The 56931-nt window shown below is 69.4% G+C and carries 49 protein-coding genes and 1 tRNA gene (1 of these 50 only partly in view); 24 read left to right on the plus strand and 26 right to left on the minus strand.

From position 1 onward, the window contains the following. Both FMP39_RS23060 and traC read right to left on the minus strand, forming a co-directional pair. The coding region (locus FMP39_RS23060) for a M57 family metalloprotease (RefSeq protein WP_141592420.1) at window positions 1–860 on the minus strand (860 nt) is incomplete at its 3' end. 297 nt (window positions 861–1157) lie between these two features. Further along, on the minus strand, window positions 1158–2999 hold the full coding sequence (gene traC, locus FMP39_RS23065; protein WP_194858528.1) for an outer membrane exchange accessory lipoprotein TraC: 1842 nt from the start codon (window positions 2997–2999) through the stop codon (window positions 1158–1160). 441 nt (window positions 3000–3440) lie between these two features. Here traC and FMP39_RS23070 point away from each other — a divergent pair, with 441 nt between their 5' ends. The 3 genes from FMP39_RS23070 to FMP39_RS23080 all read left to right on the plus strand — a co-directional run bounded on the left by FMP39_RS23070 (window position 3441) and on the right by FMP39_RS23080 (window position 5715). Next, a complete protein-coding gene (locus FMP39_RS23070) occupies window positions 3441–4193 on the plus strand; it encodes a hypothetical protein (protein ID WP_228558262.1) in 753 nt (250 codons plus the stop codon). Window positions 4194–4437: 244 nt separating this feature from the next. After that, on the plus strand, window positions 4438–4674 hold the full coding sequence (locus tag FMP39_RS23075; RefSeq protein WP_011550925.1) for a hypothetical protein: 237 nt from the start codon (window positions 4438–4440) through the stop codon (window positions 4672–4674). A 189-nt stretch (window positions 4675–4863) separates the two neighbouring features. Beyond that, window positions 4864–5715 carry a DUF4202 domain-containing protein gene (locus FMP39_RS23080; RefSeq protein ID WP_141592422.1) on the plus strand — a complete coding sequence of 284 codons (852 nt, stop codon included), beginning with the start codon at window positions 4864–4866 and terminating at the stop codon, window positions 5713–5715. 29 nt (window positions 5716–5744) lie between these two features. On the opposite strand, the gene FMP39_RS23085 is transcribed toward FMP39_RS23080, so the two are convergent. The 4 genes from FMP39_RS23085 to FMP39_RS23100 all read right to left on the minus strand — a co-directional run bounded on the left by FMP39_RS23085 (window position 5745) and on the right by FMP39_RS23100 (window position 10232). Then, window positions 5745–5951 (minus strand): hypothetical protein, encoded by a 207-nt coding sequence (locus FMP39_RS23085; protein WP_141592423.1) that lies wholly within the window; start codon window positions 5949–5951, stop codon window positions 5745–5747. A gap of 151 nt (window positions 5952–6102) precedes the next feature. Next, a complete protein-coding gene (locus FMP39_RS23090; protein ID WP_228558263.1) occupies window positions 6103–7245 on the minus strand; it encodes a HAMP domain-containing sensor histidine kinase in 1143 nt (380 codons plus the stop codon). After that, on the minus strand, window positions 7242–7700 hold the full coding sequence (locus FMP39_RS23095; protein WP_141592424.1) for a response regulator: 459 nt from the start codon (window positions 7698–7700) through the stop codon (window positions 7242–7244). The genes FMP39_RS23090 and FMP39_RS23095 overlap by 4 nt, the downstream gene beginning before the upstream one ends. A 3-nt stretch (window positions 7701–7703) precedes the next feature. Continuing rightward, window positions 7704–10232, minus strand: coding sequence for a PAS domain-containing protein (locus FMP39_RS23100; RefSeq protein ID WP_228558264.1), 2529 nt, complete (start codon window positions 10230–10232; stop codon window positions 7704–7706). Window positions 10233–10965: 733 nt separating this feature from the next. Here FMP39_RS23100 and FMP39_RS23105 point away from each other — a divergent pair. The 5 genes from FMP39_RS23105 (at window position 10966) to FMP39_RS23125 (ending at window position 16327) form a co-directional block, all read left to right on the plus strand. Then, the gene (locus tag FMP39_RS23105; RefSeq protein WP_141592426.1) at window positions 10966–11274 is read left to right on the plus strand and encodes a hypothetical protein; all 309 of its coding nucleotides are present in this window, start codon (window positions 10966–10968) and stop codon (window positions 11272–11274) included. Between the two features lie 21 nt (window positions 11275–11295). Continuing rightward, a complete protein-coding gene (locus FMP39_RS23110; RefSeq protein WP_141592427.1) occupies window positions 11296–13104 on the plus strand; it encodes an acyl-CoA dehydrogenase in 1809 nt (602 codons plus the stop codon). A gap of 57 nt (window positions 13105–13161) precedes the next feature. Next, entirely contained in the window at window positions 13162–13971 is an 810-nt protein-coding gene (locus tag FMP39_RS23115) for a hypothetical protein (protein ID WP_141592428.1), read from the plus strand. 143 nt (window positions 13972–14114) lie between these two features. Beyond that, on the plus strand, window positions 14115–14810 hold the full coding sequence (locus tag FMP39_RS23120; protein ID WP_228558268.1) for a hypothetical protein: 696 nt from the start codon (window positions 14115–14117) through the stop codon (window positions 14808–14810). A gap of 170 nt (window positions 14811–14980) precedes the next feature. Further along, window positions 14981–16327 carry a DUF1615 family protein gene (locus FMP39_RS23125; protein ID WP_141592430.1) on the plus strand — a complete coding sequence of 449 codons (1347 nt, stop codon included), beginning with the start codon at window positions 14981–14983 and terminating at the stop codon, window positions 16325–16327. A 26-nt stretch (window positions 16328–16353) separates the two neighbouring features. Here the strand turns inward: FMP39_RS23125 and FMP39_RS23130 are convergent, their stop codons facing one another. From FMP39_RS23130 to FMP39_RS23145, 4 genes are all read right to left on the minus strand, one after another. Continuing rightward, the gene (locus FMP39_RS23130; protein ID WP_141592431.1) at window positions 16354–17970 is read right to left on the minus strand and encodes a hypothetical protein; all 1617 of its coding nucleotides are present in this window, start codon (window positions 17968–17970) and stop codon (window positions 16354–16356) included. Between the two features lie 155 nt (window positions 17971–18125). Continuing rightward, complete coding sequence (locus FMP39_RS23135; RefSeq protein ID WP_141592432.1) at window positions 18126–19586, minus strand: pitrilysin family protein; 1461 nt, start codon at window positions 19584–19586, stop codon at window positions 18126–18128. Beyond that, complete coding sequence (locus tag FMP39_RS23140; RefSeq protein ID WP_194858529.1) at window positions 19583–20992, minus strand: pitrilysin family protein; 1410 nt, start codon at window positions 20990–20992, stop codon at window positions 19583–19585. Before FMP39_RS23140 ends, FMP39_RS23135 begins: the two co-directional genes overlap by 4 nt. A gap of 101 nt (window positions 20993–21093) precedes the next feature. Continuing rightward, window positions 21094–21639 carry a hypothetical protein gene (locus FMP39_RS23145; protein WP_186817903.1) on the minus strand — a complete coding sequence of 182 codons (546 nt, stop codon included), beginning with the start codon at window positions 21637–21639 and terminating at the stop codon, window positions 21094–21096. 202 nt (window positions 21640–21841) lie between these two features. Here FMP39_RS23145 and FMP39_RS23150 point away from each other — a divergent pair, with 202 nt between their 5' ends. After that, on the plus strand, window positions 21842–22585 hold the full coding sequence (locus FMP39_RS23150) for a phospholipase D family protein (protein ID WP_141592435.1): 744 nt from the start codon (window positions 21842–21844) through the stop codon (window positions 22583–22585). A 19-nt stretch (window positions 22586–22604) separates the two neighbouring features. Then, a complete protein-coding gene (locus tag FMP39_RS23155; protein ID WP_228558269.1) occupies window positions 22605–26441 on the plus strand; it encodes a DEAD/DEAH box helicase family protein in 3837 nt (1278 codons plus the stop codon). A 222-nt stretch (window positions 26442–26663) separates the two neighbouring features. On the opposite strand, the gene FMP39_RS23160 is transcribed toward FMP39_RS23155, so the two are convergent. Together FMP39_RS23160 and FMP39_RS23165 are read right to left on the minus strand one after the other, a co-directional pair. Next, window positions 26664–26736, minus strand: a tRNA-Phe gene (locus FMP39_RS23160). 88 nt (window positions 26737–26824) lie between these two features. Next, entirely contained in the window at window positions 26825–27619 is a 795-nt protein-coding gene (locus FMP39_RS23165) for a sigma-70 family RNA polymerase sigma factor (RefSeq protein WP_194858530.1), read from the minus strand. 117 nt (window positions 27620–27736) lie between these two features. On the opposite strand from FMP39_RS23165, the gene nhaR reads away from it, so the two are divergent. Further along, window positions 27737–28636 (plus strand): transcriptional activator NhaR, encoded by a 900-nt coding sequence (gene nhaR / locus FMP39_RS23170; protein ID WP_026113871.1) that lies wholly within the window; start codon window positions 27737–27739, stop codon window positions 28634–28636. 17 nt (window positions 28637–28653) lie between these two features. On the opposite strand, the gene FMP39_RS23175 is transcribed toward nhaR, so the two are convergent. From FMP39_RS23175 to FMP39_RS23190, 4 genes are all read right to left on the minus strand, one after another. Then, entirely contained in the window at window positions 28654–30276 is a 1623-nt protein-coding gene (locus FMP39_RS23175; protein WP_141592438.1) for an amidohydrolase, read from the minus strand. Further along, window positions 30273–30692: a hypothetical protein gene (locus FMP39_RS23180; protein WP_141592439.1), complete on the minus strand. Its 420-nt coding sequence runs from the start codon at window positions 30690–30692 to the stop codon at window positions 30273–30275. Before FMP39_RS23180 ends, FMP39_RS23175 begins: the two co-directional genes overlap by 4 nt. Window positions 30693–30713: 21 nt before the next feature. Then, window positions 30714–31355, minus strand: coding sequence for a hypothetical protein (locus FMP39_RS23185; protein WP_228558265.1), 642 nt, complete (start codon window positions 31353–31355; stop codon window positions 30714–30716). Between the two features lie 96 nt (window positions 31356–31451). Then, window positions 31452–31670, minus strand: a complete 219-nt coding sequence (locus FMP39_RS23190; RefSeq protein WP_141592440.1) for a hypothetical protein — start codon at window positions 31668–31670, stop codon at window positions 31452–31454. A 214-nt stretch (window positions 31671–31884) separates the two neighbouring features. On the opposite strand from FMP39_RS23190, the gene FMP39_RS23195 reads away from it, so the two are divergent. From FMP39_RS23195 to FMP39_RS23205, 3 genes are read left to right on the plus strand one after another with little or no spacing between them, the layout of a single operon-like run. Then, on the plus strand, window positions 31885–33195 hold the full coding sequence (locus tag FMP39_RS23195) for a glycosyltransferase (protein WP_141592441.1): 1311 nt from the start codon (window positions 31885–31887) through the stop codon (window positions 33193–33195). A gap of 1 nt (window position 33196) precedes the next feature. Further along, window positions 33197–34552, plus strand: coding sequence for a nodulation protein NfeD (locus FMP39_RS23200; RefSeq protein ID WP_141592442.1), 1356 nt, complete (start codon window positions 33197–33199; stop codon window positions 34550–34552). Further along, window positions 34552–35391, plus strand: a complete 840-nt coding sequence (locus FMP39_RS23205; protein ID WP_141592443.1) for a slipin family protein — start codon at window positions 34552–34554, stop codon at window positions 35389–35391. The genes FMP39_RS23200 and FMP39_RS23205 overlap by 1 nt, the downstream gene beginning before the upstream one ends. 6 nt (window positions 35392–35397) lie before the next feature. On the opposite strand, the gene FMP39_RS23210 is transcribed toward FMP39_RS23205, so the two are convergent. Beyond that, on the minus strand, window positions 35398–35859 hold the full coding sequence (locus tag FMP39_RS23210; RefSeq protein ID WP_141592444.1) for a DUF2721 domain-containing protein: 462 nt from the start codon (window positions 35857–35859) through the stop codon (window positions 35398–35400). 217 nt (window positions 35860–36076) lie between these two features. On the opposite strand from FMP39_RS23210, the gene FMP39_RS23215 reads away from it, so the two are divergent. The 3 genes from FMP39_RS23215 to FMP39_RS23225 are packed head-to-tail and all read left to right on the plus strand — an operon-like array spanning window position 36077 to window position 40336. Further along, window positions 36077–36574 (plus strand): MerR family transcriptional regulator, encoded by a 498-nt coding sequence (locus FMP39_RS23215; protein ID WP_141592445.1) that lies wholly within the window; start codon window positions 36077–36079, stop codon window positions 36572–36574. Continuing rightward, window positions 36571–39153 (plus strand): VIT domain-containing protein, encoded by a 2583-nt coding sequence (locus tag FMP39_RS23220; RefSeq protein WP_141592446.1) that lies wholly within the window; start codon window positions 36571–36573, stop codon window positions 39151–39153. Before FMP39_RS23215 ends, FMP39_RS23220 begins: the two co-directional genes overlap by 4 nt. A gap of 22 nt (window positions 39154–39175) precedes the next feature. Beyond that, a complete protein-coding gene (locus tag FMP39_RS23225) occupies window positions 39176–40336 on the plus strand; it encodes a hypothetical protein (RefSeq protein WP_141592447.1) in 1161 nt (386 codons plus the stop codon). Window positions 40337–40342: 6 nt separating this feature from the next. Here the strand turns inward: FMP39_RS23225 and FMP39_RS23230 are convergent, their stop codons facing one another. The 5 genes from FMP39_RS23230 to FMP39_RS23250 all read right to left on the minus strand — a co-directional run bounded on the left by FMP39_RS23230 (window position 40343) and on the right by FMP39_RS23250 (window position 45300). Continuing rightward, window positions 40343–41170 (minus strand): SDR family oxidoreductase, encoded by an 828-nt coding sequence (locus tag FMP39_RS23230; RefSeq protein ID WP_141592448.1) that lies wholly within the window; start codon window positions 41168–41170, stop codon window positions 40343–40345. A 94-nt stretch (window positions 41171–41264) separates the two neighbouring features. Continuing rightward, window positions 41265–41531, minus strand: coding sequence for a YkvA family protein (locus FMP39_RS23235; RefSeq protein ID WP_194858531.1), 267 nt, complete (start codon window positions 41529–41531; stop codon window positions 41265–41267). 113 nt (window positions 41532–41644) lie between these two features. Beyond that, window positions 41645–42703 (minus strand): ABC transporter ATP-binding protein, encoded by a 1059-nt coding sequence (locus FMP39_RS23240; RefSeq protein WP_141592450.1) that lies wholly within the window; start codon window positions 42701–42703, stop codon window positions 41645–41647. Window positions 42704–42751: 48 nt separating this feature from the next. Further along, window positions 42752–44317: an iron ABC transporter permease gene (locus tag FMP39_RS23245; protein ID WP_141592451.1), complete on the minus strand. Its 1566-nt coding sequence runs from the start codon at window positions 44315–44317 to the stop codon at window positions 42752–42754. After that, window positions 44317–45300: an iron ABC transporter substrate-binding protein gene (locus tag FMP39_RS23250; RefSeq protein WP_090485789.1), complete on the minus strand. Its 984-nt coding sequence runs from the start codon at window positions 45298–45300 to the stop codon at window positions 44317–44319. Before FMP39_RS23250 ends, FMP39_RS23245 begins: the two co-directional genes overlap by 1 nt. A 144-nt stretch (window positions 45301–45444) precedes the next feature. On the opposite strand from FMP39_RS23250, the gene FMP39_RS23255 reads away from it, so the two are divergent. From FMP39_RS23255 to FMP39_RS23265, 3 genes are all read left to right on the plus strand, one after another. Then, entirely contained in the window at window positions 45445–46062 is a 618-nt protein-coding gene (locus FMP39_RS23255) for a nuclear transport factor 2 family protein (protein ID WP_141592452.1), read from the plus strand. A gap of 10 nt (window positions 46063–46072) precedes the next feature. Continuing rightward, entirely contained in the window at window positions 46073–46909 is an 837-nt protein-coding gene (locus FMP39_RS23260) for a PfkB family carbohydrate kinase (RefSeq protein ID WP_141592453.1), read from the plus strand. Between the two features lie 200 nt (window positions 46910–47109). Beyond that, window positions 47110–47391, plus strand: a complete 282-nt coding sequence (locus FMP39_RS23265) for a hypothetical protein (protein WP_228558267.1) — start codon at window positions 47110–47112, stop codon at window positions 47389–47391. Between the two features lie 72 nt (window positions 47392–47463). Here FMP39_RS23265 and gyrA read toward each other — a convergent pair whose 3' ends face one another. Beyond that, entirely contained in the window at window positions 47464–50292 is a 2829-nt protein-coding gene (gene gyrA / locus FMP39_RS23270; protein WP_194858532.1) for a DNA gyrase subunit A, read from the minus strand. 168 nt (window positions 50293–50460) lie between these two features. Then, window positions 50461–51240, minus strand: a complete 780-nt coding sequence (locus tag FMP39_RS23275; protein WP_141592455.1) for a M48 family metallopeptidase — start codon at window positions 51238–51240, stop codon at window positions 50461–50463. Window positions 51241–51407: 167 nt separating this feature from the next. On the opposite strand from FMP39_RS23275, the gene FMP39_RS23280 reads away from it, so the two are divergent. Then, window positions 51408–52748 (plus strand): Xaa-Pro peptidase family protein, encoded by a 1341-nt coding sequence (locus FMP39_RS23280; protein WP_194858533.1) that lies wholly within the window; start codon window positions 51408–51410, stop codon window positions 52746–52748. A 73-nt stretch (window positions 52749–52821) separates the two neighbouring features. Further along, entirely contained in the window at window positions 52822–53187 is a 366-nt protein-coding gene (locus FMP39_RS23285; protein WP_141592457.1) for a response regulator, read from the plus strand. Between the two features lie 3 nt (window positions 53188–53190). Here FMP39_RS23285 and FMP39_RS23290 read toward each other — a convergent pair whose 3' ends face one another. Together FMP39_RS23290 and ung are read right to left on the minus strand one after the other, a co-directional pair. Beyond that, complete coding sequence (locus FMP39_RS23290) at window positions 53191–54003, minus strand: acyl-CoA thioesterase II (protein WP_141592458.1); 813 nt, start codon at window positions 54001–54003, stop codon at window positions 53191–53193. 68 nt (window positions 54004–54071) lie between these two features. Further along, a complete protein-coding gene (ung, locus tag FMP39_RS23295) occupies window positions 54072–54749 on the minus strand; it encodes a uracil-DNA glycosylase (protein ID WP_141592459.1) in 678 nt (225 codons plus the stop codon). 178 nt (window positions 54750–54927) lie between these two features. Here ung and FMP39_RS23300 point away from each other — a divergent pair, with 178 nt between their 5' ends. Together FMP39_RS23300 and FMP39_RS23305 are read left to right on the plus strand one after the other, a co-directional pair. Beyond that, window positions 54928–56718, plus strand: coding sequence for a CpaF family protein (locus FMP39_RS23300; RefSeq protein WP_141592460.1), 1791 nt, complete (start codon window positions 54928–54930; stop codon window positions 56716–56718). Between the two features lie 42 nt (window positions 56719–56760). Then, on the plus strand, window positions 56761–56931 hold the 5' end (the start) of the coding sequence (locus FMP39_RS23305; RefSeq protein WP_141592461.1) for a hypothetical protein. 849 nt of this gene lie beyond the right edge of the window; only the first 171 of its 1020 coding nucleotides appear in the window; the start codon lies at window positions 56761–56763; its stop codon lies beyond the right edge, outside the window.

Raw genomic sequence — 56931 nt, forward strand, 5'->3', positions numbered from 1 at the left:
CCTTCCGGGGGCGGCGGGGGCGGCGGGGGCGGCTCACCGTTCGGCGTGCCATAGAGCGCCTGGATGCCCTGGATGTCCTTCGCGGTCAGCACCAGGTCGCCGTTCTGGGTGCCGTTGCACTGCGGGTAGTGCATGACGGAGGAGCCGTCGTAGGTGGTCAGCGCACGCCAGTTGCTGTCCTCGAAGCACGCGCCGGACTCGGGGCGGGTGTGCTCGTGACGGAAGCCGAGCACGTGGCCCAGCTCGTGGCGGGTGATGCCCTCCAGCGTCCAGACGCCCAGGGGCTGGAAGGAGCTGGGGTCGAACACGACGTTGCGCTGGGCGCGCGCGTCGCCCGGGAAGAACGCGCGCGCCAGGTACTGGCCACCCGCGTTGATGGGGCTCACGTCGAACAGCACGTTGTTGTTGCTGGCGTTGCAGCTGGCGTCCTGCGCGCTCACGTGAACGAACTTCACGTAGCCAGCGGCTTCCCACGTCGCCGTCGCCGAGGCCATCGCCTGGACCATGCGATTGTAGTTGCTACCGAAGGTGGTGCTCACGCAGTAGGTGAGGTTCAGCTTCTGCGTGTCGCTCCACTTCGCATCTGCCCCGCCCACGCGGTGGACGATGAGCTGCCCGTTCTTGACGTTGTTGTCGTAGAACTCGCGCAGGTGCTTCTCGGTCGCGAACGGCGTGTCACCGTCCGCGATGAAGATGCCCGTCTCCGGCTCCTGATACACCTGGGAGAGGAACTCCTCCCACGACATCCCCTGGCTGAGCGTCTCCTCGGAGGCGGGGGTGGTGCCATCGCTACCGCCGCAACCGGCGAGCAGCGCCAGGCCCGTGAGGGCGCCGACGAACTTGGACTGTGACATGGACATCCTTGTTGGGATGAGTGGTTCGCGGCCGATTAAGCAGCCGCCATGCCAGCATCCAAGCCATCGCCGTCATTCAGGATTTCTGATGGCTCCCTGTTCAACGAGGTGTACCGGGACTCCAAGACCCCGCGGTCATTCGTAAATAGGATTTACACTTTACCCTGAAACGACAGTGCTTCTAAGGGTTTGCCCATAGAGGAATGGCCGACTGAAATTCAGACAGGCCGTCCTGAAAAAAGACACCTTTCGCGGGCCTTCCACATTCTTTTGTCTCAAAAAAAGACGGTGCCAGCGGAAGCCCTACAGCCCCACCAGGCTCTCCGGACGCTTCAGGCCGCGCGCACGGCCCAGCGGCTGGAGGATGTCCTGCGGCGGCGCGTCCGCGGTGAGCAGGAGCGCGCGCACGGCGGTCTCCACCACGTCCTCGGCACCGGGGCGGACCATGCCGCGGCGGGCATCCTCCACGCGCTTGCCGCGGTAGGCGTCGAAGCGCTCCTTCACGCGGCGGGCAACGTCCGACACCGCCTTGTCGCCCACCTCCACGCGCAGCTCCAATTCATTGCGCAGTTGCACCGGGTCCGCGAGCACGCCGTACCGGTCATAGCCCTTGTGCGCCGTGTCCTCGTGCATCACCGCGTAGTCCTGAGTATTGGGCGCGGGCACCTGCTGCTCCTTGATGAGGTCCCGCATCACCGCGGTGACGGAGGCCGTCACGGTGAGCCGGTGGAGCTGCACGTCGAACACGAAGTCCGAATACATGGGCTCCTCCACGGTGATGGGCTCGCGGAAGGTGGCGTCGCGGTGGCGCTGCACCTGCGTGCGCTGGCCCTCGGACTTGTCCAGCGCCTCCTCCAGCGCCTTCTCCTTCTGCAGGGACGCGGCGGCCTTGGCCACCAGCAGCACCTCCTCGGCGACGCACGCCTTGTTGTCGCAGCGTGAGGGGTTGCACTCGCTGGGGAACTGCCCCGGGCCGCTGACCTCGCGCGCGGCCTCGCCGCAATCCTGCAGGGCCTCGCGGCACTGGCGGCGCTCCCGCTCGCGGCAGCGCTCCGCGGCCACGCGCACCATGGACAGCTCCGCCTGCATGCGCAGGTACTCCCGCAGCGCGGCGGCCTGCTTGCGCTCCACGTCCTCCAGGGTGCGCTCGGCCTTCAGGAGCTGGGTCTCGAAGCCGCTGCGGCGCGGGTTGGGCACGGAGCGATTTCCGGCGAGGTAGCGCTGCGTGCGCTGCGACTCCTCCACCACCTGGAGCGGCAGCACCCGCTCCAGTGACAAATCCAGCGCCACGCCTTCGCGGCCCGCCGGGGCCTCCGTCACCACGCGCAGGGGCAGTTGCGTGGGCAGCATCGCCGCCAGCCGGCCGGCCGCCAGCCGCTGCGCCACGTCCGGCGCTCCGGCCCGGTCCTCCACCGGCGAGGCCACCACCAGGAAGGCCACCTCGTCGCGCAGCTTCTGGCGCACGGCCTCGGCCCGCTCCCGCGCCGCGGTGGCGCCCACGCGCTCCTGGTCCGCGCGGACGTAGGCCACCAGCGCGTTGCCCAGCTTGCCGGCCTTCTCCAGGCCCTCACCCGTGCCGAACCAGCGCCGCGCCCAGGCCACCTGCACGCCGTCCACGCCCCGCTTGGCGGCCGCGTGGTCCGGCGCCACCGACAGCACCGCGTCGAACTCCGTGCGCGCGTCCTGCAACCGTTCCGCCTTCAACGCCACGTTGCCCGCCGCCACGCGCGCATCCAGCGTGGCGCCAAGCAGCTCCCGCGCCGAAGCGTTGTCCGCGTTGAGCTCCAGCGCGCGCACCAGGCGCTTCATCGCGCCATCCAGGTCCCCGGAGGCGTGCACGGCGCGCGCATCCGCCAGCACCACCTCGCTCCAGGCCTGGCGCACCTTGCCCAGCTTCACCTTGACCTCGGAGGCCTCCGGGTCCGCCGCCAGCGCGCGCAGATAGGCCGCCTCCGCCTCCGCCCACTTCTGCTCCTGGCTGGCGGCGTCTCCCTCCTTCACCGCACGGGAGAAGGCGGAACAGCCGGACAGTGCCAGCACCAGGGCCAGGGCCAGGGCCCCCAACCAGGGGTGGGACGAAGACGGAGGGAGGCGGGGGCTTCGGGCAGACGCGTTCACACGCGCATCTTCGAGGAAAGCTCCCATCGGGTGAAGACTCCGGACGTCGTCTTGGCCGTCCCCCATCCCGGCAGGCCCCCATCCCCCGGAGGTCTGCCATTGCCAGCCAACCCCACGCTCCCGCCAGGAGCCCTCACCCCCCGTTGCGGCGACAATGTATGTCTGCTTTTCAACGGCCTTGAATTCTTGCGCTGCGGGCTACTCTGCCCCAGAATGAGTCCCAAACGCCCCACCCCCTGGCAAACTCCGCCAGAATTTACAGTCCAGTTGCGATGATTTGCCCTGGCTGTATATATTGACGCATTCATCGCCCTCCCGCCGCATTCCCAACCGGAGCACTCTGGACCCTCCCCCATGGAATCTGTCGCCCGCACCCAGACTTCAGCGCCTCGCCAGGTCGTACGGACCGTGCTTCATGAGGCCCTGGAGAGCAAACTCGGTGGGGAGGTCGTGGTCCGGTCCACCTCCGTGTCCGGACGGATCTTCGTGGTGGCGCGGAAGGTGGCCTGGGCGGTCCTCAACGGGCCGGGGGCGCTCAACTTCTCTTCGGTGCTCATCCGGGAGCGGGTGGTCAGCCGCGAGGACGTCGAGCAGGTGGTGGCGGAGTGCCGGCAGAGCGGGGGCAACTTCTGCGAGACGCTGGTGACGTGGGGCCTGGTTCCCCGGGACACCATGCGAGACCTGCTGCGCCGCCACATGTCGGAGCAGTTGGAGGCCTTGCTGTCGCTGACGGACGCCCAGGCCATGTTCGTTCCGCAGCCGCGCACCTACTCCAGCCAACTGACGTATGGCCTGGATGAGCTGATTTCCACTGTCGCGAAGCCACCCACCCACCCGCTGATAGAAAGCGAAGTCATGGCGAACGTGAAGCAGTCCCTGGAAGAGACGCTGAAGATTGAGGGGGCCTTCGCGGCCTGTCTGGCGGACTCGAAGAGCGGCATGTGCCTGGGCAGCGTTGGCGGCAGCCCGGCCTTCAACATCGAGACGGCGGCGGCGGCCAACACCGAGGTCGTGCGCGCCAAGATGAAGGCCATGAGCATGCTGGGCATCAAGGACCGCATCGAGGACATCCTCATCACGCTCGGCGAGCAGTACCACCTCATCCGCCCGCTGACGGGCAAGGAGGGCCTGTTCCTGTACGTGGCCCTGCACCGCGCCAGCGCCAACCTGGCGATGGCCCGCTACAAGCTGTCCGAGGTCGAGAAGTCGCTTCAGGTGTGAGCCGTCCCCCAGGTGGATGAGCGCCCGCCCGCCAGCCGGGCGGCGCGCCCCACCCCGCCTCGGACGCGCCCAGGTGGATGCGCGCCAGGGCCCCTCCTCGTTAGTGAATGCAGCCCCTTCCTGTTGGCACCCATGAAGTCCGTGCGACCGCACGGCGCGGGTGGCCCCGGACGCGCCGGGAATGACGCGGCGCAATGACAGGTAGAGGAATGACACGTCCCATGAGGGGGGCAAGAGAGGCACCATGTCCTGTCCACAGCCACGACCCACCGAGTTCCGCCTTCCGCTGCGGGCCGAGTCCTTCTCCATCGACGAGCACCGCAACGTGCACTGCCGCTTCTACGGCGGCTGCATCGACGTCGCGGTGAAGAAGGATTGGGATAGCTTCACCTGCGCCAAGTGCCCTCTGTTCCACGAGGACCAGGCCCCGGGCGCCAGCGCATACGCCTTCAACCAGCCCGCGGATCCGGGCCGGCCCTAGCGGTCATCCGCGGACAGGCCCCGGCGGTGCGCGCTCCCATGGGACGAGGGAGCGCCCCACCGCCGGAGCCTCTGTTGACCAGCCCACGCGAAGCCGGGACTCCTGGAGGGAGTAGGCATGCGGGGCTCCTGACGCCAGCTTGGGCCCAACCTGCACGGGCGACTCCTCCGCCTGAAGGGAGAGGCCCCCATGCTGCGCCAGCTCCTGCTCTCCGACTTCCGTTCCGAGGGCCCCGCCGCCGGACATGGCTGGCCACTGGTGCAGCACGCGTTTCCCACCGTGCAGCTCGCGCCCCTGGCCGCCGGGCGCGGGGGCCGCGTGCTCCACCTGGACGCTTCCGAATGGAATGCGCCAGCCTTCGACCCCATCGCCTGGGACGCTCGCGTCTTCGAAGCGGCGGAGAGCACCGAATGGCTGTCCTTGCATCTGGACGGCGCGAGCAGTGAGGCGCTCGTCGTGGCCGCGCTGGAAATCCTCACCCGCTACCAATGTCTGGTGCGGCGCCGCAACGCGGCCTCGGCCACACCGCTCTTCAGCCGGCTGCTGGCGCGGTACCGCTCGCTGCATGATTTGGAGCAGCCCCGGGTGCGCGCGGAGTTCCACCGCGCGGTGGATGCCTGGCAATGGACGCTCCGGCTGCGACCAGATGTGGACCTTCCGCCGCAGGCCGCGGCCTTCTTCCATGAAGGGGAGCAACCCACGACGCCGGTTCGCGCCGACCTCGCGGTGCGGGTGTTGGAGGAGGCCGGCGCGGATGACGCCACCTGCCGGCGCGTGCGGGAGTTGCTGACGCGCACCGCCAACGCGCGGGACGTGTCCCTGTTGGACACCGCGGACGCGCTGTCGTTCTTCTGCCGGGAGGCCTCTGCCTGGTTCCGCGAGGCCCCGCCCGAGCACCGCCGCCGTCAGGTGGCCCGGATGCTCGCGCGGCTGCGGCCCGAACACCTGCGCTGGTTGGGACACATGCGCCTGGCGCCGGCCGTGCGCGGACAGCTCGAGGTCCTGGTGGCCGCCCACTTCCCGGTGGACGGCACGGCCTGAGCTGGACGGCACGCGCGCGGCCTCCCTCGCTACGCCTGAGCGGTCCGGTCCGATGGGCACGCAAAGGCGTTGTCGTTCATCGTGACGTCGCCCGTGATGCCAGCGGCCTGCTGTCGCTCGGTAATCTCGCGCAGATGGCGCTCCTGCTTGTTCCCCATGGCTCCGCCCAGAATCACGCCCATGATGAGGACGGAGAAGATGACGACTCCCAGGATGGCGGCACCAAGGATTTCCATGAGCTGACCCTCGCTTTCTGGGGCCGCGCGCCACGGAGGCGAGCACGGCCACGTTGCCTTCACCCTGGAAAGGTGTGTCGTCCCGCCGTTCACGGCGCTGCTTCCCCGACCGTCCGAGGCAGGGACGTCCGCCCACCCAGCAGGCAGGCGGCTAACGCGAAAGCCTGTCTGGCTTCTCGAAGCGGGGCAGACACAGCCAGAAGCGCGTGCCCTCTTCCGACGTGGACGTCACCTGCACCAGGCCGCCGTGGGCCCGCACGATTTCGTGGGTGATGTAGAGCCCCAACCCCAGCCCGTTGCGCTGCGCGCTGCGCATGTCCTGCGCGCGCACGAAGGGGTCGAAGATGTGAGGCAGCCGCTCCTGGGGAATGGGCAGCCCCCAGTTGTGCACCTCCATCCGGACGCCGCCCTCCACATCGCGCACGGACACGCTGACGGACGTGTCCTCGGGCGAATACTGCACGGCGTTGCCCACCAGGTTGGAGGCCGCCTGGGCGATGCGGTCCGCGTCCCATTCGCCCCAGCCATTGCCGGACAGGGCCAGCTCGAAACGGCGCATGGGGTGCGCCACCTCCAGCTCCTCCACCACCTGCCGCAACACTTCGTGCAGGTTCACCCGGGCGCGCGTCAGCGGGTAGCCGCCGCCCAGCCGGGTGCGCGTGAAGTCCAGCAAGTCGTTGATCATCCGCGCCATCCGGTCCGCGGAGATGGAGATGCGGTTGACGGCCTTGCGCTGCGGCTCCGCCAGCCCGCCGTAGCGCAGCAGCAGGGCCGCGTTGCCGGAGATGGCCTGCAACGGGTTGCGCAGGTCATGCCCGAGGACGCCCAGGAACTGCTCGCGGAACACCGCCGTCTGCCGCGCCGCTTCCTCGCGCTTGAGCCCCTCCTCCACCCGCTTGCGCTCGATGGCATAGCGCAGCGCCCGCACCAGCAGCGGCCCCGTCACCTGCCCCTTCACCAGGTAGTCCTGCGCGCCCTCGTGCACCGCCTGCACCGCCAGCTGCTCGTCGTCCGTGCCGGTGAGCACTACCAGCGGCACCGACGGCGCGGCGTTGAGCAGCAGGGGGATGTTGGCCAGCCCCTGCCCATCCGGCAGCGACAAGTCCAACAGCACCGCGTCCACGCCCGCGCCGCCCAGCACGCGCACCGCGTCCGCCAGCCGCTCCACGTGGAGGACGTCGAAGTGCGCGGTGGCAATCTCCTTCAGCTCCTCCTGGAGCAGCCGCGCGTCGCCCGCGTTGTCCTCCACCAGCAGCAGGCGCAGGGGGCGCCCATCCATGCTCCCGTCGCTCATGAAGCCTCGGGCTTGGGAGGCAGGCGGACGACGGACAACCAGAAGTCGTCGATGGAGCGCACTACGGAAATGAACTGCTCCAGGTCCACCGGCTTGGCGATGTAGCAGTTCGCGTGCAGGTCGTAGGTGCGCAGGATGTCCTCTTCCGCCTTCGACGTGGTGAGCACCACCACCGGGATGCGGCGCAAGGCCGGGTCGACCTTGATTTCCGCCAGCACCTCGCGCCCATCCTTCCGGGGCAGGTTGAGGTCCAGCAGGATGAGGTCGGGCTGGGCGGCGTCCGCATACGCGCCCTGGCGCCGCAGGAAGGCCAGCGCCTCCACGCCGTCGCGCGCCACCGACAGGCGGTTACGCACCTTCCCCTCCTTGAGGGCTTCAACGGTCAACCGCACGTCGCCGGGGTTGTCCTCCACCAGGAGGATTTCAATCGGGCTGCCAGTCGCGTCGTGACGCATGTCTCAAGACTCCGGATGGGACGGTGCGGCGGGCAGCGTGAACCAGAAGGCCGTGCCTTCACCTGGCTGGGACTCCACGCCGATGCGGCCACCATGGCGCTCGACGATTTTCTTGCAGATGGCCAGACCAATCCCCGTGCCCGGGTACTCCGCCTTGCCGTGGAGCCGCTGGAAGATGACGAAGATGCGCTCGAAGTACTCGGGGGAGATGCCAATGCCCCAGTCGCGCACGGTGAAGTGGACCTCTTCTCCCCGCGGCTCGGCGCACACTCGCACCCGGGGCGGCGCGGCGCCGTGGAACTTGAGCGCGTTGCCCACCAGGTTCTGGAACAGTTGCGTGAGCTGCGTCTCGTCCGCGAGCACCGCCGGCAGCGGGCCGTGCTCCACCGAGGCCTGTGTCTCCTGGATGGCCGCCTGCAGGTTCGCGGTTGCCCGCTCCAGCGCCCGTCCCGCATCGCACGGGCGGATGCCCCGGACCCGCGTGCCCACCCGCGAATAGGTCAGCAGGTCCTGGATGAGCCGCTGCATGCGGTTCACGCCATCCACCGCGTAGTGGATGAACTCGTCCGCGTCCGCGTCCAGCTTGCCCTTGTAGCGCCGGCCCAGCAGCTGGGTGTAGCTGGCCACCATGCGCAGCGGCTCCTGCAAGTCGTGCGAGGCCACGTAGGCGAACTGCTGGAGCTCCTCATTGGAGCGCGCCAGCTCCTGGGCGCGCTGCTGCAACCCCTCCTCGGCGCGGCGGCGCTCCACGCCCTGGGCGATGGCGTCCGACACCGCCGCCAGCGCGGCCGCCGCGTCCTCGCCCAGCGGCTCCCTGCAATAGACGCCGAGCACCCCCACCAGCTGCCCACGCACCGTCAGCGGCATGCCCGAGAACGCGCGCACGCCCGCCTCCTCCAACCAGGCGCGGTCCAGGACGCGCGTGTCGTGGGTCAGGTCGTCCACGCGGAGCTGGGTGCGCAGGCGGGCCACCTCGCTCACCATGCTGGGGCCGTCCACCCGGACCCGCATCCACTTGTCGCGCGGCGGCGCGGTGGGGCCCGCGTTCCCCGCCAGCTCCAGGGTGTGACTGTCGCGCGAGTACAGCCACAGCCGCACCGTCTGCGCCCCCAGGTGCGTCACCAGGGCGTCAGCGCAGTCCTGGAGAATCTCCGGCAAGGCGGCCTCGCGAGCCAGGGCGAGGCTCACCTCCGCGCGCAACGCTTCCAGCCTTCGGGCGGCCGCCTCACGTTCCAGACGGCGGGCGGCGTCCTCCACCTGGCGCTGGGCGGAGATGTCCGTGGTGGTGCCCACCCATTCGCGCACGCCGCCGTCCGGATTGAGCACCGGCACCGCGCGCACGCGCACGGGGGTGTAGTGCCCCTCCGGACGGGAGAGGCGGTACTCCGTGTCATAGGGGCGACGCTGCTCCACCGCGGCGAACCAGCTCCGCGCCGCCCCGTCCCGGTCCTCCGGGTGCACGGCCGAAAGCCACTCGTGTCCCCGCCACTGCGCATACGTCCGTCCGGTGAAGGCGCGCCAGGAAGGGCTGTCCTCCTCGATGTCGCCGTCGGGGCGCGTCACCCAGACGGCCTGGGTGGAGGCGGTGACCAGCGAGCGGAAGCGCAGCTCCATCCGCCGCGCGTCCTTGATGAGCCGGGCGTTGTCCAGCGCCACCGCGGCGCGCTCCGCCAGTTGCGTGGCGAGCAGGAGGTCCGCCTGGGCGAAGCGCCGGCCTGACTCCGCGTGCACCAGCGACAGCGCGCCAATGGTGCGGCCTCGCGCTGTCAATGGCACCATCATGGCGGAGCACAGCCCCAGCTGCCGCAAGATGCGCAGGTGCTCCGCGTCACGAGCCCCGGCCACCAGCAGTGCGTCCGGGACATCATTGAGCACCATCGGCGTCCCCGTGCGGATGACGGCCAACACGCCGGAGGGGTCTTCATGGCGCGGCGGGTAGCGCACGCGCAGCTCCTCCGCGTAGCGCACCTTCTCCGGGTCCACGTGGGCCACGCCCACCTGGCGCGTGGAGCCATCCTCGTAGGCGATTTCGATGGCGCACCAGTCCGCCAGCGACGGCACCACCAGCCGCGTCAGCGCCGCGAGCGTGGCCTCGTAATCCAGCGAGGACGACGACAGCAGCGCGCCCGCCTCGGCCAGCACGCGCAGGGACTCCGCGGCGCGCTTCTGCTCCTCGATGTCCGTGCAGGTGCCGAACCATTTGACGATGCGTCCGCTGTCGTCGCGCACCGGGTGCGCCCGTCCCAGGTGCCAGCGCCACACGCCGTCATGCCGGCGGCAGCGGTACTCCACCTCATAGGGTTCACCAGTGCGCAGGGACTCCGCCCAGCGCCGGCCCGCCACCTCCAGGTCATCGGGGTGGAAAGCCAACTGCCAGCCCGCCCCCAGTGACTGCTCGGGGGAGAGGCCCGTATAGGAGTACCAACGGGCGTTGAAGTACTCGTGGTGGCCGTCCGCGCGGGTGACCCAGATGAGCTGGGGGATGCTCTCGAAGAGCAACTGCAAGGCGTCTGCGCCAGGGAGCGCCGGCACCGGGCGCTGGGATTCCGGGGCCGCAGCCGGAGGACTACGGAGGGGGTGCGTCATGGAAGGCACCCGACCTTAACAGCCCGCACGGGCCACACCCTCCTGGCGGGAGACGGCTTTTCAACAGCCGACAGTCCCCAGGCGGGGCGGGTCCCACGCCGGGCGGCCAGGGAGGCGGGCGCGCCAGCCTCCCGTGTCAATGCCCCGCGGTCGCAGATGCCTGTCATTACACGGACAAACCAGACAGCCCCATCGCCCGCCATGCCAAACAGCTCCAGACATCTCCCATATAAAGACATCAAACATGGGAACCATGGCACGCAGGCACAAAACCCTGCCATCGCGACGCAATGAGAGGCGATGGAGGACGTTGGGCATCGGCGTCCGCCCGCTGTACGCGGAGCGGCTGGGAGTGGGCAGGCGGGCAGGCAGGCCCTCTTTGTCCTTGCCGCACTGCCACCCTCCGGCCAGGGAACGAGCAACTCCCACATGGCGGGTTCGGGGGAGGGACACCACCTTCCGCAAGCGGATATCGCCTGAGAGGGATAGGCCGCGTGAGGAGCGTGACACCCCCATGTGGAGCCCATCTCCCCGTCGAGTTCGTCCCGCGCCGTGGCGCGTGCGGGGTGGTACGCGCGCATCCGCGCGGCCCCTGGCGGCCCAGCCAGCGACGTCCCTTCCCCTGGACACACACGCACCGCTGCGCCCCTATCGGGGACGGCCGCATGGCGTGTCCTCCATGACCTGTGGACTGTCGCTCACCGCATTGGGCGGCGCCGGCGTCCAGGTGCTGGGCCCTTCCTGCCTGGAGCGGCTGCGTCGGCGGAAGCGGGGGCACCATCGCTGGTGGCACCGCTCCCAGGAGCCGCTGATGGAGTCCATGGAGACGGCCCTGACCATGGCGCTGCTCGGCGTGTCCGTCCTGCCGCTGGAGGGTGACGACAGTCCACCGGAGGAGTGGACCGCCCGGCCCGACGCGGTGCGCGACATCCGGGACGACACTCCGGACGACGACCTCGATTTCGAGTCTGCCTTCGCGTCCTACTGACGCGCCTGTTAACACCGGGGCATGACGACCGCGCCCCGCCCGAATCCGCTGCTGTCGGACCGCGACGTGGACTTCCAGCTCTACGAGGTGCTGGATGCCACGTCGCTGTGTGCCCTGCCCGCGTTCGCGGAGCACTCCCGCGACACCTTCAGCCTGCTGCTGGACAGCACGCGTCGCTTCGCGCGCGAGGTGCTCTACCCCACCTACCGCGACATGGACGCTCAGCCCCCGTCCTTCCGCGACGGGCGCGTCCACGTCCACCCGCTGATGCGCGAGCTGTACCCGCGTCTGGTGGAGCTGGGCCTGCTCACCGCCACGCGCCCACCCGACGTCGGCGGACAGCAACTGCCGCTCACCGTGCACGCGGTGTCCACCGCCTATCTCATGGCGGCCAACCTGAGCGTCTACGCCTGGCTGGGCCTGACGCTGGGCGCGGCGCACCTGCTGGAGGTGTTCGGCACGCCGGAGGTGAAGGCGACGTTCATGGAACCGATGTACCGGGGCGAATGGACGGGAACCATGGCCCTCACCGAGCCGCAGGCGGGCAGCAGCCTCGCGGACGTGCGGACCCGCGCGACGCCCGCGCCGGACGGCAGCTGGCGCATCCAGGGTTCGAAAATCTTCATCAGCGGCGCGGACCAGGACTTCAGCGAGAACGTGGTGCACCTGACGCTGGCGCGCATCGAAGGCGCGGAGGGCGGCACGCGGGGCATCTCCCTCTTCGCGGTGCCCTCGCGGCGGCCGGAGGGCGGCACGCTGGTGGACAACGACGTTCGCGTGGCGGGCGTCATCCACAAGATTGGCTGGAAGGGCATCCCCAGCCTGGCCCTCAACTATGGCGAGTCGGGTGACTGCCACGGTTGGCTGGTGGGACCTCCCGGCCGAGGGCTGGCGTGCATGTTCCAGATGATGAACGAGGCGCGCATCATGGTGGGCATGAACGGGGTGGCCACCGCGACGGTGGCGTACCACGAGGCCGTGGCCTACGCGCGTGAGCGCCCCCAGGGCCGGCCCACGGGCGTGCGCGACGCCACGCGGCCGCAGACGCCCATCATCGAACACGCGGATGTGCGGCGGATGTTGCTGCGGCAGAAGGCCATCGTCGAAGGCGGCCTGTCGTTGCTGCTCGCCGCGTCGTACCAGGCGGACCTCGCGGGACATGGCCAGGACGAAGCCACGCGCCAGCGCGCGGGCTTGCTGGTGGACCTGCTGACGCCCGTGGCCAAGTCGTTCCCCGCCGAGCGCGGCTTCGAGGCCAATGCGCTCGCGGTGCAGGTGCATGGGGGCTACGGCTACTCCAGCGAGTACCTGCCCGAGGCCTGGTTGAGAGACCAGAAGCTCAACAGCATCCACGAGGGCACCACCGGTATCCAGGGCCTGGATTTGCTGGGGCGCAAGGTGGTGGCCGGAGGCGGCGCGGCGCTCCAGTCCTTCGCGGAGGAAGTGGGCACCACGGTGGCGCGAGCACGCGCGGCGGGCGTGACGCCGGAGTGGGGCGAAGCGCTCGAACAGGCTCTTGCGGAGACCACCACCGTGGTGACGGAGCTGGGCGCGCGTGGCATGTCCGGCGAGGTGGAGTTGATGCTGCGGCACAGCGCGGACTTCCTGGAGCTGTTCAGCGTGCTCGCGGTGGCCTGGCGCTGGCTGGCCCAGGCCGCGGCGGCGAAGGAGGCGCTGGGGCGCGGCGCCCCGGACGCCGACTTCTACGAGGGCAAGCTGGCCGCGGCGCAGTACTGGTTCGCGGTGGAGCTGCCCCGAGTGCCACTGCTCGCCCGGCTGTGCCGGACAGGAGAGGACTCCTACGCGCGCATGCGCCCGGAATGGTTCTGAGACGACGCTCCCGACGATTCTCCTGCATGAATCATTGGAGCTCGTAAGATGTAAAGCGTGACTGTTTCTTTCCACCTGTGCCAGCCCGGTGGAGGCGCGTCGTGCGGAGCCTGCTGCGGCCTCTACAACTTCCGGGACCATTCCCGCCTGGCCGTGGCGGAGCAGCTCTCCATGCAGACGGAGCGGCTGCGCCGCGTGCCCTGGGAAGCCTCGGCGTGGCAGGAAGCCGCCCGTGAGTTGCTGGCGGCCCGGCGCGCCGAGCCCATGTTCTCCGCCGTGCGGGTGTGTCCGCTGCTGGGCTTCCTGGACAACGAGCGCAAGCAGGTAGGCTGCCTGGCCCACCCACTGGTGACGGGCGGAACGGACCTGCGGGACTGCGGCGTGTACCGCTCGTCCGTCTGTGAGACGTTCACCTGTCCCTCGTTCGGTTGGCTGACGGACGCCCAGGCGAAGCTGGTGCAGGTGGCCTGCGCGGACTGGTACCTGTACGGGCTGGTCATCACCGACGTGGAGTTCGTCCGCGGCTGCCTGCGCCTGCTGGAGTGGGAGCTGGCCGGGCCCGCGCGTCCGGAAGTGCTGATGGAGCAGCCGGAGGCGCTCGCCGCGATTCGGCGGATGTTCGCCCTGAAGGAGACGGCGCCGCGACGGGGAACGAATGCCACGGTGTTCGGCCGCTTCAACCGGGACGCCGATGGCGAGCCCGTGCCGCGCACCGTGGACTACGTGAAGCTGGGCGTGCGCGCATCGCCGGAAGACGACGTGGTGCTGTGCCTGGGCTATGCGCCGAAGGACGCCACGGAGCTGATGGGCGCGCGCGAACTGGTGCGCTCACACGTGAAGGCCGTGGCCCGCGCGCTGGCGGCGTGACGAGTGTCCAACTGTCATCGCGAATTTCCAACGCACGGCTCCCACCGAGGGGCCGGCGCACACAGTTTGCATTGGAAGCCGCGAAACGGAACGAGTGGGAACTCGAGGGGCACAGGATGGGAAGCGGATGGGCGTGGGTGGGAATGCTGGGACTCTTCGCGTTGACGACGGGCTGCCGTGAGCGGGAACCTCGGGCGGCGGTGGTCACGCACAGCGGCGTGGAAGCGGACAAGACGGCCAGGGCCATTGAACGCGAGCCCGTGATGGCGGTGAACGGCTCGACAGAGCCCGCGGCGCTCCAGCCCGCGATGGCGGTACAGGAACGGGCGCCCCGGATGAACCCCCCGGCGCGAGCGCCCACGGCCCTGAGCGACACGTCCGTGGCTCCGCTGGAGGGCACACCCGTGCGCGCCCCGGATCCGATGGCGGAGTCCTCCGCGCCGTGGACGCAGCCGCAGGTGCCCCCGAGCCGGGTGATGATTGGCTCCGAGGCGGTCCAGGCCCGGGAGGATGAGGACTGGTACCTGGGCGCGGCGCGCGCGGCGCAGGACGCGACGGTGGAGACAGGCCAGGGCGGCTCGGGCAATACGCCCCTGGAGGACGTCATCATCGCCTCCAGCTCCGTGAACGGGCGCGTCACGAAGGTGAAGCAGAACACCCTCATCGTGAAGGACCGGGAGGGCAGCGTCTACGAGTTGGAGCTGGACCCGCGCAGCCGTGGCCTGCGGCAGGGGCGGAAGGTGCCGCTGCGTCAGCTGCGGGAAGGCACGCCGGTGCGTGCGCAGTTCGTCCTCATGGGTGGCCGCACCGTCGCGCGCGACGTGCAGATCCGCCGCTGAGACAAGCCCGCGCCGTGGTAGGGCCTGCCCACAGGGAGGCCCTGCCCGGCGTCATCACCGCCTGAAGCCCGGTCGCTCGTCCGCACACCGGGCAAGCGCAAGGGCCCCTGGCTTTCGCCAGCGCCGCGCGCCTCCTGAGATATCGGGGCCCAAGCCTCGGAGGCGAGCGCATGCAGGAGCCCATTCCACCGCGGTCCCACACGTCCGGCTGGCGCCGTGCGTGGCGCGGCCTGTGGGTGACACTCACTGCGAAGCCCACCTGGACGCAGGTGCCCCGCCGCGACTCGGGCCCCGGTGCCCACGAGACAACCGCTGTGCGACCGTCCGCACACCGTGGCCGCGCCTGGCTGGGCATGCTGGTGGCACTGGGTTCGATGACCGCATGCGCGCCGCGCGGAGCGGGCTCGGCCCAGCCGTCCATTCCACCACCGCCCCGGCTCTCCGCGTCACAGGTCGCGAAGCTGATGCCGCCACAGCTCCAGGACCGCGAGGGCTGGGCGCGCGACGTGCTGGCCGCGCTGGAGGTGGAGGAGATTGCCCCGTCACCGCCCGCGGTGTGCTCGGTGCTGGCCGTCATCGAACAGGAGTCCGGCTACAAGGTCGACCCGGCTGTCGCGGGGCTTCCGAAGATGGTCCGCGCGCGCCTGGAGGAGCACGCGAACAAGCTGGGCCCCTTGGGCCGCAAGGTCCTGGCGTCGGTGCTGGAAGGCCGGGCGAAGGGCAGCAAGAAGACGTTCGACGAACGGCTGCGCGCGCTGCGCACCGAGCGCGACCTGGACCGGCTCTTCCGCGACATGCTCGCGTACTACGAGAACGAATTCCCGAGCACCTTCAAGGTCGTGGACTTCGCCAGTGGCGTCTTCGCTTCGGGGAACCTGCACGAGTTCAACCCCGTCACCACCGCCGGCTCCATGCAGGTGAGCGTGCGCTACGCGATGCAGAAGGCGGGCGAGGACGCGGACCCGGCCGAGGTGCGCGAGTCGATGTACACCCGCGCGGGCGGCGTGCGCTACGGCACCGCGCGGCTGCTGGGTTACGAGGCCGCATACCCCGAGCCCCTCTTCCGCTTCGCGGACTACAACGCGGGCGTCTATGCCTCCCGCAACGCCGCGCTCCAGTCGCAGGTGAGCCGTCTCACCGGCCACCCCCTGGCGCCCGACGGAGACCTCCAGCTCTACGACAAGCAGGGGCAGCCGCGCAGCGAGGACAGCAAGTCGCTGCTGGCACTGCTCGCCTTCCGTCAGCGCTTCGCCCCGGAGGAGCTCAGCGAGCGGCAGGTGCGCCGCGACGTGCGCAAGGAGAAGGAGCCGGACTTCGAATCCACCGACACGTTCCGCGCGGTGAAACGTGTCTACCAGCGGGAAACGGGCGAATCGCCGTCCTATGCCCAGCTTCCCCGGGTGACGCTCCAGAGCCCGAAGCTGAAGCGGGAGCTGACCACCGCGTGGTTCGCGCGCTCGGTGGACCAGCGCTTCCAGAAGTGCATGACCCGCTACCGCGCGCTGACGGCGAAGTAGCGGGCCCTGGGTTCAGCGACCGCGCCTCACGGCGTGGTGAAGAACGAGCTGAGAGTGTCCGCGCGCGCCTGGGGCAACCGGTCCACGGTGCTGAACGGGAAGCGCTCCATCTCGTAGTACGGAGCCTCCACGGCCGAGACACGCAGGTAGTAGATGCCCTCTGGCGCCAGCGTCCCGGGCGGCAGCCGCACCTGGGTGAGCGAGCCGGGCACGGTCACGCTGCCATGCAGCACGCTGATACGGACATCCTCCCGGAACCGGTAGATGGCAATCCGGTAGGCGGCGGGTGACCCCACCATGGGAGGCAGCCACGCGATGACGGGACTCGCGGAGCCCACCTCACGGGAATCACTGGCGGGCAGACCGTCAATGGTCAGCTCACGCGGCGGAGACACGCGCGGCAGGATGGGCCCTGCGACGAGGCTGTCCAGTCGCTCGTAGGTATACATGTTGCCGGACAGGTAGGCCCAGAGCCCGGAGCCCCCCGGCACCTCCGCTTGGACGCGGAATGAGTACTGCGCTCCGCCCACCATCTCCCACGAGGATGGGAACGGGTTGCCGTACGACAAGCGCCGGGTGAAGTTGAACGAAGTGCCCCGCGGAAACATCAGGGACAGCGCCTCCCCCGAGTACCCCACCCAGCCGTCGCTCAGGCCGTGGGCCGCGGGCATGACGAAGAAGGAGGGGTAGCTGGCCGTGGCGAGCGGGTGCACCGCCTGTGCATACCGGGTGAAGTCCGGCAGGCGCCACTCGATGGGGAACTCCGTCATCGGCACGGGGCGCATGACGCCCGTCAACGGCATGGGGGTGATGCCATCCGGGGCGAAGTCGAACGCCCCCATCTCCACGCTGCGCACCAGGGCCGAATATGCCAGCGGGGTCCCGTCCGGCAGCGTCCCAGCGTCCATCTGGCCGTGCTGGCTCACGTACAGACGGTCTCCCCGGCCAGCCTCGAAGACAGGCAGCGAATAGCCGCTGCTCACCAACACCTCCGCGTTGTTGCTGAGCAGGTGCGTCTGTCCTTCAAGCACCTCGTCGAAGACATTCACGCCGCCATAGAGGTCCACCTGTGCGGACGCGACCTGCAGGCTCGAGCCCGGCTGCGTCAGGCCTCCGTAGGGCACCCATGGCGCCAGGTTGACGAGGTTCACCTGGACGGGCGACCAGAACAAATCACTGAAGACCGTATCGGGACGGCCCAGCCGGTTGCTGCCAATGTCGACGGCGCGCGCGGACGTGACGACGAAGCTGTTGCCCGTTCGCAGGTAGTACGCACCGGACGGGATGCCCGTGAAGCGCCAACCTTCCGGAGACGCCGAGCCCGACACGACGCTGAACGTGTTCCCGGAGGGAACGTAGATTTCAGGAGGATTCGCGGAGAGGTCTTCCTGGCGCTCCGCGACCCCCACCGACGTGTGGAAGCGCGTGGTCTGCGTCACCAACACCACGTCGTCGGAATCACCGGGCTCACCGATGTCGGACCGCGGCTCGTCCGTGCCCGTTCCGTCGCCCGAGGGACGGTCCGTACTCACGGGCGACTGTCCGTCGCCGAAGTCCGAAGCGGAACCCGGTTCGCCACCCGCACAGCCAAGCCAGGCAGCACAGGTGGGCACCAGCAGCAGCGACCAGTGACGCAAACGCATATGACCCCCATGGAGGATGAAGCGCCGAGCACCCTACCGAGGGCCTCTGACATCTCCTGCTGGGCGGCCAGATGGGCTGCGTTCGGGACAGAGGACTCCGCCCCGAAGGCACCGCCGGCCCGACAATGTCCGGGTCCGGCGGTGCGCGGCGAGTCTCAGCGCTTCGCGGGCGGCGCGAAGTGCTTGTCGGAAATCTTCATCTCCGTGACGGTGCCGTACTTGCGAGCCGCCTCCCGGATGTCCGACGCCTTGCCGATGAGGACGAAGGTGAGGTCCTCCGGCGCGGGGAGCTTGCGCTGGATGATGCCGTGCACGCCCTCGCGGGTCGTGGCGGAGACGGCGCTGGCGAAACCATCCACGTCGCTGGCATCCAGGCCGTAGAAGGCCAGCTCCGACAGCTTGCCCGCCACCTGCGTCCCGGTCTCCAGCGTGGGCGGGAACTGCCCCAGCACGTACGACTTCGCGGAGGCGAGCATGGCGTCATCCATGCCGGACTTCCGATAGCCAGCGAGCGTCTCCAGCGCCAGGTCGATGGCGCGGCCGGTGGACTCCGTCTTCGTGTACGAGGCGATGATGACGGGCCCCGGACGCGTGTGACGGATGAACACGGAGTTGGCGCCGTAGCTGAGGCCGGACTTCACGCGCAGCTCCGTGTTGAGCAGCGAGGTGAAGCGCCCACCGAACACCGTCTCCGCGACCCGCACCGAGGCCCGGTCCGGGTCATCGCGGGAGATACCGGTGTTGCCAATCCAGAAGTACGTCTGGGTGGCGTCCGGCTTGTCCACCAGCAGCACGCGCCGGCCCTTGGAGGCGGCGGTGGCGGGCACGGTGGGCGCGGGCGTGGCGGCGCGCGCCCAGCCGCCGAGCGAGGACTCCAGCTTCTTCGCGAGCGCCTTCGCGTCGAAGTCACCCACCACGGACAGGATGAGCCGGTCCGCGCCCAGGTGGTTCTTCGCGTACGCGAGCACGTCCTCGCGGGACAGGCCGGGCAGTGACGCCTCGCTGCCGTTGACAGGCGTGCCATACGGGTGCCCGGCGAAGTGGAAGGCCTGGAAGTACGCGCCAATCAGCATGCGCGGGTCGCCGTCCTTCGCGGCGGCGATCTCCGAGGCCTTGCGCGCGCGGACCTTCTCCAGCTCCTTCGCGTCGAAGCGCGGGCGCGTGAGCATGTCGGTGAGCAGCTCCACCATCAGCCCGGTGTCGCGCGACATGAACTGGCCGCTGATGACCAGGGCCTCCAGGTTGGCGGCCACTTGAAGCTCGCCACCCACGCCGTCCACGGCCTCGGCGAACTGGCGCGCATCACGGCTGCCGGCACCCTTCTGCAATAGCTCGCCGGTGAGCGCGGCCAGGCCTTCCTTGCCAGCGGGGTCGCCCAGGGCGCCGCCGCGCACCCACGCGCTGAACGAGACGAGCGGCAGCTCCTTGCGCTCCACGAGCTGGAGCTTCGCGCCGTTCTTCAGCGTGACGGTGGTGGCCTTGGGGAGCGTCACGCCCTGCTGCGCCGCAGCCGCCGTGGCGGGCTTCGGAGCAGCGGCGGAGCCCTGGGCCGCGGCGGGGACGGAGGACAGCAGCAGCGTGGTGAACGCGGCCTTCCAGGAGAGGGGGGCGCTCATCGCGAGGCCTCCTTGCGGGAGTCGGGGGTGGCGGCCTGCGCGTCGGCGGGCACGAGCCAGCCAACGGTGCGGCGCTGCGAATTGAAGATGCGCGCGGCGACCTTGCGGACGTCGTCACGCGTCACGCGCTCATAGCGGCCGGGCGCTTCGAAGAGCTGACGGTAGTCACCGCGGAACGTCTCCGCGGCGCCCAACGCGCGGCCTCGGCCGTTGTTGGTCTCCAGGCTGCGCCAGAACTGGGACAGGGTGATGTTGCGCGCCTTCTTGAGCTCGGCGTCGCTGACGCCGTCCTTGACGACGCGGGCCAGCTCCTCGGTGAGCAAGCCTTCCACCTTGGCGACGTCGGCACCGGGCGGCAAGTCCGCGTAGACCCAGACGAGCGACGGGTCGAAGCCCGGGCTGAAGTGGGTGTTGACGCGGAGGGCGGCGCGCTCCTCCTCGACGAGGCGGCGGTGCAGCCGCGAGGAGTCGCCGTTGGTGAGGATGCTCAGGAGCAGCGTGAGCGCTTCCACGTCCGCGTCCTTGCCGGAGATGCCGTGGTAGGCCAGCTGGATGAGCGGGGCCTGGGCCTGCTTCTTCACGACGATGCGGCGCTCTCCCTGCTGCTCGGGCTCCTTGGTGCGGACGGGCTCCGGCGCGGGCTGGGAGGGGATGGGCTCCAGGTACTTCTCCGCGAGCGCGAAGATTTCCGCGGGCGTCACGGCGCCGGTGAAGATGAGCGTGGCGTTGTTGGGCGCGTAGTACGTCTTGTAGTAGCGCTGGAGGTCCTCGATGCGCCACGACTCGATATCGGACGGCCACCCGATGACGGGGAACTGGTACGGGTGCGCCACGAAGGCGGTGGCCTGCACCTGCTCCATCAGGGCGCCCATGTTGTCGTTGTCGATGGCGGAGCGGCGCTCCGAGTACACGACGCCGCGCTCGGACTCGGTGACCTTGGGGTCGATGGCCAGGTGCTGGAGCCGGTCGGCCTCGAGGTCGAAGATGACGTCGAGCGCGGAGCGCGGGAACCAGTCCATGTAGACGGTGACGTCCTCGGAGGTGAAGGCGTTGTTGGCGCCGCCGTTGGCCTCCATGACGCGGTCGAACTCACCGGGGCCGTACTTCTTCGCGCCGTTGAACATCATGTGCTCGAAGAAGTGGGACAGGCCGGTGATGCCGGGGTACTCGTTCCGGCTGCCGACGCGGAACCAGTTGTAGAGGACGACATTGGGAATGTCGTGGTCGGGCCAGACGATGACCTTGAGCCCGTTCTTGAGGGTACGGGACTCGATGCCGGCGCCGAGCTTGGGCGCGGCGGACACGGCGGACTTCGCCACCGGCTTGCCGCCCTGCGTCTGCGCACAGGCCACGGGGCCGGCGAGCAGGGCCAGACACGAGGTCCAGAGTAACGACTGACGGAACATCCGTGCTCCTGTCGGAAGAGCGCCCGGAAACGGGCGGCGGCGCACGATATTCCAGTTGCCACCCTCCTGGGTTGACCAGGAGGGGTGGATGACGCGGCGGCTCAGGCGCCGAGCACTTCGCGGAGCACTTCCTGGAAGTAGTTGATGCTGCCCGTGTGCGTCTGGAAGTGCCGGGCGGACTGGTGGAGGCGCTGGATGACGGCCTCGAACTCCGCCTGGCTGACGTCGCGCAGGGACATGTAAAGGCGGACGGCGCCCTGGAGGTGCGAGAAGAGCGGGTTGCGGTCGGTGCCGTCGGGGCGGCGCAGGAGGTGGCGGTAGAGCCGCTCGAATTCCTGGTCCGTCTCGGTGTTGCGCACGGCGCGGCAGTAGCCGGCGGCGGTGGCCTCGATGAGGAGGAAGAAGGGCTGGTACTCCGGCGGCGGCGCCTTGGCGAAGCTGGGGGGCTTCACGTCGCCTACGAAGAGCTGGGAGATGGGCTTGAGCGTCACATGGGCCAACTGCTCGCCCGCGCGAATCTGGACGCGCTCCCCCACCGGACGCACGTGCTTGCCGTCCGCGTCCCACTCCACCGCCACGTACAGGCGCTCGGGCTGGTCCACCTTCACGCCCGCCTTCTCGAGCTCCGCCACTGCGTTCGCGTCCATCTCGTTTCGTTCCTCCAGCTCCCTCTCTACCCTGCTCCGGGCAGCCCGTGCACCCGGCATCGTGGGGCAGCGTCGGGAAGGAGGAGAAACGAGGGCGCCTTTCTTGCGCCCTGGAATTACTGGTATGCCAAGGAACTCCAAGAGCATCTGCGGCCACCGGTCTCCAGCCGCTGTGCGTTACCCCTGATTCCCCGCCCCACCCATGTTCGAGAACTTCTTTCGCTCACGCGATGCCGATGCGCTTGAGGTATTGGGAAAAGTCGACACGGTCCGCCGACTTCACGGCCTCATCGATGAAGCCCAAAAGCACGTCACGCTGATCAGTCCCTACGTCAGCATCGAGAAACTGCGAGACATTGAGCGCAAGATTCGTCAAGCCCTCGAACGGGAGGTAGCCGTGACCCTGGTCATCCGCGAGGGTGACGAGAGCACACGGGGCCCCTCACAGCAAGGCGTGGAACTCCTGGTCAGCCTCATGCAAGCGGGCATGCGCCTGTTCGTCGTCAGGGACCTGCACGCCAAGCTCTACTACTCCGAACGCCACGCTCTCATCACGTCGCTCAACCTCATTGAGTCTTCCTTCAACAACAGCATTGAAGTCGGCATCTGCATCTCAGCCGGTCGCGCCGAGTACGTGAGAATCAGCGAGTTCATCGAGAGCGAAATCACCCCACACCGAAAGGAAGTCCCCTTCAAGCCGGCCACCGAGCCGCGTCGCAGGAGCGCCACGCCCGTCCCCCGGCACGCCACGCAGGGATTCTGCATCCGCTGCCGCGACGCAATCGGCTTCAACCCGGAGAGGCCCTACTGCGACAGCGACTTCAACGTCTGGCGCCGATACAGCGACCCCACCTACGAAGACAACCATTGCCACCATTGCGGCATGGACTTCGCCGCCAGCAAGAACAAGCCCCTGTGCCGTAAGTGCTACGGAATGCTCAGGTAGCCTTCAGCGCCCCGTGACGATGAGCTCCCCGTTCCTGTCAGTCCCTGAATCGCAGTGGGTCGCGGCCAACACGTTCGCTTTCGCCATCCGGGATGGCTTCCCGGTGAGCCCGGGACACACGCTGGTGATTCCCCGGCGGCAGGTCGCGACCTGGTTCGATGCCACGACCGAGGAACAGCGCGCCATCTTCGAGCTGGTGGACGAGGTGAAACGCGGGCTGGATGGCGAGCTGCATCCAGACGGGTACAACATCGGCATCAACGTGGGCGCGGCGGCCGGCCAGACGGTGCTCCACCTGCATGTGCATGTCATCCCTCGCTTCCAGGGCGACATGGACGACCCTCGCGGCGGAGTCCGGCACGTCATTCCAGGCAAGGGCAACTACCTCGCCGGGCGAAACAAGCCCCTGGCCACAGGAGGCCTCGACGACCCGTTCCTGCACCACCTGGAGCCGCTGTTCGCAGATGCGGTGGAGATTTCGGTCCTGGCGGCCTTCGTGCAAGACAGCGGACTGGAGCTGCTGCGCGAGTCCGTAGAAGCCGCGCTCACCCGGGGTGCGACGGTTCGCATCCTCACGGGTGACTATCTGGCCATCACCCAGGCGGATGCACTTCGACGGCTGCTCGACTGGATGGAAGAGGACGCCGCGCTCCAGGCGGAGCCAGGTCGTGGCCGTTTTGAAGCGCGCGTCGTGGAGGTGGAGAAGCTCCAACTCACGTCATTCCACCCGAAGTCCTGGCGCTTCCTTGGCACCGGGCTCGCTGTGGCCTACGTCGGCTCGAGCAACATCTCGCGCGCAGCCTTGAAGACAGGCGTCGAATGGAACCTGCGCGTCGAACGCGACCGGGACCCGCAGGCCTGGAACGAGGTGGTGGACGCATTCGAGGGCTGGTGGAGCCGGGCCTCCCCCTTGGACGCGAACTGGGTCGAGCAATACGCTCGCCGCGCACCGGCGACCCGGCTGCGCCTCCCAGCAGGTGAGGCGGAGCCAGACGCCCCCTTGCCCCGTCGCGAGCCACACAGCCTCCAGCGTCAGGCGCTCGGTGCGCTCGCGCGTGGCCGGCGCGAGGGACGGCAACGCGCACTGGTCGTCCTCGCGACGGGCCTGGGGAAGACCCTGCTCGCGGCGCTCGACGTGGAACAGTTCAGCCAGGAGCGGGGGCGGGCGAGCCGCGTGCTGTTCCTCGCGCACCGGGAAGAGCTCCTCGTTCAGGCAGCGGAGACGTTCCGTCGCCAGCAGCCCCACCTCCGCTTCGGCTGGTACGTGGGTCAACGCGCGCAGCTCGCGGGTGACGTGGTCTTCGCCTCGGTGCAGAAGCTCTCGCGGCCAGAAGACCTTCAGGCGCTCCGCCTCGCGGCCGCGTTCGACTACGTCATCGTGGACGAGGTCCACCACGCCACGGCGGCGAGCTACCGGTCCATCCTCGCCTGCGTGGAGCCGGCGTTCATGCTCGGGCTCACGGCGACGCCGGAGCGCGCTGACGAGGGCGATGTGCTCGGCCTCTTCGATGACCACCTCGCCTGGCGCTCGGACCTTGGAGAAGGCATCCAGGAGGGACTGCTCGCACCGTTCGAGTACTTCGGACTCAAGGACACGGTGCCCTACGAGAACATCCCCTGGAAGAGCCGCCGCTTCGACGTGGCGCTGTTGACCCAGGCGGTTGAGACCGAAGCACGCATGCAGACACTGTGGCGTGCGTGGCAGAAGCATCCCGCCAGCCGCACGCTCGTGTTCTGCTGCTCCATCTCCCATGCCCACTTCGTCCGGCAATGGCTGGGAGGCCGGGGGATTCGCGCCGTGGCCGTCCACGCCGGGGCTGGCTCGGCGGACCGTGCCCAGTCGCTGCGCCAGCTCGCGAATGGCACGCTGGATGCCATCTGCGCAGTGGACCTGTTCAACGAAGGTGTCGACGTCCCGAGCATCGACCGCGTGGTGATGCTGCGCCCCACGGAGTCCCCGGTGGTGTTCCTCCAGCAGCTCGGGCGAGGGCTGCGAAAGGCCGAGGGAAAAGAGCGGGTCATCCTCATCGACTTCGTCGGGAATCACCGGCTGTTTCTCGACCGGCTCCGAACCCTGCTGGCCGTGGGCAAGCCTCCGGTCTCCCTGCGTGACTTTCTCACCTCGGACCGGCAACCCGCGCTGCCTGCTGGCTGCACCGTGGAAGTGGAGCTCGAAGCCAAGGAGATGCTCCGGCACTTCCTCTCCGGAGGGGGGCAGGAGGTCGAGCGTGTCTACCGCGAGCTGCGCGATGCCCGGGGACTGCGGCCCACCATCGGAGAGCTCTACCGTCGTGGGTACTCACCCGCGACGCTGCGCAAGGCGCACCTGGGGTGGTTCGATTTCGTCAAGTCAGAGGGCGACCTGACGGACGACGAGGCTCGGAGCCTCGACAAAGGCCGCGACTGGTTCAAGGAGCTCGAGCTCACGAACATGAGCCAGTGCTTCAAGATGGTCGTAGTGGAAGCGCTGCTCGAAGCCGATGCCCTGGAACAGGGGCTGCCGCTACCCGAGCTTGCCCGGCGATGCCTGGCCATTCTCCAACGCTCCCCCGAGTTGCTCCGGGACCTCGAAGCGGTCAAGTCCCTGGGCGACCCACGGCTCCCGAATCCCGCCCGGTTCCTCACGTACTGGAAGTCGAACCCCGTTGAGGCGTGGACGAAAGGCGGAGGGTGGTTCCGCGTCGAGGAAGAGCGGTTCATCCCTCGCCTTCCCATGGCCCCATCGGCCCAGAAGTCCTTCGAGGCCATGACTCGCGAGCTGGTGGACTACCGGCTCGCACAGTATCGGCGCCGCCAACAGGCTCAGGCGCAGGACTCCGCCTTTGATGCCAGGGTCATCTCGAACAGCCGGGGCCCCATCCTCAAGCTCCCGGAGCGGAGTGCTCGCTCGGACCTGCCTCTGGGAACGACTGCGGTCCGGCTCGACGATGGAGCGCGCTGGCATTTCGACTTCGTGAAGATTGCCGTCAACGTCGCGCGACCTGATGGCGCGAAACAGAATCAATTGCCGGACCTCTTGCGCCAATGGTTTGGCCCCACCGCGGGAATGCCAGGCACGGCCTTTCGCGTCCGGTTCACGCTCGGCTCTGACGGGTGGAGCGCGGCCCCGGCTCAGGCCGAGCCGAGCCCCCTCGCGCCCTGGGGGATACTGGTCGCATTTCCCAGCCTGCGCGCGGCCGCGGGCGCCGTGGAGCACCCCATCTCAATCGACCAGGCTCCGGAGGCGGCGAGGGTCCGCCTTCCAAGCCGAGCGCACGGCGAAGGGCTGTTCGCGGTGCGCGCGTCTGGTGATTCCATGGACGGAGGCCCGCACCCCATCCGTGATGGTGACTGGCTGGTGATGCGCGACGCAAAAGCCGTGGGGGCGGGGCCCCTGGACGGGAAGGTGGCCCTCGTCCAGGTCCCCGACCCAATCACAGGCTTCCGCTATCAGGTGAAGCGGCTCGTCCGGCAAGACGGGCACTGGCTGCTCCGCTCCGACAATCCCCTGCGTGAGTCCTTCCAGGCGGGTGAAGCGACCTCTCCCATCGCCCTGGTCGTCGAGGTCATTCCACCCGAACGGCTGGCACCTCCCCTGGGCACGACGCTCACGGAGGAGCAGCTCAGCTCCCACTTTGGATTGAGCGCGGCGCCCAGAACGGGGCGCCATGAAGGCCACCTGTTCCTGTTCATCAAGGACACGCAAGCCTTCACCTCTCCCGGCCGCCTGGGGCTGCGCGTCCCAGACCACCACCCCAGTGAAACAGCCTTCGTGTTCACACAAGAGACCGCGTCCGGTGGCTGGACCTACCAGGGAGCAGCTGTCTGGCGAGACGATGAAGACCGGTGGGCCCTGGAGCGCCCCAGGTCCGGGTGAGCCTCCGTCCAAGCGCGAAAAAAGGCCTCGCGGCTGCCCAGCAGCCCGGGAAGAGCAGCGCGTAGAGGCTCCAGAGCTCCGACAGGCGATTCTCCACGGGCGCGCCCGTCAGAGCGACGCGCGGGCCCGCGTGCTGGGCGCCACCCTGGAGCAGCGGCGCACGACGCCTGAAACGACAAAGGCCTCTGGACTTTGAGTCCAGAGGCCTTCATCTCCGCTAAGTGCCCAGGGGCGGAATCGAACCACCGACACGGGGATTTTCAATCCCCTGCTCTACCGACTGAGCTACCTGGGCGTAAGAGGCACCGCGCGGAACGGCGCCTTCATAGCGAGCCCCTCCCTCCTCCGTCAACAGCATTCTCCGCCACCCGGGCAGGCAGGCGTCAGGCCGCCAGGGACATCGCCTCCCCGTCCCAGGACGTGAGACCGGCCGTCAGCCTGTGGCGCAGCTTCACCCGCAGACCCTGTTCGATCTGCCGGATACGCACCGCCGTCACCCCGAACCGGCGCGCCAGCAGCTCCGCGCTCACCCCGTCCTCCGCCAGCATCCGCTCCTCCACCAGCGCGCGCTCCCGGGCATCCAGCTCCGGCCAGGCCGCGTCCACGCTCGCCCGGAGCCGCCGCGCCCACTTCGCCCGGTCCACCTGGTCCTCCTGCGAGTCGGCATCCGCCCTCAGCCCCTCCAGCCGCGTGGCCTCCGAGTCCGGAGACACCGGCGCGTCCAGCGACACGTCCCGCGACAGCGCCTCCATGGCGAGGGCCACCTCGTCCTCCCGCTTTCCCAAGGCCTCGGCGAGGCGCTTCTCCACCTCCGGGTGGCCCTCCCCCCACCGGGCCTCCAGCCGCGACCGCTCCCTCCGGAGCTGGAACACCACCCACGGCGCCCGGCCGCCCGCCATGCTCCAGTTGCGGCCCACGTAGGCGCGGATGCGCGCACGGATCCACTGGCTGGCATAGGCCGCGAACGGCACCCCGCGTTCCTCGAAACGTCCCGCGGCTTCCATCAACCCAACGTTGCCTTCCGCCACCAGCTCTTCCATCGACAGGCCGGTCCACCGGTACTTCCACGCCAACCGCCGCACCAACTTCAGGTGCTCACGGACGCGCGCTTCAGCGACCTCAGCCGGAACCACGAGCTCAGGGGATTCAAAGGACACGTTCAGGTTGATGGCTTCCATGGACCTCCTCCGGTTGGGCGCGCCCACACGGCGGCGCGACGCAGAGGAAATTAAGGGCCGGGGCTCTATAAGAAAATTAGGTAGTTTAACGGCAACGCTTCGACTATCTCTATGGATATGAGCTGGCTCAACTACCATCACCTCCTGTACTTCTGGACGGTTGCGAGGGCGGGCAGCATCGCCAAGGCCGGCGAGGAGCTGCACCTGGCGCAGCCCACCATCAGCAGCCAGCTCAAGCTCCTGGAGGAGTCGCTGGGCCACAAGCTGTTCGAGCGCCAGGGCCGCAAGCTGGTGCTCACTGACGTGGGCCGCACGGTGATGCGCTATGCGGACGAGATCTTCCGCCTGGGGAACGAGCTGAAGAACGTCGTCTCCGGCCTGCCGCCCGGGCAGCAACTGCGGCTCAACGTCGGCGTGCTCGACGTCATCCCCAAGCTGGTGGCCGAACAGCTCCTCAAGCCCGCGCTCGAAGCAGGCCCGTCGCTGCGCATCATCTGCCGCGAAGGGCCCTTGCCGCAGTTGCTCGCCTCGCTGGCCCTGCATGAGCTGGACGTGGTGCTCGCGGATGCGCCCAGCTCGGAGCCGGTGAGCGTGCGCTCGTTCAATCACTTGCTCGGCAAGTGCGGCGTGTCCTTCTTCGCGGCGGGGAAGCTGGTCGAACTCAGGGAGAACTTCCCTCAGTCGCTGGATGGCGCGCCCGTGCTGCTGCCGTCAGTCGAGTCCTCCGCGCGCCGCTCCATGGACCTCTGGTTCGAACGCAAGGGCCTGCGCCCCGTCATCGCGGGTGACTTCGATGACAGCGCGCTGCTCCAGGCCTTCGGCCAGCGCGGGCACGGGGTCTTCGCCATGCCCAGCGCCATCGAGGCCGAGGTGGAGCGTCAGTTCAACTGCTCCGTCATCGGTCGCACCGACGAAATCGAGACCTGCTTCTACGCCATCACTGTCGAGCGGAAGATTCGCCACCCGGCTGTCGTCACCATCGCCGAGGCGGCGCGCTCGCACATCTTCGGCGAGTGAGCCCCAAGGCGCCGCGCTCAGGCCAGAGATGGCGCGCGGTACACCTCCGCGCCCGCGACCACGGTGGCGAGGACCTGCGCCTTCACCAACGCGGAGGCGGGCCCCTCCAGCGGATCTTCCGACAGTGCCACGAAGTCGGCGTCCATCCCCGGAGCCAGCCGGCCGCGCCGAGCGTCGTCGAAGGACGCCCAGGCGGGCCCGGTGGTGAAGCCCTCCAGCGCCTCGCGCGCCGTCAGCCGCTCTTCCGGCATCCAGCCGGCCTCGGGCCAGCCGGCCGCGTCCTGCCGCGTGCGCGCCGCGTACAACCCTGCGAGCACATCCGGATTCTCGATGGGGAAGTCACTGCCCAGCGCCAGGTGCGCTCCCGCGTCGCGCAGGCTGCGCCAGGCATAGGCACCTTTGAGCCGCTCGCGGCCCAGCCGGGACTCCGCCCACGGCATGTCGCTGGTCGCATGGGTGGGTTGTACGCTCGCTACCAGCCCGGCGGCTCCCAGGCGGACGATGTCTTCGCGCCGGAGAATCTGCGCGTGCTCCACGCGGTGCCGTAGCGACTGCGTGCCCGTCACCTCGGCGCCGCGCAGCAGCACGTCCAGCACCAAGGTATTGGCACGGTCTCCAATAGCGTGGATGCATACTTGGAAGCCCCGGGACATGAAGGCCTGGGCGCGAGAGGCGAGCTCCTCGGGTGGCAGCAACAACAAGCCCTGTTGCCCCGGCTCGTCGCAGTAGTCGTCGTGCAGCGCCGCGCCCCGACTCCCCAGCGCACCGTCGGCCAGGAACTTCACCGAGCGCATCGCCAGCATCCGCCCCTGCCACGGCCCCTGCTCGAGGTACGCGTGTCGCGCGTCCCCTTGGCCCGCCGCCATCGCATAGACGCGCAGAGGCAACGTGCCCGCGGCGTCCCATGCCTGGAGCACGCGAAAGGCATCCCACTCCATGCCCGCGTCGTGCACGCCAGTCAGCCCCACCTGCGCGCAACGGGTCAGCGCTGCCCGCAGCCGAGTCTCCAGCTGCGCCCTGGAAGGCGGAGGAATCGCGGCGGCGACCACGTCCATGGCGTTGTCCACCAGCACGCCCGTGGGCTCGCCGCGCGCGTCCTTGAGGATGCGGCCTCCCTCCGGGTCCGGCGTGTCGCGGGTGATTCCAGCGCGCCGCAGGGCCTCGCCATTCACCCACGCCGCGTGGTGGTCCACCCGGGTGAGGAACACGGGCGTCGAGGGGAAGCGCGCGTCCAGCACCTTGCGGCCCGGGAAGGCGCCACCGGGCCAGTCGTTCTGGTCCCACCCTCTTCCCAGCAACCAGTCTCCCTGGAAGCTGGAGGCGGGCGCCTCGGTCAGTCGGCGGATGGCCTCATCCACCGAACCCGCCTTCTCCAGCCGAACCGTCGTCAGGCTCCGGCCCAGTCCGTGAATGTGCGCGTGCGCGTCCACGAGGCCCGGCACCACGGTGGCGGCGCCCAGGTCCACCCGGCGCGCAGTCGTGCCCGCGGCGGCCTCGGCTTCTTCGCGAGTCCCCACGGCCAGCAGCCGCCCATCCAACACCGCCAGCGCTTGGGCCCGTGGCCGCGCCGCATCCAACGTCCAGACCCGCTCCGCCAGGTAGACTGTCGCCTGCACCGTGACTCCTTCCGCGTGCCTCATCGCTGAACGGCCAGGATGCGCCAGCCGTCTACATCGACCGCGTACGTCGCGCCCACATCCAGGGCAATGCCTTCCTGAACACAGGCCCCCGCCTTGGGCGAAAACGAGACCAACACAACGCTGTCGGACAGCGCCTTCGCCAACACGTCGTAGGAGCTGCGCTGCGCGAGGCACACCTCATCGGGTGTCGCTTCCTTGGGCGGCTTCGCGCCCCTGGGCAAGAAGTCGTCCATCGCCAGCCCGACCGCGGCGGAAATGGTGGCTGGAATGAAGGTGTGCTCCCCCGGAGGAAAGCCCAAGGGAAACACGAACCTCGCCGACTCTTCGGGCGGTGCGTGCTCAGGACGGAACGGGCGCTGAAACAGCGAGCACGCCGATAGCGACACACACGACAGCAGAAGAACCACGCGGCGCATGACGACTCCAGGCACCGACACCTAAGTGTCGCCTTCCACGGGCGTAACGATTCCCAGTTCCTTGTCTCGCTCGCTCTCAAGCAACCCCACCAATCGCCAATGTCGCTCTCGCCGCACGTAGACCTCTCCCGGCCGTGGGGTGTTCTTGTGCGGAACGTACTTCATGACGGTGCAGGCCACGTCGAACTGGATGCGGATGAGCCAGACCTGAGTCCGGTTCTGGAAGTCGAACACGGACATCGGAGAAGGAGACCAGGGATGGCTGTGATAGTCCGCCAGGGTCATGGTTCGGCCGCGCGAATCAACGACACTGCTCGGTGGGATGCAGGACTTGCGCTTCTCCGCGCCAACGACGCCCGTCGTCTTACCTAGAGGCGACCCGTAACTCGCGTAGTAGACACCGTCTCCCAAGGTGTAGATGGCGCCGCAGTACTCCTGGCCATAATGCCCCGCTGTCGCCCGCGGGAGCTTCATGATGGCGGGACACAACTGGTCGATGACCTGGTCCACGTCGCGAGAAGGTTCTACTTCGAGCCAGGGCCCCCGAACCCAGACATGGGTGCCTCGACGCCCGAACAGCATGTCGGCGCCTCGTCGGGTGTACTCGTCACCCGAAGCGCACGCCAGGAGCGCGACGAAAACCATCAACCTACGAAGTGGCATGGCGCCCCCGCCTCAAACGCCCGCTCAAGTCACGGACGTGCGGAGCGCCAAATACCAGGATTCACAGGAGTAAACCCAGCCCGGCCCTGCCCCTGGCTACTCCGCCTGCGTCTCCGGCGTCTCCGGTGTGCCCGCGTCGGTCTCCGGCAGGGGCGTCGCGGGGCCCGCGGGGGTATCCGGCACAGTCTGAACGGGCTCGCGAATCTGGTCCGGGCCCATCAGGGGCTGACGGTCCTCCGTTCCTTCGGGCTGCGTGGTCTTGCAAGCGGGCGCAGCAACTGCCACGCCCAGGGCAATGAGAACGGCACGGCGCATGTAACCTCCTTGTCGAGTTGCGGACGGCCCCGAGGGAGCGTGCCCTCCATCGACAATCTGTCGACGACAGCGGACGTCCACCAGCGGATGCCCGGGCACACCTTCAGGCGCCCGCCCTCGGTCCCGGAGAGCGGCCCGGCAACCACGCGGCGCGGATGATGCCGCTTCCCATGCGCACCGTTGCGCTGGAGCGCTCACCCGGGAGGCCGAGGCCATGCTGGACGTCGTGGACATCGGCAAGCGTTCGCTTGCCACCTATCGCGGGATTGCTCCCGACGAAATCCTCGACGAACTGCACTGGCTCTCCGAGGACTTGCGCGGTGCCCGGTGCATGCACCTGAGCGCCACGCCCTACGGCGGCGGCGTCTCCGAAATCCTCCGCTCCCTGGTCCCGCTCTACAACGACCTGGGCATCGTCACGGACTGGAAGCTCATCCACGGCGACGACACCTTCTTCCAGGTCACCAAGCGCATCCACAACGGCCTGCAAGGCGCTCCCGGCGAACTCACCGAGCGCGAGAAGGCCACCTACCTGGCCAACGCCCAGCTCAATGCCCACCGGCTGGTCACGGATTCAGAGAACTACGACTTCGTCTTCGTCCACGACCCGCAGCCCGCCGTGCTCGCGGCGCTGAGTCCTCATCTCGATGCGCGCTGGATATGGCGCTGCCACATCGACACCTCGCACCCCAACCCGGCCTTCTGGGACTTCCTGTCGCCCTACCTGCACGCCTACGACGCCGCCATCTTCACGATGCGGGAGTTCATTCCACCGCAACTCCCCATCTCCGACGTCCGCATCTACCCGCCCGCCATCGACCCGCTCAGTCCCAAGAACCACCCTTTGCCGGAGGCCCTCGCGCGCGACGTGTTGGAGTGGATTGGCATCCGCACCCACCGGCCGCTCGTCACCCAGGTCAGCCGCTTCGACCGCTGGAAGGACCCGCTCGGCGTCGTCCGCGCCTACCAGCGCGTGCGTCCCCACGTCCCCGACCTCCAGCTCGCGCTCGCGGGCTCGCTCGCCCTGGACGACCCGGAGGGCTGGGATGTGTACGAGGAGCTTCGCGCCGCCACCGCGGGCGACAGCCTCATCCACATCCTCACCAACCTGGTGGGCGTGGGGAACATCGAGGTCAACGCGCTTCAGGCCGTCTCCGACGTCGTCGTCCAGAAGTCCCTGCGCGAGGGCTTCGGGCTCGTCGTCGCGGAGACGCTGTGGAAGAGCACGCCCGTCGTCGGTGGCCGCGTGGGCGGCATTCCCATGCAACTGCCAGAGGGCACTGGCGGCGCCCTCGTGGACACCGTGGAGGAATGCGCCGAGGCCATGCTCCACCTGCTGCGCCGCCCCGACGAGGCCCACCTGTTGGGCGCGCGTGGACATGAGCACGTGCGCCAGCACTTCCTCATGCCCCGGCTGCTCAGGGACCACGTGCGGCTGCTCAAGCACCTGGCGGCCGTGCGCCCCCTGCCACCGCGCGGCATCGTCCCCGTTTCCTTCAACCCCGCCAGCCTCCAGGGGGTGTGAGATGCACCAACGGGCACGCTGGCGACTCGCGGCCCCCGCACTCCTGTGCGTCCTCATGGCGGGGCTGCTCGCGTCCGCGGCCGATGCCCCCACGAGGTACGGCCAACCCACCGTGGCTCGCTGCGACCTGGAGGGCGTGGTCGACGCCGGCACCGGCGGCTACCTGTCCGACTGCGTGGCACGCGCCACGGCCGCGGGACATGACGCGTTGCTCGTGCGGTTGGACACCCCCGGTGGCTCGCTGGAGGCCACGCGCCACATCGTCCGAGCCTTCCTCGCGTCACCTGTCCCGGTGCTCGTCTGGGTCGGCCCCTCCGGCGCACACGCGGGCAGCGCGGGCGTCTTCATCGCGCTGGCATCCAACGTCGCGGCCATGGCACCGGGCACCAACATCGGGGCCGCGCACCCGGTGGTGGGCCCCTCCGGGCAGTCCCCGGAAGCCGTGGGCGGGGAGCAAATGGCTCGCAAGGTGGAGAACGACGCCGTCGCGTTCGCGGAGAGCATCGCCCAGCAGCGGGGCCGCAATGTGCAATGGGCCGCCTCCGCCGTGCGTGACAGCGTCAGCGTGTCCGCGGACGACGCGCGGGCACTGCGCGTGGTGGAATACGTGACGCCCACCGAGGCGGACTTCCTCGCGCAGGCGGACGGACGGCAGGTGACGGTGGCGGGTGGCGAATCCGTGCGGCTCTCCACCCGGGATGCGCACATCGTCACGCTGGAGCCCACGCTGTCCCAGCGCACCGTGCACGCGCTCGCCAATCCCGCCATCGTCTACCTGCTGTTCCTGGTGGCCGGGCTGGGGCTGGTGGTGGAGCTGTCACATCCAGGCGCCATCGCCCCGGGGCTCATCGGCGTGGTGGCGCTGGTCCTGGCGTTGGTGGCGTCCTCCGCGCTGCCGGTTCGCGCGGGCGCGGTGCTGCTGATGATGGCGGGCGTGGCCCTCATCGTCGCGGAGCTGTTCGTCACCAGTGGGCTGCTCGGCGCCTTGGGCGTGGTGCTGCTGGGTCTGGGCGGACTGTTCCTCGTGGACCGCTTCAACCCGGAGTGGTTCGTGGACCGCTCTTTCCACGTGTCGTGGACGTGGCTGGTGCCCACCACCGTGGCACTGGGAGGTGCGGCGGCCTACGTCGTCTATCGAAGCGCGCAGACACGACGGCTCCCCCAGCGAGGTGGCGACCTGGGGCTCGTGGGCGAGCGAGGCACCGCCCTGGCCCCGGTGACACCGGAGAGCGGCGAGGTGTTCGTTCATGGAGAGCGCTGGCGCGCCACGTCCACCGCACCCATCCGCTCCGGCGCACACGTCGTGGTGCGGGGCATGGAAGGACTCACCCTCTTCGTTGACGAGGTACCGACCTGATGCAACTGACCGGACTGTTCGGAGTGCTCATCCCCGTCGCCATCCTGTTCCTGCTCTTCCTGTCGGGGGTGCGCATCGTCAACGAGTACCAGAACGGCGTGGTGTTCCGGCTCGGGCGCTTCGTGGGCCTCAAACGCGCGGGCTTCCGCTGGCTCATCCCCTTCGTCGAGCGCATGGTCATCATCGACCTGCGCATCGTGGCCCGCGACGTGCCTCCACAGGACGTCATCACCCGGGACAACGTCAGCGTGAAGGTCAACGCCGTCGTCTACTTCCGTGTCATCCAGGCGGACAAGGCCGTGCTCCAGGTGGAGGACTACCTCTATGCCACCAGCCAGCTCGCCCAGACGACGCTGCGCTCCATCCTGGGCCAGGTGGAGCTGGACCAGCTCCTCTCCGAGCGCGAGCGCATCAACCACGAGATTCAGCAGGTGCTCGACTCACGCACCGACCCGTGGGGCGTCAAGGTGTCCAACGTGGAGGTGAAGCACATCGACCTGCCCGCGGAGATGCAGCGGGCCATCGCGCGGCAGGCCGAGGCCGAGCGCGAGCGCCGCGCGAAAATCATCGCCGCCGAGGGCGAACACCAGGCCGCCGAGAAGCTCTCCATGGCCGCCAAGGTCCTCGGCCGCTACCCGGCCACCCTCCAGCTCCGCTACCTCCAGACGCTGGTGGAAATCACCACCGGTGGCAATCACACCATCCTGCCCATCCCGCTCGACCTGCTGCGCACGCTCAGCGGCGTGAAGGCCCACATGGAGCGGGCCGACGATGGACATGAGGACCGGCGATACACCGAGGATGAGGAAGAGGGCCCTCCCGCGGGCGGCTTGTCCTGACAGCCGCTAGTCGAAGAGTTCCTGCCGCTCCAGCTTGATGGCCCGCCGGCTCAGCCGCAGCGACGCCAGCACGAGCAGCGCCGTCGCGCCCAGCAGCAACACGCCCACCGAGAAGGACACCACCGGCAGGGCCTCGGGCACCTGCGTCTGCCGCTTCGTCAGGTACAGCAGCGACGTCATCACGAAGGCAAGCAGCGCCGTGTAGGTGAAGGCAATCGCCCGGGCGAGGATGGCGTGCCGCCGGTCCAGGATGGCGACCTCCTGGCGCAGCACCGCGCGCCGGGCGTGCCCCTCCGGCAGCAGACGCCACTCGCGCACCATCTCCCGGATGCGCGACGTCATGCGCGCAATCTGGTTGTCCAACCCCGTCGCCACGATGCCACACGCCGACACCATCACCGCGGGCGTCACCGCCGTGCCAATGAGCCGGATGGAAGAGAGGTCCACGACTTCCGCGACGCCATTCATGCCCCCCTCTGTTCCATCCCACCCCGACCGGCGCAACAACTCCGCGCCCTTCGCCCGCCACCAGGTCATGACAGCAGGCAAGCGCCGGGTGTCAGGATTCGGCAGCAGAACTGTCGAGATACCGCTGAGCTGAGGCTCCTCGAGCTCTGGCCACTGCTGCTGCCAATTCATCAGTGGCAACTTGACACCACAAATGTCGAGTCGTACTGTCTGAACCGTGAGCACGCCGAAGACACAGAGCGAATGGAAGCTGACGGAGCTGGCCGAGGCGGTGGGCGTCTCGCCGCGGACGGTGCGCTACTACGTCCAACGCGGCCTGCTTCCCGCGCCCCCCTTCCGGGGCCCCGACACCGTGTACGGGGAAGAGCACCTGGTGCGGCTCAAGGCCATCCGCGTCCTGCAGGCGCGGTTCCTTCCGCTGGATGCCATCCAGGCGGAGTTGCAGCGTTTGAGCCTCGATGAGCTGCGCCAGCTCGCCGACTCGGACGCGACACCCACGCCCCCGGTGCACGCGCAGCCGCTACCGGGACCGGCCCCGATGGCGCCACCGCACGCGCCTCGAAGACCGGCCACGGGCCTGAATCGTTACGAGCGCTGGGAGCTGCTCCCGGGGCTGGAGCTGCACGTCTCGGAAGCAGCGGACACGAAGACCCGGGCGCTCGCGGAACGCGTTCGCGCCCTCATCGCGGAGTTCCAGGAAAGGGAGAAGCCATGACCATCGAAAAGGCAGGGCTGTACACGCGCAACGGCACGCAGGTCCCCCTGCAAGGTGTCGAAGTCACGGGCGAGCTCCTCGGCGGCCACGCGCGCGTCCGCGTTCGCCAGCGCTACCGCAACGAGGAGTACCAGCCGGTCGAGGCCATCTACACCTTCCCCCTTCCCTCGGATGCCACGCTGTCCGCCTTCTCCATGACGTGTGCCGGGCGGCGCATCGAAGGTGTGGTGCGAGAGCGTGAAGAGGCCTTCCGCACCTACGACGACGCCGTCACGGCCGGCCATGGCGCCGCGCTGCTCGACGAGGAGCGCCGCAACGTCTTCACCGCCCAGGTGGGCAACCTGCTGCCCTATGAGGAGACCGTGGTGGAGGTGGAGTTCCTCCAGGCCGTCACCGCCGAGGAAGGCAGCGTGCGCTGGATGCTCCCCACGCTGGTGGCGCCTCGCTACATCCCCGGCGCGACCACGGGCGACCGCACCGGCCACGGCAGTGAAGAGCCCACGGCCCAGGTGCCGGACGCGGACCGCATCACCCCGCCCGTGGGCAACGTGCACTACGGCCTGCGCATGGACCTGCTCGTGGACCTGGGCCGCGAGGTGGTGGTGGAGAGCCCGTCCCACGCCATCACCACCACCCGGGAGGAAGGCACCCGCGTGCGCGTCGGCTTCTCGCGCGGCGAGGTGTCCCTGGACCGCGACCTGGTGCTGAGCCTGCGCAGCCCGGACAGCAGCGCCGTGTTCACGCCGCTCGTCACGCACCGCAAGGGCGAGGGAGGCCCGGGCACCTTCGCGCTCACCGTGGTGCCGGACCTGCTGGCCATGGCCTCCGCGCCGCCCAAGCAGGAGGTGGTGTTCGTCGTGGACGTCTCCGGCTCCATGGCCGGTGAGAGCCTGCCCCAGGCCCAGGCCGCGCTCCGGCTGTGCCTGCGCCACCTGCGCGAAGGCGACCGGTTCAACGTCATCGCGTTCGAGAATCGCTTCCAGTCGTTCCAGCCCGAGCCCGTGCCCTTCACGCAGCGCACGCTCGAAGAGGCGGACCGCTGGGTGGCCGCGCTGAACGCGGATGGCGGCACGGAGCTGCTCGCGCCCATGCGCGCCGCGGTGCAGGCGGCGCCCGACGGCGTCATCGTCCTGCTCACGGACGGACAGGTGGGGAACGAGGCGGAGATTCTGCGCGCCGTGCTCGAGGCGCGGAAGACGGCGCGGGTGTACTCGTTCGGCATCGGCACCAACGTCAGCGACGTGCTGCTGCGGGACATGGCGAAGCAGACGGGCGGCGACGTGGAGTTCATCCACCCGGGCGAGCGCATCGACGACAAGGTGGTGGCGCAGTTCTCCCGTGCGCTGGCACCGCGTGTCACCGACCTGGAGGTCCGCTTCGACGGCGTGGACTGTGTGGAGCTGGCGCCCGCCGAGCTACCGCCCCTGGTGGATGGCGTGCCTTGGACGCTGCTGGGCCGCTATGCCTCGCCCGGGACGGGCACGGTGACGCTGCAGGGGCGCTCGGGACAGGAGCCCTTCTCGCTCACCGTCCGCGTGGACCTGCCCGCGGTGTCGGACCGGCCGGCGGTGGAGAAGTTGTGGGCCGCCGAGCGCATCCGGGGCTGGGAGGCCGCCCAGCTCGTCGGACGCCGCGCGGAGTCCATGAAACAGCGCATCGTCGAACTGGCCGTCGCGCACCAGATTGTCACCCGGTACACCTCGTTCGTGGTGGTGGAGGAGCGCAAGGGCGACCGGCGGAACTCGGGACAGGCGAAGACGCGCGTCATCCCCGTGGACGCCCCCGCGGGGTGGGCCATGTTCGGCGCGCAGAAGGAGGAGGAGGCCGCGCTCGGTGGCGCCGTCCCCCGTCGCGGACGGATGGCCACGCGTGGCGCCATGCCGCCCCCGTCGGCCGCCGCACCCGCCCCTGGGGCTCGTCCGCTGATTCAAGTGCGGCGCATCACCCCGCCCGGGCGCGCGCCCGCACAGAGCGCGCCCTCCATGGATGCCGATGGCGGCACCACGGACTGGATGATCATGAGGAGCGAGCGGCGTGAGCAGGGCAAGGCCGACGCCATGAAGAAGAAGCGCCAAAAGGGAGGAATCCTCTCCAACTTCTTCGGCGGCGGTCAGTCTCCAGATTCGCTGAAGGAGGCGGAGCTCGAGGAATCCGACGCGTACCGCGACGAGGCTCCGGCCGCCGAGGGCGGTGTCGACACGGGCGCGGAGAGCCTGCTGTCCCAGCAGCTCGCCAACGGGCTCTGGGAAGGCACCGGTGAGGGTTCCGAGCCCGTGCGACAGGCGCGTGCCACGGCGCTGGCCTTGCTGACGCTGCTGCGCGAGGGCATCACCAGCAGCCATCCGCTGCATGGCGCGCAGGTGAAGAAGGCGGTGGAGGCCCTGCTGTCCCTGGCCGCCAGCCTGAGCGGCGATGCACAGGTGGCGGAGCTGGCGCTGGGCGTGGCGTGGCTGGCCGCGGCGGGACCGCGCACCCGGGGCCGCATCGAGCAGGCCGCGAAGCCGCTCGCCGGGCTCAACGCCCGGCTGGGCAACGAGGTGGCCCTGCGCGAGCACGTCGACACGCTGGCCGCGCGCTGACGCACCGCGAAAAGGCGGCGGCATGGCTGATACATGCCGCCGCCGCGCTTCGCATACAGTGACGGGCGCCATGACGCTCGCCACGCTCATCCTGCTTGCCACGCTCTCCGCTCAGCCCCCGGAGGCTCCGCCCTCTTCCGAGGCCACGGCACCGGAGACAGTCACCGCGCCGCCCCTGGTGTCCACGCCCGATGCCTGTGCAGCCAGCTCCGAGGCGGATTACTCGGCGGGCTTCGATGCGCTCGTGAGCGGCAACGACGCGAAGGCGCTGGAGCTGTTCGAGCGCGTGCTCGCGGCCTGTCCACAGCACCCCTATGCCACCGAGCTGGCCCGGCTCTCCCGGACACGGCTCGCGCCCGGGGGGCGGCTGGCCACCGCCGCCGCGCGCGAGGCGGGGCGAGAGCCTCACTCCAGCGCCGCGCGTGCCTCGCTCGTCGTGGTGCAGACGCTGCACGGGGTCGCACAAGGCGTCCTCCTGTGCGCCATCGGAGATTGCAGCGGCCAGGGTTACGCCGCGGTGTCACTGCTGGGCGCCGGAGCGGGCGCCGCCAGCTCGCTGCTGCTCACCCGGGGCGGTGTGACGGACGGACAAGCCGCCGTCATCAACTCCGGCACCGTGTGGGGTTTCTGGTTCGGTGTCGCGACACTGCTCGCCTTCGACCTGGAGGGTGACAATGCGTTGGGCGCCGCCATCCTCGGCGGGGCGGGCTTCACCGGCGTGGGCGTCCTGCTGGCGCACCTGGTGAATCCCACCTCGGGACAGGTGTCACTGGCCAACTCGGGTGGCCTCTGGGCGGGCGCGGTGACGGCGCTGTTCCTGGCGACTTCGGACAACTATGACACGAAGGGTTTCTTCGCCGCCGAGCTGGGCGCCACGGCCGCGGGCATCCTGTCGATGGCCATCCTGTCGAAGTACGTGACGGTATCCCGAGGCCGAATGCTCATCATCGACGCGGGCGGCATCCTCGGCGGACTGGTGGGCGCGAGCGCCGTCTACCTCACCGCGGGCAATGACGCGGGAGACGCCATCCTCGTGGGCAGCGGCTTGGGCGTGCTGGGCGGCCTGGCCCTCACCACGTACCTCACCCGGGACTTCGACGCGCCGGACGCGCCCCAGGTGACGCTGGCACCGCTCACCACGCCGCGCGGGGGCACGGGCCTGTCGATGGTGGGCCGGTTCTAGCCTCGGTCAGCGGCGGCGCAGGCCGTAGATGGACATGAGGATCTGCTCGAAGGTGCGTGAGGGCAGCACGGTCTTCGCCACCACCGCCACGCGCTGCGCCAGTTGGGCCACCGGGTAGCGCACGTGAGGCGCTCCGCGATCCATCACCTCCAGCACCTTCTTCGCCACGTCCTCGGCGGCGAGGCCGCCGCGTTCGCCGGACTCGATGGCCTTCAGCACGGCCTCGAAGCGCTCCCGATACGCGGAGCCCTCGCCCGCCTTCGCGACACACACGCGGTTCTGGGTGAGCTGCGTCTGCACGTCTCCGGGCTGCACCAGCGTCGCCTCGATGCCGAACTCGGCCACCTCCTGGCGCAGCGCCTCGGTGAAGCCCTCCAGGGCGAACTTGCTGGCGCTGTAGAGCGACTGGAAGGGCAACCCCACCTGCCCGCCCAGGGAGCTGACCTGGATGATGCGGCCGGCGCGCCGCTCGCGCATGGAAGGCAGCACCGCCTTGCACACGCGCAGCGCGCCCAGGAAGTTGACGTCCAGCTGCGCGCGCGCTTCCTCGATGGAGGTGTCCTCGGCGGCGCCCGCGAGCGCATGACCCGCGTTGTTCACCACCACGTCGATGCGGCCCTCACGCGACAGCACCGTCTCCACGGCTCGCTGCACGGAGTCGTCCTGGGTGACGTCCAGCTCCAGCATCCGGTAGCCCGGCGGCGCGGCCTCCACGGGACGGCGGCTGGTGCCGTAGACGGTGTGGCCACGCGCGCTCAGCAGCTCCGCGCACGCCTTGCCGATGCCGGACGACGCACCGGTGATGAGAACGACACTTCCCTGTGAACCGGGCATCCAGGCTCCGTGCAACAGTCTTCCTGGAGCACAAACCACGGGGGCCCGGGACCCGGCAAGAGTCTCCCCCCGCGTCACGGGGGTGCCCGGCGACTCAGACCGTCTTGCTGCGCGCCGGGGCGGCGACACCCGGCTGCGCATCCTCGCCGGAGATGACGACCTGGTGGCGCTGCACCTCGCGCACCATGAAGAAGGCGGCGGCGGACAACACGCCCAGGTCATCCAGCCAGCCGAGCACCGGGATGACGTCCGGCAGCGCGTCCACGGGCGACAGGAAGTAGACCACCGCCATCACGCCGGCGAGCTTCCGCCAGAGCGCTACGTGCGGGTCGCGCACGTACCGGAAAAAACGGCTCCCCATTCCACGAAGGCCTGCGATGTTCATGCCTACCTCTACGCACGAGGGGCCCGGGTGATTGCGGCCTCGGCCCACACCCAGCGTACGCCGTCCGGACGCCCGGAGGACAGCCAGGCTCAGTCCGGAGTGTCCTCCAGCACCATCGCGCGGCCCACCACCTCCAGCCTCGCCCGGTCACCCGCGCGCAGCGGCAGGTCTGGCGCGCCGCGCACGGTGAGCTCCAGGCCGTTGCACGCCACGGTGAACTCGGCGGAGGGGCCCTGGAACTCGCGCGCCAGCACCTCCGCTCGCAGCGCGCCGCCCAGTGCGACGCCGTCTGTGTCCGGCACCAGTCGCATCGCCTCTGGCCGCAGCGACAGCAGCACGTTGCCCTTCGCTGGCGCGCCCGTCACCGGAAGGATGCCGAGCAGCGTCCGGGCGCCATTGCCGAAGCCCACGCCCGGCAGCAGATTGGTGCCGCCCAGGAAGTACGCCACGAAGGCCGTGCGCGGCGTGGCGTAGACGGCCTCCGGCGTGCCCACCTGCTCCACCTGGCCCGCCCGCATCACCGCCAGGCGGTCCGCGAAGGCCATGGCCTCCTGCTGGTCATGCGTGACGAGCATCACCGTGGCCCCGAGCGACTTCAGCACCCGCCGCACCTCCATTCGCGTGGAGGCCCGCAGCGCGCTGTCCAGGCTGGAGAAGGGCTCATCCAGCAGCAGCACCCGCGGCCCGGGAGCCAGCGCGCGGGCCAGCGCCACGCGCTGCTGCTGCCCACCCGAGAGCGCGTGCGGCATGCGTGACTCGAAGCCCTCCAGGCCGAAGAGCTTCAGCATGTTGCTCGCGCGGGCGCGGGCTTCCTGGCGCGGCATCGCGGTGAGGCCGAAGGCCACGTTCTCCACCACGGACAGGTGCGGGAAGAGCGCGTAGTCCTGGAACACCATGCCCACGCTGCGCTGCTCGGGCGGCACGAAGGCGCCAGGGCTGGCCAGGGTGCGGCCTTCCAACGTGACGGTGCCGCTGTTGGGGCGCTCGAAGCCCGCTACCAGCCGCAGCGTCGTCGTCTTGCCACACCCCGACGGGCCCAGCAGCGCCAACACTTCACCGGGCTCCACCGCCAGGGACAGGCGGTCCACCGCGGCGGTACCGCTGGAGGAATAACGAAGGGTGACGTCGTCGAGCGAAAGCAGGGGCATGGCGGGCGGCGCACCCTACCGCGTTCCCGCGGGCCCGGGCGCTTTGGCTTAACTCGGGGACGAGCCGCCCTCTTGCGACACCAGCAGCCCCACACCCAGCGTGGAGACGGCCATCAGCACCAGCGCCGGCAACGCTGCCTCGGCGAAGCGGCCCTCGGCCGTGGCGCCCCAGACGCGCGTGGCGAGCGTCTCGAAGCCGATGGGCGCCAGCAGCAAGGTGGCTGGAAGCTCCTTCATCGCCGTGAGGAAGACGAGCGCCGCGCCCGCCAGCAGCCCGGGCCGTAGCAGCGGCGCCGTCACCCGGCGCAGCACGCCGGACGGAGGCTGGCCCAGCGACGCCGCGGCCTCCGGCAGGTGCGGGTTGAGCTGAAGCAACGACGCCCGCACCACCCCCACCGCCTGCGGCAGGAAGCGCACCACGTAGGCCAGCACCAGCATGACCAGGGTGCCGTAAAGGAAGGGCACCGCCTGCACGCCCAGGAAGACGAGCGACAGCGCCAGCACGATGGGCGGCAGCGCATAGCCCGCGTAGGACACGCGCTCCAGCGCCACCGTGAGGCGGCTCGGGTAGCGCACCGCGAGGAAGGCCAGCGGCAACGCGCCCACCACCGCCGCCACCGCGCCCAGCATGGAGGCACTCACCGAGTTCCACGCGGGCCCCATCATCGGCCCCGAGTCCACCGACAGCCCTTGCACACCCCAATAGACGAGCACGCCCACCGGCAGCCCCACGCCCACCGCCACCACCGCGCCGCACAAGAGCAGTGCCGGCACGCGCCAGCGGCCCAGCTGTACGAGCGAGGAAGCCCGGGCGGCGCCCTTCGCGCTGCGGTGGTAGCCCGCACGGCCGCGCAGCCACAGCTCCAGGGCCAGCACGCCCACGGTCACGGACACCAACGCCAGCCCGAGCAGCGCCGCGTAGCTGCGGTCATACGCGCCCTCGTACTGCACGTAGATGGCGCGCGAGAAGGCGTCGTACTGCACCAGCGCCACCGCGCCGAAGTCGGAGAGGACGTACAGCCCCACCAGCAGCGCACCCGACGCGAAGGCAGGGCGCAGCAGGGGCACGGTGATGCGGAAGAAGGCCCGGGCGGGCGTGAGTCCCAGGCTCCTCGCCCCCTCCAGCCACGCGGGGTCCTGGGACTGAAGCCCGGCGCGCAGCGCGAGGAAGAAGTACGGATACGTCGATACCGTCAGCGCCAGCAGCGCTCCGGGAAAGCCATACACGGGCGGCACCGGAAGGCCCCAGCGCGTCAGGGGCTCCTCCAGCGCGCCGCCCACGCCGAACGCCGCCAGCAGCACGTAGCCGCTGACGAACGTGGGCACCGCCAACGGCACACACAACAACACCGTCCACAGACGGCGCCCCGGCAGGTCCGTGCGCGCGGTGAGCCAGGCCAGCGGCAGCGACAGCAGCGCCGCGCAGCCCGTCACCGCCGCCGCGAGCCCCAACGTGCGGCCCAGCAGGCCCCACGTCTTGTCTCGCAGCAGCAGGCCCCATGCGTCCGCATCCGCCTCCGCGGCGCGCACGCACAGGTATATCGCGGGCACCAGCGCCAGCGCGGCCATGGCCACGCCAGCCACCCATAATCCCACCGGGGCACGACGAATCATCAGAGGACGCCAGTATCCTGGAGCAGCTTCACGGTGCCGCGCAGGTCATCCAACTTGGACAGGTCCAGGTCGGGCGAGCCCACCTTGTCGAGCGCCGGCAGGCCCTCGGCCAGCTTCACGCCAGACACCAGCGGGAACTCGGACGTCTCCTGCGCGAAGTACGTCTGCGCCTCGGCGTCCAGCAGGTACGCGGCCAGCTTCTTCGCCGCGTCCGTGTTCTTCGAGCCCTTGAGGATGGCCACGCCCGCCACGTTCACCAGCGCGCCCGGGTCCCCCGCCGCGACGAAGTAGTTGGCCACGGGCAGGTCCGCTTTGTTCTTCTTCGCGGAGTACAGGTAGTAGTGGTTCACGAAGCCCGCGTCGATTTCACCGCGCCCCAGCGCCTCGATGATGGCGGAGTTGTTCTTGTAGACGCGCGGCGCGTTGGCCTGGATGCCCTTGAGCCACTGCGTCGCGGCCTCGTCGCCCTTGAGCAGCCGCAGCGCGGTGACGAAGGACTGGAACGAGGCGTTGGTGGGCGCCCAGCCCAGGCGGCCCTTCCACTTCGCATCCGTGAAGCCAAGGATGCTCTTGGGCAGCGTGTCCGCCTTCACCTTCTTCGTGTTGTAGGCCACCACGCGCGCCCGGCCGCTGGTGCCCACCCACACGCCCTGCGGCGAGCGGAAGCGCGCATCCACCTTGTCCAGCGTCTCCTTGGGCAGCACCTGCAGCTGACCCGCCTTCGCCAGCGCGCCGAGCGCCCCCGCGTCCTGCGCGAAGAACACGTCGGCGGGCGTCTTCGCCCCCTCCTCCAGCAACGTGGCGGCGAGCTGCGGCGTCTCGCCGTAGCGCACCTTCACCTCGACTCCCGTCTTCTCGGTGAACTTCTTGAGGAGTGGGCCCACGAGCTTCTCGTTGCGGCCGGAGTAGATGGTGAGCGTCTCCGCCGCGAGCGCGGGGGAGGCCAGGGTCAGGACCAGGGAGGCCAGGAGGAGTCGTACCATGGGCCGGCACCCTAACGGACGGCCTCCCCCGCTTCCACCGATTGCGCGCGGACGCCCGGTGAAGCGCGAAACAGGTGACGACAGCGCTCCTTCGCGGCCCGGAGTAGCCTCGTGGACCGCAACCTCCCGCCATGTGGAGACACCATGCCGCGCCCGCTCGTCGTCGCCGCCTGTGCCGCCGCCCTGCTCGCCGCGCCCTCCGCCCTCGCGCAGACGTCTGCGTCCCCGAAACCACCCGTCTCCACGCCCAACCCGATGAAGGACGCCGCCGAGCGAACCCGGAGCGCGCTCCAACTCGCACCCGCGCCTCGCCCCGAGGACGTGCGCTCCATCGATTCCCTCATCGCCGCGCTGTACGACGTCATCAGCGGCCCGGCGGGCCAGGCGCGCGACTGGCAGCGCTTCCGCGCCCTCTTCCACCCGGGCGCGCAGATGATTCCCATCCGCCGCCCGAAGGACGGCAAGGGGCCCGCGGCCACGCCCTTCACGCCGGATGACTATGCCACCTCCGCCGCGGTGGCCTTCGACAAGCGGGGGTTCTTCGAGAAGGAGACGCGCCGACAGGCGTCTGGCTATGGAGACATGGTCCAGGTGCTGAGCGCGTATGAGACGCGTGAAACCGCGGACGGGCCGGTGATGACCACGGGCGTCAACAGCTTGCAGCTCGTCTTCGATGGGCGGCGCTGGTGGATTCTCAACATCGCCTGGACGGACGACAAGGCCGCGGGGGTTCCCGTGCCGAAGGACCTCTCCCGGAAGTAGAACACGCGTCATGGGTGACGCGTCCCTGCGCGATGTGCTGGTGGTGGGGAGCTACTGCCACGACCTGCTCCGGCATGGCCTCGGGCGGGAAACACATGCGCTCGGCGGGTCGGCGGCGTACATCGCGTCCGTCCTGGAGGCGATGGGGCTGGCGTACGCGGTGGCCGCGGTGGCCGGCGAGGACTTCCGTTACGCGGACCAGGTCCGGTATCCGCCGCGCATCGTTCCGGGAACGCGCACCACGCAGTTCATCGCGGACTTCGAGGGAGAGGCACGGACGCTTCGCGTCAGCGCGAAGGCGGAGCCGATTCGCCCTGCGGACATCACCGTGGACGCGTGCGTGGCACTGGCGTGCGGGGTGGCGGGTGAGGTGCTGCCGGAGACGCTGCTCCGCGCCTCCGAGCGGGCGCGCCATGTGCTGGCGGATGCACAGGGGTTGATTCGGGCATTCGATGATGACGGACGGGCGCTCAATCTCCGCCTGGAGGACACGCCTTTCGCGGGGCTGCTGGAGCGGCTTCGGGTGCTGAAGGCCAGCGAGGAGGAGGCCCGGGCGATGGACATCGAGCGGGTGCGTCAGCGGACGTGCCTGGTGGTGACGCGTGGGGCGCGGGGCTGCACGGTGTTCACGGCGGATGCGCGCATCGACGTGCCCACGGTTGCGGTGGAGGAAGTGGATGCCACGGGCGCGGGGGACTGCTTCCTCGCGGGCTTCACGCTGGGACTGCTGCGAGGGCTGCCATTCGAGCGCTGCGCCGCGCTGGCGAACTGGTTTGGCGCGCAGGCGGTGACGCAGGTGGGTGTGCCGAAGCTGGATGTCAGCCGGCTTCCGGCGGAGCTGCGCTGAGCTACCATCCTCCCGCGTTACGATGACGAAGTGCCTCTTGGGGGACCATGAGGAACAGTCGACTCGCATTGCTAGTCCTGGCACTTGGATGCGGTGGCCAGTCGTACGTTCGGACAGGCACCGGGCATTACTTTGGCCGCAAGAATGGCGATGTCTGGGGCCGGTTCACGTTCCCCATCGACCTCCCAGCCAATGGACGCATGCGGATTCCCGCGGACCTGGCGGCGGCCATCTCGCTCGCGATGGACGACTTCCGCCCGCTGGGTGTGAAGCCTCACCGAGGCGCCACACCCGACGAGGTGTGCCTGTATCAACGGGAGTCGTTTGACGTGACAGTGGCCCCAGGGCCAGAGGGCGTGGTCTTCGTCCGGTTCACCGTCAAGGACGGCACCTGTGCCAAGGACGGCCCCGTCGCGGATATGGGCTCCACCTACGCCGTCGAGGTGGCGAAGCACCGAATCCTGGCGATTCAACGCCCGTGAGCCCCTGAGACAGGCCCCACGGGTGACACAGGAGCGGGAGCCCGTGGGCCCCCGCTCCTCACTGCGAACAACTCAGCCCTGCGTGGGCTCCTCGCCACCCGGGGTGCCACCCTCCTCGGACGCCGGGGCCGACTCGACAGCGGCTTCCGCAGGCGCCGCGGCCTCAGCCGTGGCCTCCGCAGGCGCAGCGGCGTCAGTCGCCTCCGGAGCGCTGGCCTCCGCCGTGGGCACCGCGCCCTCGGCCGGCGCCACCGCCTCGCCGTTTTCCTCGGACTCGTCGCTCTCGGGCAGCTTGGAGATGGCCATGACCTTCTCCTGCTCGTTCTCCAGGGCAATCAGCCGCACGCCCTGCGTGTTGCGACCGATGACGGAGATCTCCTTCACCCGCATGCGGATGAGCATGCCGCCGTTGGTGACAATCATCACCTCGTCCGACTCCTTCACCTGGAGCAGACCCACCACCTTGCCGTTCCGCTCGGTGGTCTTGATGTCGATGATGCCCTTGCCGCCACGGCCCTGCTGCCGGTACTCGGCCTCCTGCGTCCGCTTGCCGTAGCCGTTCTCCGTCACCGTGAGGATGGCCGCGTCCGCCTCCACCACGTCGGCGCCCACCACCTCGTCGCCGTCCTCCAGCGTGATTCCCTTCACGCCGTAGGCCTGGCGGCCCATGGAGCGGACCTCCGTCTCCGGGAAGCGGATGCTCATGCCCGACGCCGTCGACAGCAGGATGTCCTTGCTGCCGTCGGTAATCATCACCGCCACCAGCTCGTCACCGTCGTCGATGCCCAGCGCGATGATGCCGCTGGAGCGGACGTTCTCGAACGCGCTCAGGTCCGTGCGCTTCACCACGCCCCGCTTCGTCACGAAGAAGACGTAGCGGTTCTCCGGGAAGTCCCGCGTCACCAGCACCTGCGCCAGCCGCTCGCCCTCGCCGAACTGCACCAGGTTCACCATGGCCTTGCCGCGCGACGTGCGGCTGGCCTGCGGAACCTGGTGCACCTTCAGCGAGTACAGCTTGCCCTTCGTGGTGATGGGCATCAGGTACGCGTGCGTGCTGGCCACGAACAGCTTGCTGACGAAATCGTCTTCCTTCGTCGCAGCGCCCGTCTTCCCGCGTCCGCCGCGCTTCTGCGCCCGGTACTCGGTCAGCGGCGAGCGCTTGATGTAGCCCGTGTGCGACAGCGTCACCACCATCGTCTCTTCGGCGATGAGGTCCTCGCTGGTCATCTCATCCACGGCGCCGGTGATTTCCGTGCGGCGCTTGTCGCCGTAGCGCTCGCGAATCTCCACGAGCTCCGTCTTGATGACGTTGAGCAGGCTGCGCTCGTTGGCCAGGATGTCCTGCAGCCGCGCGATGTCGCGCACCAGGCCGATGAGCTCGCGGAACAGCTCCTCGCGCTGCAGGCCGGTGAGCCGTTGCAGGCGCATCTCCAGGATGTTCTGCGCCTGGCCCTCGCTGAAGCCCGCGCCCTCGTACTTGTGCGCCAGGCCCGCGTAGCTGGGCTCCTCGTTGCGCGCGCGCGAGACGAGCAGCTCCATCTGCGCCTTCGCCTTGTCGTAGTCGATGCGCTGGAGGGTCGCGAAGCGCTCGTGCTCGTACAGCGCGGGCGACAGGATGTTCATCAGGCCCCAGCGCGCCTCGTCCGGGTCCTTGGACGCGCGGATGAGGCTGACCACCAGGTCGATGAGGTCCTGCGCGACGAGCAGACCTTCGACGATGTGCATGCGCGCCAGCGCCTTGCGCAGCTCGTAGCGCGTGCGGCGCGTCACCACGTCACGGCGGTGCGCGATGAACCGGTCCAGCATCTCCTTCAGGTTGAGCGTGCGCGGCTGGCCGCCGTCGATGGCCAGCATCACCGCGCCGAAGGTCGTCTCCAGCGACGTCATCGCGTACAGGTTGTTGAGCACCACCTGCGCAATCGCATCGCGCTTGAGCTCGATGACGATGCGCATGCCCTGGCGGTCGCTCTCGTCGCGGATGTCGCTGATGCCTTCCAGCTTCTTCTCGCGCACCAGCTCGGCGATCTTCTCGATGAGCCGCGCCTTGTTCACCTGGTACGGAATCTCCGAGAAGATGATGGCCTCGCGGTCACCCCGCTTGGAGGTCTCGATGTCCGAGCGCGCCCGGATGGTGACCTGGCCGCGGCCCGTCTCGTAGGCGCGGACGATGCCCTCGCGCCCGGTGATGATGGCGCCGGTGGGGAAGTCCGGACCGGTGATGAACTCCATCAGGTCCCGAACCGTGCAGCCCGGGTTGTCGATGAGGTGCAGCGTGCCGCTGATGACCTCGGTCATGTTGTGCGGCGGGATGTTGGTGGTCATGCCCACCGCGATGCCGCTGCTGCCGTTGACCAGGAGGTTGGGGAACTTCGACGGGAGGACGAGCGGCTCTTCCAGCGAGTCGTCGTAGTTGGGACCGAAGTCCACCGTCTCCTTGTCGATGTCCGCCAGCAGGTCCTCCGCCAGCCGCTCCATGCGCACTTCCGTGTAACGCATGGCCGCTGGCGAGTCGCCGTCCACCGAGCCGAAGTTGCCCTGGCCGTCCACCAGCAGGTAGCGAAGGCTCCACTCCTGCGCCAGGCGCACCATGGCGTCGTACACCGACGAGTCACCGTGCGGGTGGTACTTACCGATGACGTCACCCACCACGCGGGCGGACTTCTTGTAGGCCCGGTTGTGGAGGTTGCCCAGGTCATTCATCGCGTACAGCACGCGGCGATGCACGGGCTTGAGTCCGTCGCGTACGTCGGGCAGCGCGCGCCCCACGATGACGGACATGGAGTAGTCGAGATACGAACGGCGCATCTCGTCTTCGATGTTGACGGGAATGAGCTCTCCAGCGCTGTCCGGGGGAGGAGGCGCGGAGGGCGATGCCGGCTTGTCAGTCGTGTCGTCAGCCATGAGCTCTGGAAGTCTGCGGAGGGGCCCGCGAATCAGGGCCGCCATCCAGTGAGTGAGCGTTCGTAACCCCTGGATTTCCCTGCGTCAACAGGGGAAACAAGGGGCTTTCGCCTCGAACGGCGGGATGCCTGAAAGGGACTCTTTTTTGAACGCTTGAGCGAGCCTTTTTCAGCCCTGCGGACGCAGGGGAGCAGCCAGGCGCTCGGCTTCGGTTCCCACCGGTCCTTCCGGGTCTCTTTCCTTTGCTTTTTCGAACGCAGCCAGGGCCCCTTCCCGGTCGCCCTTCAGCTTCAAGGCCACGCCCACGTTGAGGTGCGCGGAGGGAAAGTCACGGTCCATGGCCACGGCTTCCCGGAAGAGCACCAGCGCCTGGTCCACGTCGCCCGACAGCAAGGCCTCCTTACCAGCCTGGACGCGCTTCTCCGCGTCATTCACGAGCTCCACCTGGAACACGCTGCCGCCCACCACGTTGGCGACAAGCACGCGCAGGATGCCGCCCCAGTAGAACGTGAGCCCCTCCGCGGCCACCACGGCGGCCAGCGGCAGGTCCGGAAGCAGTTGCTTGCCCCGGAACTTGAAGCGCACCCGCGTGTACCGGCCCTTGTTGGCCCAGTGGACCATCTCCCCCTGGAGCTTGCGCAGCCCTTCTTCCATGCGCTTGGGGTCGATTTCGAAGGGCAACACGCGGCCCGCGGTCTCGCCGGACGGGAGCGCTTTGGGGCCCGGGCGCCCAGGGGTGGGTTCATCGGCGAGCACGGGCTCGGCTTCCAGTACGGGGGACCGAGGAGCTTCGACGGCGGGCTCGGACACCGGCGCGCTGGCGCGACGGGGCGCGGCGCGGGTCCTCGAGGCGGCCTTCTTCGGGGCAGCGGCCTTCTTCGCCTTCGCCTTCGACGCGGCGGGCTTCTTCGCCTTCGACGGACGCTTCTGGGACGTGCTCTTGGCCATGGGCACACCTTAAACGAGCCACGGCGACAACGCTTGCATGGTGCCGCCCGATGGTGGGCTTCGCACGGTTCTTCGCACGCACGCCACACGACTTCACGCCGCGCGCGTCCCTTCCCACCGGGCGCTCGGGGATGATGGCGTTCCTTCCCGAAAGGACCGCTCTCCGCATGACTCGCGTCCGGCACGCCCTGCTCTCCGCCCTGCTCCTCGCCGCCCCCATCGCCAGCGCCGCGCCCGCCGACCCCATCGCGTCCCAGGACGCCTGGCCCCGCATCCGCAAGGAGCGCATCCAGAAGCTGCTGCCCCAGGCCATGGCCCACGCCAACGTGGACGCGTGGGTGGTCATCTGCCGGGAGAACGACAACGACCCGCTGGCCATCCACGTCGGCTGTGAGAACGCCGGAGGCACCGCCGCCTTCCTGTTCCTCAAGCAGGGCGCGGCCGTGCGCGGCGTGGCCCTGTCACCGGAAGGCGAGGCCACCGCGCTCCGCGACGTGGCGCCGCTCGATGAGGTGGTGCCGCTGCCGCGCGGAACGAATCTCTACGCGCAGGTGGCCTCGCGGCTGGCCGCGGCGAAGCCGAAGCGCATCGCCGTCAATTCGTCCACGTCGGTGGCGGTAGCGGATGGCCTGTCCGCCACGCAGCGCGCCGCGCTGGAGAAGGCCCTGACGCCCGCGCTGCGCAAGAAGCTGGTGTCCTCCGAGGACCTCGTCTCCGAGTGGCTCTCCGTGAAGCTGCCCGAGGAGGTGGACATCCTCCGCAAGGCCGCCGCGCTGACGTCCCAGATGGAGATAGAGGCCTACCGCGCGGTAGTGCCGGGCAAGACGCGCGACGTGGATGTGGCCCGCTTCCTCCGCCAGCGCATGGCGGAGCTGGGCGTGGGCGACGCCTGGGCGCCGGACCAGAACCCCAACGTCCAGAGCGGCCCCACGCGCGGGCACTCCCACGCCACCGAGCGCGTCATCCAGCCGGGTGACTTCATCCAGACGGACTTCGGCATCCGCGTGGGCGGCATGTGGGTGACGGATATCCAGCGCTTCGCCTACGTGCTGGCGCCGGGCGAAACGCAGCCGCCCAAGGAGGCCCTGGAGAAGTGGGAGAAGGGCAAGAAAGGCAGCCGGATTGCATTGGCCACCCTGAAACCCGGCGTGCGCGGCTGGGACGTGGACAAGGCGCAGCGTGACTGGATGCGGGAAGCCGGCTCCGCGCCCGTCATGTGGGGAACGGGGCACCCGGTGGGCTACTGGGCGCATGACGTGGGCCCGGCGCTCTCCGGCGCGCAGCAGGGCAAGCCCGCGGCGGGACAGGCGGCGCGCATCGTCCGGCCCGGGCAGGTCTTCGCCTTCGACGGGTTCTTCGCGTGGCCGGACGGCGGCGAGGGCGAGCAGCGCATCATCGCCGTGGAGGAGATGGCCGTCGTCACCGAGACGGGTGCGGAATACCTCATCCCACCCCAGGAGGATTTGGTGCTCATTCCCTCCCCGGGTCCTTCCCGCCCCGTGCCGTGAGACATGTCTCACATGACAATCTCGTGGGAGAAGCTTGAGTAGGATGCGCTGAACCGCTCGCGGGGAGGGCCCGATGCAGAACGTGCTGGTGATTGACGACGACGCCTTCGTGCTCTCGGTGGTGAGGGACATCCTCCAAGGCGCGGGCTACGGGGTCGTGACGGTGCAGTCACCCGCCGAGGCGTTCAATCTGGACCTGTCCAGCGTCTCCGCCATCCTCTGCGACTACAACATGCCGGACATGAACGGCTCCGACGTGCTCACGGTGATGCGTGAGATGAAGGATTGCCGGGTGCCGTTCATCTTCCTCACCGGACACGAGGAGCTGGATGACCTCGTGTCCGTGGCCATCCGCTACGGCGCGGAGCTGCTGCCCAAGCCCATCCAGCCCGTGGAGCTGGTACGGCTGCTCGTCAAACAGCTCGCCTCCGCGGCCTGAGCGCTACCCCAACACCGCCACCAACTGGCGGCACTGAGCCAGCAGCTCGCCCTCCTGGGTCCACAACTGCTGAAAGTCCTCCGAGTACCCCTCCGCCGCCTGCCGTGAGCGCCCCGTGCGCAGGAAGTGGGCGTCCTCGCGCAGGCCCGGGCGCGGCAGGTCGTGGAAGAAGTGCACGGTGAAGTCCACGCTGGCCGCCGCGTGGAACCCATCCACGCGCGAGAGCACCGACGGCGGATAGGCGTCCATCAACCCCACGCACAGCGGCGCGTCCAGCACCATGGGCTCACGCGGGCGAAGCCAACCGCCCGTCTCCGCCACGTCCGCGCCAGAATACGGCGCCGAGCCCACGCAGAAGCGGTACTCGAAGAAGCTGCAGAAGGTGGGCATGGGCACGTCGTCCGGCACCACGGGGACGTCTTCCGGCGGCGGCACCACCGGGCGCTTCACGTCGAAGTACTCCGTCGCGCCGCCGCGCGAGGTGCCGAACGTGGCGGTGGCCACACACAGCACACCCGCGGCGCTCTCGATGCGCGCCGTCGCGTGCGTGACGAGCCGCCCCGTCCGTTCGATGCGCGTCTGGATTTCCGCCTCCCCCTCCACCGCGGGCGCGCAGAAGTGCACGGTGAGCGTGCGCACGGGACGGCCCGGCTGCTGGGCCTGCGCCAGGGTGTGCTCCAACGCGCGCAGCGTCGCCCCCGCGACGATGCCGCCATAGGCGCCCTTGCCCTGGTACCAGGGCGCGGTGAAGCGGATGCCGTAGCGGTTGGGAGAGAGCGGCTCGGGGGTGGTGGCGGCGAGGAAGGCAGCGGTCATGTCGCGCCGCAGCGTATCAACGCGGACCCGGTGTGTCCGGCCCGAGTCTCACGCGGCTCGCCGCCCCTTCAGGCGGACAGGCGCCAGTCGATGGGCGGACGTCCGTGGGACTCGAGCGCCGCATTCACGGCGCTGAAGGGACGGCTGCCGAAGAAGCCATTGCTGGCCGACAGCGGCGAGGGGTGTGTGCCCTCGATGACGACGTGCCGCTTCGAATCGATGAGCTTCTTCTTCTTCTGCGCGTAGCGGCCCCACAGCAGGAACACCACCGGGTCGCTCTTGGCGCTCACCGCGCGGATGACGGCGTCCGTGAAGTCCTCCCAGCCGTGCCCCGCGTGGCTGTTGGGCTTCGCCTGCCGCACCGTCAGCACCGCGTTGAGCAGCAGCACACCCTGCCGGGCCCAGGGAATCAGAGAGCCGTCCTTCGGGCGGGGCACGCCCACGTCGCTCTCCAGTTCCTTGAACATGTTCACCAGCGAGGGCGGCGGCGCCACCCCCGGCTTCACCGAGAAGGCCAGCCCATGGGCCTGTCCCGGCCCGTGGTAGGGGTCCTGGCCCAGCAGCAACACCCGCACGTCTTCATAGGGCGTGAGCCGGAAGGCGGAGAAGAGGTCCTCCTCCGACGGGAAGACGGTGGCCTCCCGCCGCTCCGCTTCGACGAAGCGCTCCAGCTCCTGGAACGACGGCGACGCCAGCGCCGCGCTCAGCTCCTGCTTCCAGTCTTCCGGCAACCCTTCCGCGAGCACTCACGCCTCCCATTCCAGCGGCGGCGGCATTGAAACACCGGGTCCTGGGAGCGCCCACTGCTTTCCGCCCACCCGCGCGGGAAACCGGCGGTGGGCGGCCCCTGCCCCAGAAAGCAGCCGGACAAGCGGGACGGGTTCTTGGGCCCTGGGGCCAGAGCGCGCTAGCCTGGGTGGCGCCATGACGATGTACACCGAGTCACTCCGCGCGTTCCTCAAGCCCGTCCTGCCCTACATGGATGACGAGGCCGTGTCGGAAATCATGATCAACGGCCCGACCGACATCTGGATTGAGCGCAAGGGCCGGCTCACGAAAGTGGATGCATCGTTCACCGACGAAGGCCTGCTCGGCGCCGCGCGCAACATGGCCCAGTTCGTCGGCCGCATGCTCAACGAGGAGCGCCCCCGCCTGGACGCGCGCCTTCCGGATGGCAGCCGCATCCACGTGGTGATTCCGCCCATCGCGCGCAAGGGCACCACCATCTCCATCCGCAAGTTCTTCAAGGAGAAGCTGACGGTCCAATCCTTGATGAAGTTCGGGTCGCTCACGCCGCAGATGGCGCGCCTCATCGAGGCCGGCATCGCCACCAAGCTCAACATGCTGGTGGCCGGCGGCACGGGCTCCGGCAAGACGACGCTGCTCAACATCGTGTCGTCGCTCATCCCGGATGAGGAGCGCATCCTCACCATCGAGGACTCGGCCGAGCTCCAGCTCAACCAGTCCCACGTCGTGCCCTTCGAAAGCCGGCCGCCCGACAAGTTCGGCAAGGGCGCGGTGGACATGGGTGATTTGCTCCACTCCGCGCTGCGTCTGCGCCCCGACCGCATCGTCGTCGGTGAGGTGCGCGGCGGCGAGGCCTTCCACCTCATGCAGGCCATGAACACCGGCCACGGCGGGTCGCTGGCCACCACGCACGCCAACACGCCCACGGACACGCTGCGCCGCATCGAGTCGCTGTGCCTCATGTCCGGCGTGGACCTGCCCATGGTGGCCGTGCGCGCCCAGGTGGCCAGCGCCATCAACTTCATCATCTGCTGCGAGCGCCTCCACGACGGCAGCCGCAAGACGATTGCCCTGTCGGAGGTGCTGCCCCTCAACGAGAAGGGCGACTACCGCACCCAGGACATCTTCGTCTTCACGCCCGTCACCAAGGACGAGGACGACCACATCCTCGGCTACCACGCGCCCACCGGCATCATCCCCAACTTCGTCAGCAAGGCGCGCGCGTACGGCTTCCACGACCTGGACGAGTCCTTCTTCGACCCGGCCACCTACGGCCTGCCGCCGCCGCCCACCTTCCACGCGGGCGAGTCGTACTCGGTGCGCTGGGCCCCGTCCCTGAAGCACCGCGAGCAGGGAAGGCCGGACCCGGACCACTTCAAGCAGGAGTGGGCCGCCTTCGAGCAGCGCCTCAAGCAGGACGCCCGCGACGCGAAGGCCGGCAAGGCCGCCGCCGCGCCGCCTCCGCCTCCCGCGCCAGCCGTTCAGGTGCAGGTGCCCGCGAGTCACCCCACCCCGCCGCCCTCGGCGCGCGCCCGGCCGCCGGAGCCTCCGCCGGCCGTGAAGCCCGCAACGCCCGTGGCCCGGCCCGCGGCGCCGCCGCGCCCGCCGCCCGCCATGGACGACGATGCGACGCCGCCGCCCACGCGCAACCCCTTCGCGGAGGCCCCCGAGGAGACGCGCACCGCCATCCCCACCGAGGCCAAGGTCGAGGTCTCCGAGGACCTGCTCGCGGAGGATGACGGCCCCAGCACGGTGCCCCCGCGCCGGCCGCCGCCCTTCACCCCGCCTTCGCGGGCACCCTCACCCAACCTGGCCACCGGCTCACGGCCAGCCCTGGGCGCGCGCCGCCCCCCGCCGTCCCGCCCCGCGCCGGAGTCCGATGAAGACGACGACAGCACCCAGGGCTCGAATGGTGGCTCCGAGAAGACCCAGATTCGCCCGGCCCCGTCGGAGCGGCCCCGGCGCTGAAGCCACACCCCGGCCCGGCGCGTCGGAAACGACCCCGGGCCGGTGGGGCGGCCTCCCACCACACGCGCTCCGCCCCGGCGGGTTTCACCCGAAGCACGAGCGGTGATTCCCGACCTTGCGAGGAGGTCCGGTCGGGGGGAAAGTGATTGGGTGTGGATCTCCCTCCTCGCCGCGCTCACCCTGGCCACCCAGGCACCTGCCGCGGCTCCCCCG

This window comes from Myxococcus sp. AB056 (genome assembly GCF_006547365.1).
Classification (GTDB): domain Bacteria; phylum Myxococcota; class Myxococcia; order Myxococcales; family Myxococcaceae; genus Myxococcus; species Myxococcus virescens.

Coding starts and splice junctions, on each gene's coding strand:
- FMP39_RS23135 (WP_141592432.1), bottom strand. CDS start 19,586: ATGAGCGCCCCCCTCTCCTGGAAGGCCGCGTTCACCACGCTGCTGCTG.
- FMP39_RS23165 (WP_194858530.1), bottom strand. CDS start 27,619: ATGGAAGCCATCAACCTGAACGTGTCCTTTGAATCCCCTGAGCTCGTG.
- nhaR (WP_026113871.1), top strand. CDS start 27,737: ATGAGCTGGCTCAACTACCATCACCTCCTGTACTTCTGGACGGTTGCG.
- FMP39_RS23080 (WP_141592422.1), top strand. CDS start 4,864: ATGCTGCGCCAGCTCCTGCTCTCCGACTTCCGTTCCGAGGGCCCCGCC.
- FMP39_RS23285 (WP_141592457.1), top strand. CDS start 52,822: ATGCAGAACGTGCTGGTGATTGACGACGACGCCTTCGTGCTCTCGGTG.
- FMP39_RS23095 (WP_141592424.1), bottom strand. CDS start 7,700: ATGCGTCACGACGCGACTGGCAGCCCGATTGAAATCCTCCTGGTGGAG.
- FMP39_RS23155 (WP_228558269.1), top strand. CDS start 22,605: ATGAGCTCCCCGTTCCTGTCAGTCCCTGAATCGCAGTGGGTCGCGGCC.
- FMP39_RS23075 (WP_011550925.1), top strand. CDS start 4,438: ATGTCCTGTCCACAGCCACGACCCACCGAGTTCCGCCTTCCGCTGCGG.
- FMP39_RS23145 (WP_186817903.1), bottom strand. CDS start 21,639: ATGGACGCGAACGCAGTGGCGGAGCTCGAGAAGGCGGGCGTGAAGGTG.
- FMP39_RS23190 (WP_141592440.1), bottom strand. CDS start 31,670: ATGCGCCGTGCCGTTCTCATTGCCCTGGGCGTGGCAGTTGCTGCGCCC.
- FMP39_RS23240 (WP_141592450.1), bottom strand. CDS start 42,703: ATGCCCCTGCTTTCGCTCGACGACGTCACCCTTCGTTATTCCTCCAGC.
- FMP39_RS23200 (WP_141592442.1), top strand. CDS start 33,197: ATGCACCAACGGGCACGCTGGCGACTCGCGGCCCCCGCACTCCTGTGC.
- FMP39_RS23255 (WP_141592452.1), top strand. CDS start 45,445: ATGCCGCGCCCGCTCGTCGTCGCCGCCTGTGCCGCCGCCCTGCTCGCC.
- FMP39_RS23280 (WP_194858533.1), top strand. CDS start 51,408: ATGACTCGCGTCCGGCACGCCCTGCTCTCCGCCCTGCTCCTCGCCGCC.
- FMP39_RS23235 (WP_194858531.1), bottom strand. CDS start 41,531: ATGGGGAGCCGTTTTTTCCGGTACGTGCGCGACCCGCACGTAGCGCTC.
- FMP39_RS23290 (WP_141592458.1), bottom strand. CDS start 54,003: ATGACCGCTGCCTTCCTCGCCGCCACCACCCCCGAGCCGCTCTCTCCC.
- FMP39_RS23090 (WP_228558263.1), bottom strand. CDS start 7,245: ATGAGCGACGGGAGCATGGATGGGCGCCCCCTGCGCCTGCTGCTGGTG.
- FMP39_RS23130 (WP_141592431.1), bottom strand. CDS start 17,970: ATGCGTTTGCGTCACTGGTCGCTGCTGCTGGTGCCCACCTGTGCTGCC.
- FMP39_RS23125 (WP_141592430.1), top strand. CDS start 14,981: ATGCAGGAGCCCATTCCACCGCGGTCCCACACGTCCGGCTGGCGCCGT.
- FMP39_RS23275 (WP_141592455.1), bottom strand. CDS start 51,240: ATGGCCAAGAGCACGTCCCAGAAGCGTCCGTCGAAGGCGAAGAAGCCC.
- FMP39_RS23220 (WP_141592446.1), top strand. CDS start 36,571: ATGACCATCGAAAAGGCAGGGCTGTACACGCGCAACGGCACGCAGGTC.
- FMP39_RS23210 (WP_141592444.1), bottom strand. CDS start 35,859: ATGAATGGCGTCGCGGAAGTCGTGGACCTCTCTTCCATCCGGCTCATT.
- FMP39_RS23265 (WP_228558267.1), top strand. CDS start 47,110: ATGCGGATTCCCGCGGACCTGGCGGCGGCCATCTCGCTCGCGATGGAC.
- FMP39_RS23105 (WP_141592426.1), top strand. CDS start 10,966: ATGACCTGTGGACTGTCGCTCACCGCATTGGGCGGCGCCGGCGTCCAG.
- FMP39_RS23300 (WP_141592460.1), top strand. CDS start 54,928: ATGACGATGTACACCGAGTCACTCCGCGCGTTCCTCAAGCCCGTCCTG.
- FMP39_RS23230 (WP_141592448.1), bottom strand. CDS start 41,170: ATGCCCGGTTCACAGGGAAGTGTCGTTCTCATCACCGGTGCGTCGTCC.
- FMP39_RS23225 (WP_141592447.1), top strand. CDS start 39,176: ATGGCTGATACATGCCGCCGCCGCGCTTCGCATACAGTGACGGGCGCC.
- FMP39_RS23180 (WP_141592439.1), bottom strand. CDS start 30,692: ATGCGCCGCGTGGTTCTTCTGCTGTCGTGTGTGTCGCTATCGGCGTGC.
- FMP39_RS23245 (WP_141592451.1), bottom strand. CDS start 44,317: ATGATTCGTCGTGCCCCGGTGGGATTATGGGTGGCTGGCGTGGCCATG.
- FMP39_RS23140 (WP_194858529.1), bottom strand. CDS start 20,992: ATGTTCCGTCAGTCGTTACTCTGGACCTCGTGTCTGGCCCTGCTCGCC.
- FMP39_RS23175 (WP_141592438.1), bottom strand. CDS start 30,276: ATGAGGCACGCGGAAGGAGTCACGGTGCAGGCGACAGTCTACCTGGCG.
- FMP39_RS23120 (WP_228558268.1), top strand. CDS start 14,115: ATGCTGGGACTCTTCGCGTTGACGACGGGCTGCCGTGAGCGGGAACCT.
- FMP39_RS23260 (WP_141592453.1), top strand. CDS start 46,073: ATGGGTGACGCGTCCCTGCGCGATGTGCTGGTGGTGGGGAGCTACTGC.
- FMP39_RS23150 (WP_141592435.1), top strand. CDS start 21,842: ATGTTCGAGAACTTCTTTCGCTCACGCGATGCCGATGCGCTTGAGGTA.
- FMP39_RS23110 (WP_141592427.1), top strand. CDS start 11,296: ATGACGACCGCGCCCCGCCCGAATCCGCTGCTGTCGGACCGCGACGTG.
- FMP39_RS23185 (WP_228558265.1), bottom strand. CDS start 31,355: ATGCCACTTCGTAGGTTGATGGTTTTCGTCGCGCTCCTGGCGTGCGCT.
- FMP39_RS23205 (WP_141592443.1), top strand. CDS start 34,552: ATGCAACTGACCGGACTGTTCGGAGTGCTCATCCCCGTCGCCATCCTG.
- FMP39_RS23250 (WP_090485789.1), bottom strand. CDS start 45,300: ATGGTACGACTCCTCCTGGCCTCCCTGGTCCTGACCCTGGCCTCCCCC.
- traC (WP_194858528.1), bottom strand. CDS start 2,999: ATGGGAGCTTTCCTCGAAGATGCGCGTGTGAACGCGTCTGCCCGAAGC.
- gyrA (WP_194858532.1), bottom strand. CDS start 50,292: ATGGCTGACGACACGACTGACAAGCCGGCATCGCCCTCCGCGCCTCCT.
- FMP39_RS23085 (WP_141592423.1), bottom strand. CDS start 5,951: ATGGAAATCCTTGGTGCCGCCATCCTGGGAGTCGTCATCTTCTCCGTC.
- FMP39_RS23195 (WP_141592441.1), top strand. CDS start 31,885: ATGCTGGACGTCGTGGACATCGGCAAGCGTTCGCTTGCCACCTATCGC.